Here is a 41,803-nt window from a genome sequence, read left to right as displayed (position 1 = left end):
GAAAGCTCATCATCCTCGCAAACGCACTACTCAGGGACAATCGGACCTGGACACCATCTCTCCCTTGACCAACACGGATACTCTAACCGCGGCGGCAATTGAAGGTTCCCTGGCTTGGGATTTCATTGCCGCTGGAGGTCAAGGGCGAAGATCACAGCCGCGCCTTGGTGGTGCGCGGCGTTGCCAGGAGCAGGCTTGTTTCGCTGCCGGTAATTCCGGGAATCAGCCGGATACGTCTCAGCACCGCATCGAACTCGCTCAGCGTCTGGGTTCCGAGTTCTATCACCAGGTCCCACCGGCCATTGGTGGTGTGGATGGTCGAGACCTCGGAGAAGCCGCCCAGCGCCCGGATGACGCGATCGGCGGCATGGCCCTCGATCTCGATCATCATGATGCCACGCACCCGCTGATCGACCGCGTCGGCGCGTAGAATGACGGTGTAGCCGACGATGGCGCCGTCTCTTTCAAGTCGCTCGATCCGGGACCTTACCGTTGCCCGGGAGACACCCAGGCTGACGGCAAGGTCGGAAATGCTGCGCCGGGCGTCGTGCCGCAAAGAGGTGATGATCCGCTCGTCAAGTTGGTCCATGATTGCTCACAGCGGAAGTAGATCGTGCCACAATGGTAGGGCACTTCAACAAATTTGCCAATTTGACATGTTCATTCTGCCAGCGATGCCCGCTTCAATAAAGCCATCGTAATTCGGTGGGTATGACAATGCATTGCACGATCGTTGGGGCGCCGATCCAGGCCGGCTCAGGCCGCATGGGCTGCGAGATGGGGCCGAGCGCGCTTCGCACGGCCGGTCTGGCCGGCGCGCTGACCGAGCTTGGCCATACGCTGACCGACCTCGGAACGATTGTCCCTGCCGATATGCGCCCTGTCGTACACGGCAACGCGGCGGTGAAGGCGCTGCCGGAAATCGCCGCCTGGACGGCAGCGATCAGCGAAACTGCCTATGCCGCAAGCGCCGATGCGATGCCGATCTTTCTCGGCGGCGACCACAGCATTTCGGCCGGCACGCTCGCCGGCATAGCCCGCCGCGCGGCGAATGCCGGTCGGCCGCTCTTCGTGCTGTGGCTCGACGCCCACCCCGATTTTCATACGCTCGACACGACGACCAGCGGCAATCTGCATGGCGTGCCGCTGGCCTATGCCAGCGGGCAGCCCGGCTTCGAGGGCTATTTCCCCCGGCTTGCAGCACAGGTGGAGCCGGCTTGCATATGCGCGCTGGGGATCCGCAGCGTGGACCTGGCGGAACGGGATGCATTGCGCAGAGCCGGCGTGACGGTCCACGACATGCGTTCGATCGACGAGCACGGCATAGCGCAACTGCTTCGCGCCTTTCTCGAACGGGTGAGCGCCGCCAATGGCATGCTCCATGTCAGCCTCGACGTCGATTTTCTCGACCCGTCGATCGCCCCGGCGGTGGGCACCACCGTTCCCGGCGGCGCCACCTTCCGCGAGGCGCATCTGGCGATGGAAATGCTGCATGACAGCGGCCTCGTCACCAGTCTCGACCTGGTCGAGCTCAACCCATTTCTTGACGAGCGCGGCCGCACCGCCACGCTTTTGGTTGACCTGACCGCAAGCCTGATGGGCCGGCGGATCATGGACCGCCCGACGAGGGGGTTCTGAGCCATGACCGTCAATTTGAACATCGTCCCGTTCGTCAGCGTCGACCGCATGATGAAGCTGGTGCTTGCCATCGGCATCGAGCGCTTTCTGGTCGAGCTTGCCGCCTATATCGAAGAGGATTTCAGGCGCTGGGAGCTGTTCGACAAGACGCCGCGCGTCGCCTCGCACAGCATTGACGGCGTCATCGAGCTGATGCCGACCAGCGACGGGCAGCTTTACGGCTTCAAATACGTCAACGGGCATCCGAAGAACACGCGTGACGGCCGCCAGACCGTGACCGCTTTCGGCGTGCTTGCCGATGTCGGCAACGGCTATCCGATGCTGCTTTCGGAAATGACCATCCTGACGGCGCTCAGAACCGCCGCAAGCTCGGCCGTCGCGGCGAAATACCTCGCTCCAGAGGCCGCCAGGTGCATGGCGATCATCGGCAATGGCGCGCAATCGGAATTCCAGGCGACCGCCTTCAAGGCGCTGCTTGGCGTCGACAGGCTGCGCCTCTACGATATCGACCCGGCGGCCTCGACCAAATGCATGAAGAACCTTGCCGGCCTGGGCTTCGACATCAAGCTCTGCGCGTCGGCGCAGGAGGCCGTTGAGGGTGCAGAGATCATCACCACGGTTACCGCCGACAAGCGGTCGGCAACAATCCTGACCGACAACATGGTGGGATCCGGCGTGCACATCAATGCGGTAGGCGGCGATTGCCCGGGCAAGACCGAGCTGCATCGCGACATTCTGCTGCGCTCGAATATTTTCGTCGAATATCCGCCGCAGACGCGCATCGAAGGCGAGAGCCAGCAGCTCGATGCGGATCATCCGGTCACCGAATTGTGGCAGGTGATGACAGGAAAGGCAGCAGGCCGGACGGACGCCCGACAGATCACATTGTTTGATTCCGTCGGCTTTGCGATCGAGGATTTTTCCGCGTTGCGTTACGTTCGCGATCAGCTTCAGCGGACCGGCCTTTACGAGGAACTAGACCTTCTGGCCGATCCCGATGAGCCGCGTGACCTGTTTGGCATGCTGCTGCGCGCCGAAAAAGCGACCGGGCTGGCGGCCGCCGGCAGCTGAGCTGCGATCCAGTCGGTCAGTCCTTCTTTTCCTGATACAGGCGCTCGGTGGCGCGCTCGCTTTCCCTGCGCTCCGCCGGGCCGCGACGGCGCTGCGTGAGCAGGGCGTAGGCGATCAGGATTGCCAGCAGCAGTGGACCGCCTGCAACAACGAGCAACCACAAACTATTCCCAGACATCGACCGTCTCCTTTCCCTCACAACCGGGAAGGACCCGAACCGTTCCTCCGTCTTGTTGGGAGTCGTCAGCGGGGCGCGGTGCAATTCAGGATTTTATGCCTCGGTCAGGACGTTGCACGCCTTGTCTGCACTCAGGATGTCCTTATCTAGACTCTTATCGTTCGATCACATGCATGCACTCTCTGCGAAGTGAAGGGAACCACAAGGGCTTTCTGACATTTGGTTGTTCAAGAGACAAACGTGCAGCCACACCGGCTCCGGGGCTAGGAATACCATGCGTGAGAATCAATCCGACGTCTTCGATCTGTTTTCCGAGGTTTACAAGAATGCGGCTCAGGAGGAGATAAGCCTCCAGCAATATCTGCTTGCCTGCCGCGAGGACAAGTCGATGTACGCCTCGGCACCCGAACGGATGGTCGAGGCGATCGGCGAGCCGACCTTTGTCGATACCAGCAAGGACGAGCGGCTCGGCCGTATTTTTTCGAACCGGACGATCAAGATCTATCCAACCTTCGCCGACTTTTACGGCATGGAGGATACGATCGAGCGTATCGCCGGTTATTTCCGCTATGCCTCGCAAGGGCTCGAGGAACGCAAGCAGATCCTCTATCTGCTTGGCCCGGTCGGCGGCGGCAAGTCCTCGCTTGCGGAGCAGCTGAAAAGGCTGATGGAGCAGCGTCCGATCTATACGCTGAAGGTCGGCGGCCAGGTCAGCCCGGTCTTCGAATCGCCGCTCGGGCTGTTCGACCCCGACCGCATGGGCGACCTTTTGGAGGACAAATACGGCATCGCCCGACGGCGGCTGAACGGCCTGATCTCGCCCTGGGCGGCCAAGCGCCTCGACGAATTGTCCGGCGACATCTCCAAATTCAGCGTCGTCAAGCTGATGCCGTCCAGGCTGCGCCAGATCGGCATTGCCAAGACCGAGCCGGGCGACGAGAACAACCAGGACGTTTCGGCCCTGGTCGGCAAGGTCGACATCAGGCAGCTGGAAAACTTCAGCCAGTCCGATCCGGACGCCTACTCCTATAGCGGCGGGCTGAACCGGACGACGCAAGGGCTGCTCGAATTCGTCGAGATGTTCAAGGCGCCAATCAAGGTGCTGCATCCGCTGCTGACCGCCACCCAGGAAGGCAGCTACAACGGCACCGAGAATTTCGGCGCTTTCCCCTATCAGGGCATCATCGTTGCCCATTCCAACGAATCGGAATGGCTGCAGTTCAAGAACAACAAGAACAACGAGGCGTTCCTCGACCGCATCCTGGTGGTCAAGGTGCCGTATTGCCTGCGCGTCACCGAAGAGCGGCAGATCTACGAGAAGCTGTTGCGCGAAAGCGAATTGGCTAACAGCCCCTGCGCTCCGGAAGTGCTCGATATCCTCAGCCGGTTCACCGTCTCGACCCGCCTGGCCGAACACGACAATTCGCCGCTCTACACCAAGATGCGCGTCTATGACGGCGAGAACCTCAAGGAAACCGATCCCAAGGCGAAGTCGGTCCAGGAATACCGAAACGCCGCTGGCGTCGACGAAGGCATGACCGGCGTCAGCACCCGCTTCGCCTTCAAGATCCTGTCGCAGACCTTCAATTACGACACCGAAGAGGTGGCGGCCGATCCGGTGCATCTGATGTACATCCTTGAAGAGGCGATCAAGCGCGAGCAGTTCCCGAAGGAGACCGAGGCGGACTATCTCGATTTCATAAAGTCGGAGCTGGCCACCCGTTATGCCGAGTTCATCGGCCACGAGATCCAGAAGGCCTATCTGGAATCCTACAGCGAATACGGCCAGAACCTGTTCGACCGCTATATCGCCTACGCCGATGCCTGGATCGAGGATCAGGACTACAAGGATACCGATACCGGCCAGATCCTCAATCGCGAGGTCTTGGACAACGAATTGTCGCAGGTCGAAAAGCCGGCCGGCATCGCCAATCCCAAGGACTTCCGCAACGAAGTGGTGAAGTTCACGCTGCGCGCGCGGGCCAGAAACCATGGCCGCAACCCGTCATGGACAAGCTATGAGAAGCTGCGCGAAGTCATCGAGAAGCGGATGTTCGGGCAGGTCGAGGACCTGCTGCCAGTGATCAGCTTCGGCTCCAAGCAGGACAGCGTGACGGAGAAGCGGCATACCGAATTCGTGCAGCGGATGATCCAGCGCGGCTACACCGAGCGCCAGGTCCGCCGGCTGGTGGACTGGTACATGCGGGTGAACAAGGCGGGTTGAAGCCAGCCCGGGGTAACATATGCCGATCTTCATTGATCGCCGACTGAACCCGAAGGACAAAAGCCTCGGCAATCGGCAGCGTTTCCTGCGGCGGGCGCGCGAAGAGTTGAAGCGCACCATCCGCGATCAGATCCGCGCCGGCAAGATCGCCGACGTGGACGCCGAGCATGCCGTTTCGATGCCGGCGCGGGGTACCGGCGAGCCGAGCTTCAACGATGCCAGGAACAGCGGCAGCCGCCAGCACGTCCTGCCCGGCAACAAGCATTTCACCCCAGGCGACCGGCTGCCCAAGCCCGGCCAGGGCGGCGGCATGGGATCAGCCCCGGGAAGAACCGAATCGGAGGACGATTTCCGTTTCGTGCTGTCGCGCGAAGAGGTTCTCGACCTCTTTTTCGAAGACCTCGAACTGCCGGACATGGTCAAGCTCAACCTCAAGGAGATCCTCGCTTTCAAGCCGCGCCGGGCCGGCTTCGCCGCGACCGGCTCGCCGACCAACATCAATGTCGGGCGCACGATGCGCAACAGCCATGGCCGCCGCATAGCACTCCGGCGCCCCAAGCAGGAGGAACTCGACGCAATCGCGCAGGAGATCACGTCGCTGGAGGCGAAGCCGCAGAACGCCGAGAGGCGCCAGCGCATCGTGGCGCTGCAGGAAGAGCTTGAGCGACTGGAGCGCCGCCGCAAGCGAATCGCCTATGTCGACCCGGTCGACATCCGCTTCAACCGCTTCGACGCCCAGCCGGTGCCGAATGCCAATGCGGTGATGTTCTGCCTGATGGACGTGTCCGGCTCGATGGGCGAACGCGAGAAGGATCTGGCCAAGCGCTTCTTCGTGCTGCTGCACCTGTTCCTGAAACGGCGCTACGACCGGACCGAGGTGGTCTTCATCCGCCACACGCACGAGGCGCAGGAGGTGGACGAGGAGACCTTTTTCTACAACACCCAGAGCGGCGGCACGGTGGTTTCCACGGCGCTCGAGGAGATGCACCGCATCGTCGAGCAGCGCTATCCCAGCCGCGAATGGAACATCTATGTCGCCCAGGCCTCGGACGGCGACAATTTCGTCACCGATTCGGAGCGCTGCATCACCCTGCTCGACGAACAGATCATGCGGCTTTGCCAGTATTTTGCCTACGTCGAGATCCTCGACGAGCGCGAGAGCCACATCTTCGGCGCCACCGACAACGGCACGTCGCTGTGGCGTGCCTACAGTGCGGTCAAGCTGAGGTGGTCGAACTTCCAGATGAGCCGCATCGCCACGGCGGCCGACATCTACCCGGTTTTCCGCCAGCTCTTCGCCAGACAGCCGGGTTATCAAAAGAGCGGTGAAAGAGGGGGCTGATGGCGAGCAGATCCGGGTTGTTGTTTTCCGGTTCCGACTGGGATTTTAGGACGCTGTCGCGCGCTTACGAGACCATCCAGGCGATCGCCACCGAAGAGCTCCACCTCGACGTCTATCCGGTACAGATGGAGATAATCTCGTCCGAACAGATGCTCGACGCCTATTCCTCGGTCGGCATGCCGCTGATGTACCGGCACTGGTCCTTCGGCAAGCACTACCTCTACCAGGAATTGCTGTATCGCAAAGGCGGACGGGGGCTTGCCTATGAACTCGTCATCAATTCCAATCCCTGCATCGTCTATCTGATGGAAGAAAACACCATGGCCTTGCAGGCCCTGGTGACGGCGCACGCGGCACTCGGCCATAACCATTTCTTCAAGAACAATTATCTGTTCCAGCAGTGGACGGACGCCAGCGCCATCCTCAGTTATCTCGACTTCGCCAAGGGTTACATTGCCCGCTGCGAGGAGCGGCATGGCGTCGATGCGGTGGAAGAGATCCTCGATGCCGCACATGCGCTGATGGAGCAGGGCGTGTTCAGATATCACCGGCCGCCGAAGCTGTCGTCGGAAAAGCAGCGCGAGGGCGTTCGCGAGCGCCTGGAATACGAGGAGCGTTCCTACAATGACCTATGGCGCACGCTGCCGCCTTCGAAGGACGGCGCCAAGCCCCGCGAGACGGACATCATGGCGGAACGCAAGAAATCGCTCAAGCTGCCCGAGGAAAACCTGCTTTATTTCCTGGAGAAGAACAGCCTGATCCTGGAACCCTGGCAGCGTGAGGTCATCCGGATTGTCCGCGTCATCGCGCAGTATTTCTATCCGCAGCGCCAAACGCAGGTGATGAACGAGGGCTGCGCCACCTTCGTGCATTACACGCTGATGAACCTTTTGTTCGACCGCGGCCTGATCGGCGAAGGTGCCATGCTGGAGATCCTGCGCAACCATTCGAACGTGATCTTCCAGCCGGGCTTCGACGATCCGCGCTTTTCCGGTATCAACCCTTACGCGCTGGGCCTCGACATGATGCAGGACATCCAGCGCATCTCGACCGCGCCGACCGCCGAGGACCGCGACTGGTTTCCCGATATCGCCGGCAATGGCGACTGGCGCCAGACCCTGCTGGACGCCTGGGCCAACCATCGCGACGAGTCCTTCATCCGCCAGTATCTGAGCCCTACCCTGATCCGGAAATGGCGGTTCTTTGTGCTTGCCGATGCGGCCAACGATCCGCACTACGAAGTCGCCTCGATACACAATGAGCGCGGCTACGAGAGCATCCGCGCCGCACTCGCCCACAGCTACGATATCGGCGCCAGCCGGCCGGACATCCAGGTGGTGGACGTGGACCTGCTCGGCGACCGGCATCTGCGCCTGCAGCATAAGGTCAAGGACGGCATAGTGCTGGAAGGCGGCAGCCGCGACGCCACACTGCGGCATATCCGCAAGCTCTGGGGCTACGAGGTCAGCATGGTCGCGGTCGACGCGCAGACCGGCGCCACAGTCCACGAACGGTCGACCAGCCAGATCGGGGAATGACCGAACCGGACTTGCCGGCGAAGTCGGGTGTCGTTGCCTTTACCGGATCACCAACCACCCTATCTACGCGCGCACCACGAGGGCATGGTCGGGAGCAGGAACATGCGCGCATTGACGATCGCCACGCTTCTGCTGGTCGCCGTCTCGATGGCGCTCTCGCTCGCGCACGCTCTGGAATTGCCCGGCAAGTTGCGCCTCAAGGAGGCCACCTACAGATCAGTGCAGGCGATCTACTATCCCGGCTTCACGATCGGCGGGTTCGCCGAGATCGGCGGCATCATTGCACTCGCCGTCCTGCTTTACCTGACGCCCTATCCAAGCGCCCGATTCTGGTGGACCTTGGCGGCGTTTGTCTCGTTGCTGGCGGAGCACGCGACCTATTGGTTGGTCACGCACCCCGTCAATAATTTCTGGGTGCAAGACACTGCCCTGCCGAAATCCGCCGCGACGTTCTTTTCAATGTTCTCTCGAAAGCAGACCGGCGACTGGAGAGATTTGCGCAACGTCTGGGAGGCTTCGCATGTCGCCAGGGCAGGCCTGGCGATACTGAGCCTCGTCTCAATTGCTGTCGCCGCGACATTTTTTGCCGAATAGCCCCAGGGATCAAGACGGCGCCCTCGTCCGCCAATTTTGCGGCCACGAACGCTGCATCCGTCAGATCAGGGAACGGAGCCGGCGCCGTATTGTCTTAACGTCAAGCGATCCGGCCGTTCAGCGGTCGGCGCGATGCTTGTTGTGGGCGCTTTCCTGGTGCTCGCCGCGGATGATGTTGCGATCGTCGGGATCGGCAATATCCTTCGGGTCCGATCTGAGCTCGGCACCGCGCCGGAACGCCTCGCGCTCTTGCCTGGTCTTTTTCAAATCCGCTTCCGCGTCGAAATCCTTGCCGGCGTTTTTGGTGTTCTCGCGCTCTTCGATGATGCGCAATTGCTGCTCATGAGTCTTTTTTCCGGCCATCGGTGACCTCCTTCTTTTGATTTTCCGCTTTCCCAGGGTCCAAATTCGCTACAGCCCGAAAGGATAGGTCTCGGGAAGGCCTGTCCCCGCATGTTCCGGCCCAAGCGGCGTCACGGCACTGGTTTCATCGAACCAGACGAAAGCATCGAACTGGCGGGCGAGCGAGGCGTCCGCATAATGGCTGTGGAGCTCGGTTTCGGGCCGGTAGATGACGCCGATAAAGCGTTCCAGCCGGCGCTCCAGAAGCCGTTCGCGCAGCGTGTCGTCGCGCTCGAAGTCGAGCAGGAAAGGCGAGACGCCGCTGTCGTGGCAAAGCCGCTCATAGCTGTCGTTGTGGGAGGGCCGAACCGGTTTCACTTCCATGTCGCCGTCCCAGTCGGTGGCGGCGGCCACCGTCCCGGAATGCGTACTGAGCCCGATCAAGGCAACCTCGTCGCCAAAACGCTGGCGGCAGAGCTGGCCGATATTCAGTTCGTCCCTGACGATCCCCATTTCGGTATAGCGGGCATCGCCGATATGGGAATTATGTGCCCACACCACCGCCTTGGCATTCGGGCCGCGGGCCTGCAGCAGGTGCTCCAGCGTTTCGAACATGTGGGTGTCGCGCAGGTTCCAGGATTGCGCGCCGCCATAATACATGGTGCGGTAATAGCGCTCGGCGGAGGCGACCAGGCGGGCGTTCTGGGTGGCGTCGAGGAAATCGATACCGTCCTGCTGCGCATAGTCGAGCTCTCTGGAAAGCAGTTCCCGGCATTGCTCGAGCACGGCCTTCTCGCATTTCTGGTAACCGGAAGTGAGTGCGACACGGCCATAGGTGGCCGGGTCGTTCTGCCACGGCGTCAGGCAGCCATAGCGTTCGCGCGCGATCCTCGCCGCCTGCGGATCGACCCGGTCGAGATATTGCAGGACCGCCGCAATCGATCCGCCCATATTGTAGATGTCCAGGCCATAGAATCCGGCCCGCCGGGAGGATTTGCTGATCCGCTCATTACGCACTCGCATCCAGTCGACGAACGCCGCGACGTCGGTGTTGCGCCACATCCAGGTGGGAAAGCGCTGGAACGGCGGCGCGGCGCCCGGCCGCGGCGGCCGATGGCGGACATAACGGTCGATCGCCGCGGCATCGGGCCAGTCGGCCTCGACCGCGACGATGGTGAAGCCATGCTTCTCGATCAGCCTGCGAGTGATCGCGGCGCGCGCACGGTAGAACTCCGACGTGCCGTGGCTGGCTTCGCCGAGCAAGACGACGCGGCGGTCGGCAAACCGGTCGAACAGCGCACCGAAGGCCGGATCGTCGAAATCCGGAAGCGGCTCGGCGGCGGCCGCGATCATCTGCGGCAGGCTGCTCCTGCGCTGATGCCGGTGCGGAAGCTCGGCCGCTATCTGGCTGTCGCTGCCTGGCTCGCCCCAGCCTTGCTCGCCGATCAGCGGAACAAACCGCACGCCGCCGAAATCCTCTTCGGTGTAGGTTGCGGCGCCGGTACGGGTGACCTTGAGCAGGCGCTGCGAGTCGAATTCATCGCCGACCGGGATGACAAGCCGGCCGGCGACGTCGAGCTGTTCCTGCAGGGCGAGCGGTGCGCCGGGTCCGGCGGCCGCAACCAGGATCGCATCGAAGGGTGCCGCCTCTGGCCAGCCCTTGGTGCCATCGCCGGTGCGGACTTCGATATTGTCGTAGCCGAGCTTTTTGAACCGTTGCCTCGCCGTTTCAGCTAACGCGGCGTGGCGCTCGATCGTGTAGACGCGTTCGACGATCCGGCTCATTACGGCAGCCGCATAGCCTGATCCGGTGCCAACCTCGAGGACGTGGTCACCGGCTCCGATCTCCGCCATTTCGATCATGAATGCAACGATATAGGGCTGCGATATCGTCTGACCTTCGGCGATCGGCAGCGGCCCGTCCTCATAGGCGAATTCTTCGAAGCCAGGCTCGACGAAAGCCTCGCGCGGGACCTCGCGCATCGCTAGAAGGACATTGCGGTCGCGAATGCCACGGCGGCTCAGGTGGATATCGACCATTTGGTTGCGGGCATGGGAGAGATCGAGCATCTTTCTGCTCCTCCTAGGGCTTCCGCTGCAATCGCCCAAGCTGCTCAACGGCACTTCGGCCGGCTCATATCTCAGGGCCTCGGCGGTCCCCTTGGATTCAAGCAATGCGGTGCATCTTCCTAACCGTTGGCAAGCCCCGAGGTTCCCCAAAAGACCGACCCGCTTTTGTCTGGCGAGGCGCGTTGCAGGATCGACAAGCGGGCGCCGGCCGCGCCGCCCAAACTTATTTCGAGGCAAATCCTTTCTCCGACGCGACGCCACTCCAGATAACGACGGACGAGTGTATTCCGGAGGCATTTCCATGAACGACGAGGCCCGCACCACTACGCACATGACCGGCCTTGACCAGATCGATCTGATGGACCGCTACTGGCGCGCCGCGAACTACATCTCGGTTGGCCAGATCTATCTGCTCGACAATCCGCTCTTGCGCGAGCCCTTGCGGCCCGAGCACATCAAGCCGCGGCTGCTCGGCCATTGGGGCACGACGCCCGGCCTCAATTTCATCTATGTGCATCTGAACCGGATTATCCGCGAACGTGGTCTCGATGTCCTGTTCATCTGCGGTCCGGGTCACGGCGGCCCGGCAATGGTCGCGAACACCTGGCTCGAGGGCACCTACAGCGAGATCTATCCCGAGGTCGGCAGGGGCGAAGGCGGCCTGCGAAAGCTGTTCCGGCAGTTCTCGTTTCCCGGCGGAGTGCCGAGCCACGCGGCTCCGGAGACGCCCGGCTCGATCCACGAAGGCGGAGAACTCGGCTATGCACTGGTCCATGCCTTCGGCGCCGCCTTCGACAATCCGAACCTTGTCGTTGCCTGCGTCGTCGGCGACGGCGAAGCCGAGACCGGCCCGCTCGCCGCGGCCTGGCATTCCAACAAGTTCCTGAATCCGGCATCCGATGGTGCCGTCCTGCCGATCCTGCATCTCAACGGCTACAAGATCGCCAGCCCGACGATCCTCGGCCGCATGGAAGACGAGGCGTTGCGCAGCCTGTTCCTCGGCTATGGCTACGAAACCTTTTTTGTCGAAGGTCATGAACCTGCCGCGATGCATCGCGAGATGGCCCGCACGCTCGATACGGTGCTCGACCGGATCCACTCCATCCAGGAGCCCGCACGAGCCGCGGGCTGGAAGGGAGAGCGGCCGCTGTGGCCGATGATCGTGCTGCGCAGCCCAAAGGGCTGGACCGGGCCGAAAGAGGTCGACGGCAGACGAGTCGAGGATTTCTGGCGTTCGCACCAGGTGCCGGTGTCGAATGCACGCGGCGATGCGGCGCACCGCCAGATCCTGGAAGACTGGATGCGCAGTTACGAGCCGGAAAAACTGTTCGACAAAGGCGGCCATCTCCTGGCGGAGCTCGCGGCGCTTGCGCCAACAGGACCAAGACGAATGGGCGCAATCCCCTACGCCAATGGCGGCCTGCTGAAACAAGACCTGGTGCTTCCCGACTGGAAAGGCCTGGCGCTCGACGTACCGCGTCCGGGCGGTGCTGTCGGAGAGGCGACGCGGACCGTCGGAAGCTATCTTCGCGATGTGATCCGCTTGAACGCCGATGCCAGGAACTTCCGACTGATGGGACCGGACGAGACGTCCTCCAACCGCCTCGACGATGTGTTCGAAGTCACGGATCGTATCTGGATGGAGCGGATCGAGCCTTACGACGTCCATCTTTCCCGCGACGGCCGCGTCATGGAAGTGCTCAGCGAGCACCTTTGCCAAGGCTGGCTGGAGGGCTATCTGCTGACCGGCCGACACGGCCTGTTCTCGTGCTACGAGGCGTTCGTCCACATCGTCGATTCCATGGTCAACCAGCACGCCAAATGGCTGAAGACCTCCGGCGAACTTGCCTGGCGCAAGCCGATCGCCTCGCTCAACTACCTGCTGACCTCGCATGTCTGGCGACAGGATCACAACGGCTTCAGCCATCAGGACCCGGGGTTTGCCGATTTCGTCGCCAACAAGAAGGCCGACACGGTCAGGCTCTATTTCCCGCCCGACGCCAACACGCTGCTGTGGATCACCGACCATTGCCTGAAAACCTACAACCGCATCAACGTCATCGTCGCCGGCAAGCAGCCGGCGCCGCAATGGCTGTCCGCCGAGGACGCGGAAGTGCACTGCCAGGCCGGTGCCGGCATCTGGGAATGGGCCGGGACGGTTGCCAAGGGCGAAGAACCGGATGTGGTCCTGGCTTGCGCCGGCGACGTGCCGACACTGGAGACGCTTGCCGCAGCCGACATCCTGCGCTCGGGCATTCCAGACCTGAAGATCCGCGTCGTCAATGTCGTCGACCTGATGATCTTGCAGTCGAATTCCGAGCATCCGCATGGCTTTGCCGACGACAGATTCGACGCACTGTTCACCAGGGCCAAGCCGGTCATCTTCGCCTATCACGGCTACCCCTATCTCATTCACCGTCTGACCTACCGGCGCGCCAATCACGACAACATGCATGTGCACGGCTTTCGCGAGGAAGGCACGACGACGACGCCGTTCGATATGGTGGTGCTCAACCAGCTCGACCGCTATCATCTGGCACTCGCCGCGATCGCGCGCGTGCCGGGGCTGGCCGAGCGGGCGAAGGATCTTGCCGCGGCGTTGCACGGGAAATTGGCTGAGCACACGACCTATGTCCGCGAACATGGCGAGGACATGCCCGAGATCCAGAAATGGTCCTGGCCGCAGGACGGCGCGACGAGGGCCGGCGATTGATGCGACGATCGATCCTTGCGTTGAATGCCGGCTCGTCCAGCATCAAGTTCGGACTTTACGACCTTGCAGCGTCCGCCGAGCCGGATCTTGCCTCGCGCGGTTCGCTGGATCTGGGCGATGCGCCAAGACTGACCGCGAAAGCCGCCGATGGGGAGCTGCAGTGCGATCGGCCACTTGCCGCGGACGCATCAGGCGACATGGGCATCGGCCAGATGCTGCAGTGGATCGAGAACGAACTTGGCGGAAGGAAACTGATCGCCGCCGGCCACCGCATCGTCCATGGCGGACGCGTGTTCGTCGAACCTGTCCGCCTGACGCCGACAATTATCGAGGCTCTCGACAGGCTGACCCCGCTTGCGCCATTGCACCAGCCACGCAGCCTCGCACCAATCCGGGCGCTTGCCGCGCTGCGGCCCGACCTGCCGCAGGTCGGATGCTTCGACACGGCCTTCCATCGGACCATCGAGCCTCTGGTCAGCCGTTTTGCGCTGCCGCGCCGCTATGAGGCGGACGGCATCCACCGCTACGGCTTTCACGGGCTTTCCTACGAATATGTTGCCGGCCGGCTCAAGCAGATATCGCCCGATCTGGCGGCGAAAAGAACCATCGTCGCCCATCTCGGCAACGGGGCGAGCCTGTGCGCCATGCGCGACGGGCGAAGCGTCGATACGACGATGGGCTTTTCGGCGCTTGACGGCCTGGTCATGGGCACACGCTGCGGCGCCATCGACCCCGGCGTGCTTTTGTACCTGCTGCTGGAACGAGGTGTTTCGGGAGAGGCGCTGCAAGACATGCTCTATGAGGAATCCGGCCTGCTCGGCGTGTCCGGCATTTCCGGCGACATGCGCACGCTGGAGGCCAGCGACGACCGCCGGGCGCGCGAAGCGGTGGAGCTTTTCGCCTTCCGCGCCGGCAGGGAAGTTGCCGCCCTCGCCAACACGCTGGGTGGGCTGGAATGCCTGGTGTTCACCGGCGGCATCGGCGAGCACTCGGCCCCGGCCCGCAAAGCGATTTGCGGCAGGCTTGGCTGGCTCGGCGTGGCGATCGACGAGGCCGCCAACAAATCCCATGAAGCGCTCATGAACCAGACGGACAGCAAGGTCGAAGTCCGCGTCGTCGCAACCGACGAAGAAGGTGTCATCGCCCGCCACACGCGCAAGGTGATGGAGGGGCCCGGCTGAGGCGGATGGCCTCGGCTCAGCTCGAATGGCTCTGCTCGACCAGATGGTATTTGTACCGGTCGCGAATATGCGCGTTGAAGAACCGGCCCTTCGACGAGGCTTTGCGGAATGCCGCGTGGACCTGCGGCGGCACGTCCTCGTAATCATAGCGGTTTCCGCTCGGGACGAACCATACGGAGAGTACCCTCGTCGCCGGCTGGTAATCGATGCTTCTGATCGCAGTTGAAGGCATTCTCAACAGGTCCAATCCACGCCGTCGTGTGAATAACCCTGCACGGAGAGCGAGGTTCCTTCCTGCCGAAGTAGCCTTGCCGCTACGGGCCGGCTTCACCAAATACGGTTGATGCCACCGCTCAAGACATCGGCTGCAGCCCGCCAGGGCGATCTCTTTGCCGCCGCCGACGACCTGCCGGAAGGATTCCGCTACCAGCCCGAACTGATCACGCCGGACGAGGAGGCAGCGTTGGCGAGCCAGCTCGCAACCCTGCCTTTTCAGCCCTTCGACTTCTATGGCCATCTGGCAAACCGGCGGGTGGTCGGTTTTGGGCAGCGTTATGATTACGACCGGGGCGAAGTCGTCGAGGCACCGCCGATACCCGGCTTTCTGCTGCCGCTCAGGGAAAAGGTTGCAGCCTTTGCCCGCTTGCCCGCCGAAACCTTCGTGCAGGTGCTGATCAACGAGTACCGGCCGGGCGCCGGTATCGGCTGGCACCGCGACAAGCCTCATTTCGAGGCGGTCGCCGGCGTTTCGCTGCTGGCCGCCTGCAGCTTCCGCCTGCGCCGGAAAAACGGCACGCGATGGGACCGCAAGACGGTCACCGTCGATCCAGGATCGGCCTATCTGATGACGGGTGCTGCGCGCAACGAATGGGAGCACAGCATTCCGCCGGTTGCCGAGCACCGCTATTCGATCACGTTGCGCACGCTGCGGCCGCAACGCGCTTAAAGCAGAGCGGGAGCAAGCCCGAGCACTGCCCTTAAGAACTGGGCTGAAACAAATTCATCCGTCGCCATGCCGACCGGCAAACTCCGCCAGCATGGCGCGCTGGCCTTTCAGGATCTTGAGGTTGGCTTCAGGCAGGGAGAACCAGCCCGCTCTGTCGACTTCGGCAAATTCCTTCATCGAGCCGGACCTTGGCGGCCATTCCATGACGAAGGTGTTGCTGTTGATGGCGTCGCTGTCGAAATCCGCCTCGACGCACCATGCGATGACGAGCTTGCCGCCCGGCTGCCTGTAGCTGCCAAGGTGTTCGAAAACGCCATCGATGGCGACGCCTAGCTCCTCTTCGGCCTCGCGTTTTGCTGCCGCCAGGTCGTCCTCGTTCTCGTCGACCAAGCCCTTCGGGATCGACCATGCGCCGTCGTCCTTCTTCGCCCAGAATGGTCCGCCCGGATGCACCAGCAAGACCTGGAGATGTCCTTCCCTTCGGCGAAAGATGAGCAATCCTGCGCTGCGTTGGGCCATCCCGCTATTCCCCTGACGAAACTGAAACGAACGTCCGGGCCGGCATATGGAACAGCCTGCCATGGCGGAACGATTTCGGCTCGCAGCCGTTCCGTCCGTTCGACAAATGAGTGATCGACATGGCGACGCCGCGAGCTGCCTGGAAGGGCTTTATGAAAGTCGGATCGGTTTCCTGTGGCGTCAAGATCATTGGCGCCGTCAGCGAGGCCGAGAAAGTGCATTTCAGGATCCTGAACCGCAAGGACGGTCTCCCGGTCAAGAGCGCCTATCTAGACGAGGAGACCGGCGACACGGTCGAGGCGGCGGAGCAGGTAAAAGGCTATGAGGTCGAAAAGGGTGAGTTCATCCATATAGAGCCGGACGAAATCAAGAAACTGAAGATGGTATCGCAGCATACGCTCGAGATCGGCGAGTTCGTGCCCGCCGCCGAAATCGACGCACGCTACCTCGAAAAACCCTATTATCTGGTTCCGGCCGATGCGCCCTCCACGGAGGCTTTCGCGGTGATCCGGGACGCCATGGCCAGGAAGAAAGTGGCAGCCCGCTCCTGCGTCGTGCTGTACCAGCGTGGCCGAGAGGTGCTGATCCAGCCGCTTGGCAAGGGCATGGTGATGACGGAATTACGCAACCACAATGAAGTGGTCGCGGCGGACGCGGTGTTCGAAGGGCTGAAGGCTCGCAAGGTCGATCCCGAGATGCTGGAAATCGCGCAACTGCTGATCGACAAGAAGCCGGCCAAATTCGACCCGTCGAAGTTCGAAGACACTTATGAACAGGCGCTGGTTGCGATGATCGACGCCAAGCGCAAGGGCAAGAAACCGCCCAAGCCGGCACCCGAGCCGAGGACGAACGTCGTCAATCTCGCCGATGTTCTGCGCAAGAGCCTGGCGCAGGAGGGCGGCAAGGCTCCGAACAAAAGTCCGAGGGCGGCGGCGAAACGCAAATCGGCCTGAATGTCCGAAAGCAGATCGAACGGAACCGAAAACACTCGCGCGCATTTAGATGACGTAGCAATCCGTCGGCAATCCAAGCGGAGCGGGGGACTGGTGGACGTCGTTGAACTAAGGACTGGCGGAATCCCGCAAGTTTCTTCCGCCGATCTGATGCAGGCGTTGCCTGTGGCTGTCTACACCACCGACAGACAGGGCTACATCACCTTCTTCAACGAAGCCGCTGCCGATCTCTGGGGACATCGTCCGATGCTTGGCCAGGACCGCTGGTGCGGTTCATGGAAGCTTCGCCACCTTGATGGGCGACCGATGGCGCATGACGAATGTCCGATGGCCGTTGCCTTGCTGGAGGAGCGGGACGTTCGTGGGGGCCGGGCGATCGCCGAGCGGCCGGACGGCCAGTTCATCCCGTTCAGCGCGCACCCGGTCCTGCTTCGCAATGTGCGCGGTGAGGTCGTCGGCGCTATCAACACCCTGCTCGACCTGCGCACCCAGGCGCTGGCTGACGACGCCGGCATGAGGCTCGCTGCCATCGTCGAATCCTCGATGGACGCGATCGTGTCGAAAGACCTGAACGGCATTATCACCAGTTGGAACGACGCGGCACAACGCCTGTTCGGCTACACGCCCGCCGAGGCGATCGGGCGCCCGGTGACGATCCTCATCCCGCCCGACCACCTGGATGAGGAAGCCATGATCATCAGCCGCATTCGCGCCGGCGAACGGATTCCTTCATACGAGACTATCCGGCAGCGCAAGGATGGCACCCTGGTACCGGTTTCGCTCACCATCTCGCCGATACGCGACGGCATTGGGCGTATCATCGGCGCCTCCAAGATCGCGCGCGACATCAGCCCGCACAAGGAGAGCGAACGGCGCATCCGCACACTCATGCGCGAAGTGAACCACCGCGTCAAAAACCAATATTCGGTGATCGTCTCGATGATCCGCGAGACCAGCAAGCTGGCGGGGACGCCAGAGGCTTTCCTTTCACAGGTCCGGGAACGCATCATGGCGCTATCGGAATCGCACGATCTGCTGGTCGATGCCGAATGGCGTGGGGCGACTATCGGCGAACTGATCCATGCCCAGACCAAGGCCTTCGCGACACAGGCCCGTCTGTCGATGAGCGGGCCGATGATCATGCTGCAGCCGAACGCGGTGCAATATCTCGGCATTGCCTTTCACGAGCTGGCCACGAATTCGGTAAAGCACGGAGCGCTGTCGCACCATGACGGACGGGTCGAGGTCGAATGGACCGTGACGCCAGCCGCCGACGGCAGCGATGGCTTCCGCTTTGTCTGGCGGGAACTGGACGGGCCATTGGTGGATGAAAACACGCGACGCGGGTTCGGAACGGTTGTGCTCAAACGCGTCACGCCGCAGGCGCTCAGCGGCACCGGCCGCCTGGAATTCGCCAGGCACGGCATCAGCTGGACGCTGGAAGCGCCGCTACGCTTCGTGCAGATGTCGACGGCTGGCATCGCGGCTGATTGAAGGCCGCTTCACCGGCCGCGGCTTGGCGGCCGTGTGGCAGCACACTCCCCATGGAGGCAATCAGGAGGAGCAGCGATGAGTTGGCTGGGCATCTGGCAAAACCAGTACGGGTCGGTGGTCGAACTGACCAGCGAAGAGGGCGGACGGATCAACGGAACCTTCAGGACGGCGCTGGAGGACAGCGCCTTTTTCGGCATGACGTTGCCGCTGTTGGGAGCCTGCCATGGAGATGTCATCGGCTTCACTTGCGCGGCCGAAGGGCGGGTCGGAGCCGCAGCGGTGAGCTATACCGGCATTCTCAGGGATGGGAAGCTGGAGATGCTGTGGCACACCGTTGCGGATGCCGCTTTGTCGGCGGAAAAGGAAGGTGCCCCGGCCCGAGCCAGGAAACTGCCCGCCTGGCGCGCCTTTGGAACCAGCCTCGACAGTTTTGAACGCGTGTCCTGACGCGTCGCGCCCGCCGCTCGCAAGTGAGGCAGCAGGGTCCCGCGGCGCGTAGGAACTCGCACCGACGATGGCGCGTTGGTGCGCCAGGACATGCTCTGTTCGTTACGGGGTCGACCCAATGAGCGTGCTTTATCGCGCAGCGAAAATCGCCGAACAGGCTCATGCCGGGCAGACGGACAAGACAGGGCGGCCATATATCGAACATTGCCGCCGGCTCGTCGATGCCGTCGAAACGCTCGACCAGAAAGCTATCGCCTATCTTCACGACGTCATCGAAAAAGGCGACGGCTGGAACCGCGACCGGCTTGAGGCGGCCGGGTTCGGGCCGTCCATCGTGTCTGCCGTCGACGCCATGACGCGGCTGCCGAACGAGGACGATGCCGCGTTCGTTCGCAGGGCTGCGGCCAACCCGCTGGCGTTGCCTGTCAAGCGCGCCGATCTTGCCGACAATCTATGGCAGGCACGGCAGATCGGGGCCTCGACGGCGAAATACGAAGACGGCCTGCGCATCCTCAGAGAGGAGTTCGCGAGCTGACGGACCGCTGGCGGCTGTCGCCGATGTGGGTCTACTCGGTGACGTGCGGTGTGTGCCGCTTGTCTTCCGCGGGATCGGCCTCGATCCGCGCCCTGCCGGGATCGAACGCACCGTGGCGGGCGATCGCCAATGCCGGGGTGTCGGGCGTCTCGTAGGCCCACATGAAGTCTTCTGCCGACGAACCGACCGCATGAACCCGCCAATAGCTTGCCGTGCCCTTCAGCGGGCTGTGGCTCGTCGTGTTCGTCTTCTCCAGAAGGTCGAAATAGATGTCCTCGAAGGGTATGTAGAAAACAGGATCATGGCCGTCTTCATAGAGCAGCTTTGCCCGCTCGCTCGACGCAATAATGGCATCGGAGAACCGGACGGTCACGGTTCCATCGAACGGGACAATCCTGAGCGGGCCTGGGCGGGGGGCGGAATCTGCGGCTAAGGACTGCATTCGACTTCTCCGTTGACTGCGCTGCCTTTCCGAAACGTGTTGTTGCCCATCAGGGTTCCAGACCGCCGGCGCGCCGAGCCCGGATGGTGGAACGGTTCTGCAAGGTCGTCGTTGTTTCAGACCTCCGCACGCGCCATAATCGCAATGGCCGCCACTCACCGACTCAACAGCAAATGGATAACATGCTGGATCGATCGCCTACCCTTCCAAGGTCGCTTGGCGCTGCGCTGCGAAGGGAAGTGCCGCGGTTTACGGTACCCGGCAATGAAGTTTCGTGCACCACGGTCGCATCCTACAACGTGCATAAATGCGTCGGCACCGACGGCAGGTTCGATCCGGAGCGGGTCGCGGCCGTGGTTAAGGAACTCGACGCCGACATCATTGCTTTGCAGGAGGCCGACGAAAGAACCGGAAGCAGGCAGGGTTTGCTGGATCTCGCAGCGCTCGAGCGGGACAGCGACCTCGTCCCCACCCATGTCCCGGAAAACCGCCGCAGCCATGGCTGGCACGGAAATCTGATCCTGGCACGCCGCGGCGTGGTCGAAAGCGTGAACCAGATCCGGCTGCCCGGCCTCGAGCCGCGCGGTGCGGTTATCGCGGACCTGGAACTGAAGGGCGTCTCCCTCCGGATCATAGCCGCACATTTCGGCTTGCTGCGGCGGTCGCGCTCGCAGCAGGCCAACGCGCTGGTCGAAGCCACGCACCCGGTTCTGCGGCCAACAATCCTGCTCGGCGACCTCAACGAATGGCGCGTCCGCAACAGGTCTTCGCTGCTGGCCCTGCTGCCGCATTTCGGTCCGATCGATGCGGTTCTGCCGAGCTTTCCGTCGCGCTTTCCGCTGTTTGCGCTCGACCGCATCCTGGCCAGGCCGCCGCACCTGATTTCCAGCATCGAGGTGCACAAGACGCCGCTGGCGCAGCGGGCTTCCGATCATCTGCCGATCAAGGCCCGGCTGAACCTGGACGCGATACGGCAGCCGCGGCTGCAACCAGAATGAACCTGAAGGGTTGTTAGTCAGATTTCAGACGGTTTGCTTCGCTGATGTTTATCGGTGCACTTCATGGATACAGCCATCTCGCGGTTTGCCCGGGACAAGATCGCTGCCGGCAATAGCGGGCTGCTGCTGATCGCCGACAATTATGACGCGTTTGCCGCGCGAATCCTTGCCGCGCGCAGTGCCACAAGCAGCCTCGACCTGATGTACTATCTCTGGCACGACGACCATAGCGGCCGGCTGCTGATGCAGGAGGTCGTCAAGGCGGCGGAGCGCGGTGTCCGCGTCCGCATGCTGCTGGACGATATCAATCCGCGCAACAGCGACGCTGCTTACCTGGCGCTCAACAGCTACAAGAACATCGAGCTGAGGCTGTTCAACCCCAGCGGCATGAGGAACGGCAGCATCTTTCGCTCGCTGGAGATGGTCGCCCGGCTGTTTGCGATGACCCGCCGCATGCACAACAAGGCCTGGATCGCCGATGAGGGCTTGGCCATCGTCGGCGGAAGAAATATCGGCGATGCCTATTTCGACGCTGCGGAGACGAATTTTCGCGATCTCGACCTGTTGCTTCTCGGTCCTGCCGTAGGGCAGACGACGCAGATATTCGAGGCGTTCTGGAATTGCGAGGCGGCAAAGCCGATCCAGCTGCTCAACCCGGCTGCGGTGGGCTCGCGCGCCGATTTCCTCGACAATCTCGACGCGACCGCGGACGGCCAGCTTTTGAACAGCCTCAGTGCCTGGCGCACGATCACGGAGTTCATTGCAGCGCACAGCGACGTCTGCTGGACCAAAGGCGTTCGTGTCATTTCCGATCCGCCGGAAAAGGTGCGCGGCAAAAGGCGCAGGAACTGGCTGACGAAAGAGCTGCTTCCCGCTATCGCGGCGACCAGGCAGCGCCTCGAAATTGTCTCGCCCTATTTCATCCCCAGCCGCACCGGGTTGGCCATCCTGTCGAAGCTGGTGGATCGTGGCGCCGAGGTTGCAATCCTGACCAACTCGCTCGCCGCGACGGACGTCGCCGCCGTGCACGGCGCCTATGCCAAATGCCGCCGCAAGCTGCTTAAAAAAGGTATCCAGCTTTTCGAATTGCAGCCCTTCGACCGCCAGGCCAACATTTCCGTTTTCGGTTCAAAGGGAGCCAGCCTCCACACCAAGGCCTTCACGGTCGACGATACGCTCGGGTTTGTCGGCTCCTTCAATTTCGATCCGCGTTCGGTGTCGTTGAATGCGGAAATGGGCGTGCTTTTCCATGATACCAATCTGGTGATGGAGTTGCGCCGGCTGTTCGAGCACGAAAAGTCACCGCAGACGAGCTATCAGCTGGTCCTGGACAAAGGCGCCTTGCGGTGGCTCGGCATGGCGGATGGCGAGATGCGGCAATATTCGCGTGAACCGGAGGCCAGTCTCTATCGGCGCATCGTTGCAGCGCTGGTTGGGTGCCTGCCGATCGAATCGCAGTTGTAGAAGCGACGGATTTGTCGGAACGCAACTCTTTGTCGGAACGGAACTCGGGGATCACGAGTTGTAACCCGTGTCCGGAGCATGCCGATGAAGACCACGATATACAGTTTTCTTGCTGAGCTCTTGCCGTTCTGGATGGCGCATAAACGCAAAATGCGCGCGGACCGCGCCGCCGAGTGGCCGGCACGACCGGCTGCTGCGGATGACGATGTTCGGCCGTCAGGCGATCCTAATCGAGCAGCACCGGCGCGGCGGCGCAACACGTCCTAAGGGCAGAATGATCCCGCTCCAACTGTCTGGCTAGCCGCATTTCCGCGACGCCGATAATCCCATTTGGCTGCAGAAGCTCTAGCCCTTAGGGCGATCACGCTATCGTCAAGTATCGCTATTCGAAATCCGGCGTTGCCAAGCATCCATTTTGCAGCACGTACGTTAATGTGCACTACAGGTTGCCGCTATAGGTGAGCGCCATGAGTGATAGTGCGATAGAATTCTTGCAGGACTGGATCCACGAAAACGTTCATGTGCCGCCGCCTCCGATCAAGCTTGAAAGGGAGGCGGAAATCCTCGCCAGGGAATGCAAGGAAGAGGCTGCCGATGCCGGCGTACCCATCGAAGACATCGAGGAAGAGGTCGGCGACCTCAAGGACCTGCTCGTCGCCAAGCTTGAAGACGCAGCCGAGGACGAGGCCCGGCAACTCAATGGCCACGGCCAAAAGATTTCTACGCTGGCGGCCGGGCAAAAGCGGGCCGTATGAGGCCGGTCCGAGCGCAGGCAAGGCATCACGAGGTGCGCCGCTTCGGCCTATTGTCCGATCATGTCGTCGACCTCGCCATGGCACGTCTCGCAGGCGACGCCTTTAGCGATATGGATCGAATGATTGAAATAGACGAAGTCGGGGACACTGTTCACCCGCTGCCACTGCAATGGCTGCCCGGAAGCAAGGCTTGCCCGTATCGGCGCCAGCATGTCCGCGTTGGTGAACAGCTGCGAATGGCAGGTCATGCACACCTCGGTCGCCGGCAGACCCGCCGATGACGCAGTCTCGACGCCGCTATGGCAATAACGGCAGTCGAGGCCGAGCTCGCCGACATGGTGCCTGTGGCTGAACGGCACTGGTTGCGCCAACGGCCGGCCAACGCCGGTGAGGAAGTCCGAACGCAAGACGGCGGTACCGCCGAGAGCCGCAAAGATCGCCATGAAACACGCGCCCCACAGAGCGAAGCGTGAAATGCCGTTGGCGCTCCTTGAAAAGACCTGCGGCATTCCCTCGCCAATTTCGCATCCAGCAAACCGTATTCACCCCCCAAAACCCCTAACTGCGGCTGCGTGGGTAAGTTCCGGCTGGGGCAGCGGAGATCACAGAATGGTTACCCCGCCCTGGCCCATCTGGTCGGGCTGATCGGAAACCATCGAACCCTCCATACGTTCGGATGAGGTCACGTTCTGTTTCACCCGGATAAGCATCATGATCATGACCATCCCCCACCCCATCCCATTCGCCGGTCCGGCGTTGCCTTCTGGTGGACGATGTTCGTCGGCGCGCTGCTGACGATCCTCGGCCTGGTGATCGGAGGGGGTGGCGCCTGGCTGATCGCGCTGGGCGGATCCTGGTACTATCTGCCCGCCGGGATTGCCCTGCTGGCCGCCGGCAGCCTGCTGCTTGCCGGCAATGCCGCCGGTGTATGGCTTACGTCCTGACCTGGCTGGCGACCCTTGCACCCGGCAGCCACCATTTCATGGAGACCAGGATCGGCGACGCCATCATTGCCTACGCACTGCCAAAAAGCTGACGCCCGACGATGACGGCTTCGCGGGACGCTTCCATCCTGATCGTCGGCGCCGGCCCGACCGGGCTGACGGCGGCAGTCGAACTGGCAAGGCGCGGCATTGCACCTCGCGTCATCGACCGCAAGGAAGGCCCTACGCCGCTCGCCAAGGCGGTCGGCATCAGTTCGCATAGCCTGGACGTCCTTGAACCGTCCAAAGTCGCTGCCCGGTTGCTCGCCGAGGGATTGAAAATTCGTCGAGCCCGTTTCTACTTCGAAGGACGAGCACTCGGCGAGATCGATTTCTCGATCCTGCCGCACCGCCATAATTTTCTGCTGTCATTGCCGCAGCGCGACACCGAATCGCTGATGACCGACACGCTCAAGGGATTCGGCGTCGACGTCGAATGGCGAAGCACATTTGTCAGGATGGCCGAGCACAAAGGCCGGGCCGAGGTGCGGATCGAGGCGCCAGACGGCCGTGACGAGGCAAGTTTCGACCTTGTCTTCGGAGCCGACGGTGCGCAAAGCACGGTGCGTGATGCCATCGGCATCGGCTTCGATGGCTACACGCATCGGCGGCAATGGAGCATTGCCGACGCCGACATCGACGATTGGCCCTATGAGCCGATGGCCGCCCACGCATTTCTTCACAGGAACGGCGACGTCGGTTTTATCATCCCGATCGGCGAGAAGCGCTATCGCGCGGTTTCAAACAGCGAGGATGCGTTGGCGCGCATCCCCGGCAATTACCGGATCACGCGGTTGTTGCGGGCCGACCGCTTCCATATTCCGGTACGACAGGCGCCGCGCTATCAAACCGCATGCGCCTTCCTGGGAGGCGATGCCGCGCATGTGCATTCGCCGCTGGGCGCGCGCGGCATGAATCTCGGCATCGAGGACGCCGCGTCATTCGCCAGGCGTTTCGTCGACGGCACGCTTGCCGGCTACACAAGCGAACGCCACCCGGTAGGGCAACGGTGGATCACGCTCAGCGAGCGCATCCTGTCGCTGGCCCAATCGGACAACGGCATCATGCAAGGCGTCAGGAACGCGGCCTTCAGCGTCGTCGGCCATCTGCCGCTGCTGCAACGGCCGCTGCTGGAGCGTGTCGCCGGGCTCAAGGAATGACGTGGTCGCATAAACCTTTTCGCCGGACATGCGTTGTTGGGTTTCAAGCCAGGGAGATGACCATGCAGATGAAATCGGAAGTCGCCGGCGAGGCCGCCAAGCAACGGCACATCCAGCGCCGGATCGACGAGAAGGACAAGTCCAAATCCAATGGCAGGCAAAAAGGCGCCATGCAGGCCGGTGCCCGCAAATATCCCGAGCCGCCCTTCCCCGAGCAGCACCAGCCGAAGCCGGGGCATGAATGGGCGATCGAGCCGGCGCCGCTTTACGATGCGCCGTACTATATCGGATCGAAAAAGCTCGACGGCAAAGTGGCCGTCATTACCGGCGGCGATTCAGGCATCGGCCGTGCGGTGGCCGTGCTCTATGCGCGTGAAGGCGCCGATGTGGCGATCGTCTATCTCTCGGAGGATAGGGACGCCAGAGATACCAAAAGGGCCGTCGAAGCGGAAGGCCGGCGCTGCATCCTGATCAAGGCGGACGTCAGCGCCCGCAACCACTGCCACAACGCGGTGGCTGAGATCGTGCAGGAGTTTGGGCGGATCGACGTGCTGGTCAACAACGCCGCTTTCCAGATCCACTCCAGCGATTTCAGCGAGCTGACCGAGGAGCATTTCGACACGACGCTGAAGACCAACCTCTACGGCTATTTCCACATGGCGCAGGAGGCCGTGCCGCACATGAAACCCGGTTCGGCGATCATCAATACCGGTTCAGTGACCGGCATCGAGGGCTCGAAGCAACTGGTCGATTACTCCATGACCAAGGGCGGCATTCATGCCTTCACCCGCGCGCTCTCGGGCAACCTTGTCGAGAAGGGCATAAGGGTCAACGCCGTGGCGCCAGGCCCGGTTTGGACGCCGCTCAACCCCTCGGACAAGGAAGCCGGCGACGTTTCGAAATTTGGCGCCGATACGCCGATGAAACGGCCGGCCCAGCCGGAGGAGATCGCGCCGGCCTACGTGTTCCTCGCTTCGCCGCACTGCTCGAGCTACATCACCGGCGAAATATTGCCGATCGTGGGCGGCTATTGACGGCATGTATTTCATTGCCCTGGCCACTGATTATGACGGCACGCTGGCGCATGAAGGGGTCGTTGCCGAGAAGACGCTTGCGGCGCTTGAACGGTTCAAGAAGAGCGGCCGCAAACTCATTCTCGTCACCGGGCGCGAGCTGCCCGACCTCAAGCGCGTCTTTCCCGAAGTCGCGATTTTCGACAAGGTGGTCGCCGAAAACGGCGCGCTGATCTACACGCCGGCCAGCGAGGAGGAGCGGACGATATCTCCGCCGCCCGCCCCCGAGTTCATCGCCAAACTCAGGAAACGCGGTGTCAAACCGCTTTCGGTCGGACGCTCGATCGTCGCAACCTGGGAACCGCATCAGGCTACCGCGCTCGAGGTCATCAAGAAATTGGGGCTGGAGCTGGAAATCATCTTCAACAAGGGCGCGGTGATGATCCTGCCCAGCGGCATCAACAAGGCGACCGGGCTGACAGCTGCGCTTCAGGACCTCAGACTGTCGCCGCACAACGTCGTCGGTGTCGGCGACGCCGAAAACGACCACGCCTTCCTGCGCGCCTGCGGCTTCAGCGTGGCCGTCGACAACGCACTGCCGGCAGTCAAGGATACGGCGGATCTCGTGACACGCGGCGCGCGCGGAAAAGGCGTCGAGGAACTGATCGCCAAGGTGGTGGAGCGCGATCGCGAGCTTGTGCCGAGCCGCGACGGCATTGTGCTTGGCTCGGAGAATGGCAAGGAGGTGTATCTGTCGCCAACCGATACGGTGCTGATCGCCGGCAGCTCCGGCATCGGCAAATCGACCCTGGCGACCGCACTGACGGAGCGCTTCGTCGAGAGAAAGTTCCAGTTCTGCATCTTCGATCCGGAAGGCGACTATGACGGCCTCGAAGGCGCCGTCCGGCTGGGCGACGGCTCGAACGCGCCGACGAAGACGCAACTGCTCGATCTCCTGGAGAAGCCGGACAACAATCTGGTCGTCAATGGCCTGGCGCTGCGCGTCAACGAGCGGCCGGACTTCTTTGCCGACCTGCTGCCGGGCCTTGGCGGTGTTCGCTTCCGCACGGCACGACCACACTGGCTGATCATCGACGAGGCGCATCACCTCTTGCCGAAGCGGCGCGACGACACGCCAATGGTGCTGGCCATGGAATTGCCGGGCACGATCCTGATCACGGTTCATCCGGACGCGATCTCAACCGAGGCATTGCGGCTGGTCACCGCCGTCATCGCACTCGGCCCCAAGGCAAAAAAGGTCATCAAGACGTTCTGCCGCGAGACCGGCACCGAACCGCCAAAGGACAAGGACCTGAACTCTCCAAAAGACCAGCGCGTGCTGTTCTGGCGGCCGCAGGCGCGCAAGAAACCTGCCATGGTCGAGCCGATCGAGCCGCGGCAGTCGCTCAAGCGCCACAGCCGCAAATATGCCGAGGGCCAGCTCGACGAGAAGGGCAGCTTCTATTTCCGCGGCCCCGACAATGCGATGAACCTCCGCGCCCATAATCTGATGATTTTCGCCCAGATCGCCGAGGGTATCGACGACAGGACCTGGGAACATCATCTGCGCGCCGGCGACTATTCCGAATGGTTTCGCCACCAGATCAGGGACAAGGAACTGGCGCGCGAGACCGCTGAAGCGGAGAAAGACGGCAGACTTTCGGCGCAGGAGAGCCGCAACCACATCCTGGACGCAGTGCGCCGCCGCTATACCGCGCCCGCCACCGCGCCAAAGGAATAGCTGCAACGCCGCCCCGCCGTGGAACCTCATCCGCCAAACGAGATTGTGTTCTATCGGGCGCCAGATCTATTCAATGCTGAATAATTGCCCGAAAGGAGACGATGGATGAGCAACGACCGGGACAAGGATGGTCCTGTCTTTTCAGCGGAACAGGCGCGGCAGGGTGAGATCATCCTGCGGACGCGGGCGCGCCGGATCATTTTCATCGTCGGCCTAGTGGGTCTCGTCTTGCTGGCATTGCTGGTGTGGTGGATTTGAATTCCTGACGGCTGGAGCAAGATCATGAAATCACAGCTTGTTGCCGAAAGCGCCGGACAGAGAACGTTCGTCGTTGTGCTTGATCCCGGCGAAGAGGCGTTTGCGCAGCTGACGTCATTTGCGGTCGACCGTGGCGTCGGCGGCGCGTCGCTGACCGCGCTCGGCGCTTTCGAAAGTGCAACCGTCGGCTGGTTCGACCCTGGAGAAAGGACCTACCGGAAAATCCCCGTCCGGGAACAGTGTGAATTGCTGAGCGCGATCGGCGATGTTGCCATCGGCGACGACGGCAGGCCCAGCTTGCACGTCCACGCAGTCCTTGGATTGAGTGACGGCACCACGAGGGGCGGTCATCTGCTGGACGGAATCGTGCGGCCGACGCTCGAGGTCACATTGGTGGAGACGCCTGGCCATCTGCGCCGCAGGCACCGTCCCGAACTCGGCGTCGCCCTGATCGACTTGGAGGCTTGATCCGAGCCGATCACTTCGTTGATTTGACTGCGGCCGTTTCGGGTACGACCTCCCAACCGAAGACGCTGCGGCCGCCGAGCAGATGCGATTGCTCGAACTCCCCGGCGACGATTTCCTTCAGGCTTGGGCCGGTGACATAGCGCTCGACCTGCCTCGACTGGTCATCCAGCCGCCGCAACGCGCCGATCTCTTCGTCACGGCCGAGCCTGGCCTTGTGGACAGCCGACTTCAGCACGCCGATCGTCTCGTCATAGACCTTCAGCGGCACCGGAAACGGGTGCCTGTCCTTGCCGCCATGCGCCAGCGAGAAGCGGCCGGGATCGGAAAATCGGCACGGCGCGCCATGCACGACTTCGGCGACCAGCGCCAGCGCCCGCACTGTGCGCGCGCCGACATTGGGCACCAGGAGAAGCCCGGCGAAATCCGTCGGGCCGCGCTCGGCCGCCGCGGCGATGTTGCCGTGCAGGCGGCGCATGACGACATCGCTTTCGCGTACATCGTGGTGCGCCGGCATCACCAGATGCGGCAGCAGCTTTTGTGCCGGCTCCGGCGCTGGCGCCGAACCCCGCTCCAAAGCGGCAAGCTCCCTCACGATGCGATCCGGTCCAAGGTCGTGCAGAAGGTCCAGTTGTCCCTGGCGCGACGCTTCAGCGCGGCGGTCGGTCAGGTTGACGATTTCGCCCTGGTTGGCGCCCTCGATGGCAGCATGCGGCTGGTCGACAAAGCTCTTCAGGCCTTCGGACAGCCAGTGATAGCGGCGCGCCACCTTGCTGTCGCCGTTCATGCCCTGCTGCACCACCACCCAGTTGCCGTCGTCGGTGACGATAAAGCCGTGCAGATAGAGATCGAAACCGTCCTGGACCGCGGCGCTGTCCACCTTGGCGACAAGCCGGCTGGCAGTCGCGAGGCCTTGCCCGTCGAGGCCGACACGCTCGCCGATCAGGGCAAGCTCGTGCGGGGTCTTGCGCGAATGCGCGCCGCGGCCGCCGCAAACGTGGATGCCGAGTTCGCCGGAGAGCGGCGACAGACCGCGCTTCAACGCTCCGACGACGCTGGTGGTGATGCCGGAGGAATGCCAGTCCATCCCCATCACGGCGCCAAAAGACTGGAACCAGAACGGATGCGCCAGCCGGCGCAGCAATTCATCGCGGCCGTAATGGTGGATGATCGCCTCGCACATGACCGCGCCAAGCCGCGTCATGCGGTCGCCGAGCCATTTCGGCACGCGCCCGCCGTGAAGTGGGAGATCAGCACTTCCCGATCGCTGTGCCACGGTCTTTTGCTTGCTCCTTGAGTCCTGCCTCGACAGATAGGTATCGAAAGGGGTGTGGAGAAGCTATGGCCTGATTCAGGCCGCGATCGTTGCGAGCCGCTAGAGCAATTCCAGGAAAAGTGTGAAACGGTTTTCCGTCCGGGATTGCGCAGAAACAAAGAGATAGAGCGTTTCGGCGTTTCCGTGAAACGATGAACCGCTCTAGCGGGCAGGTTCGCTGAGGAGATCAAACTTCTGGATCTCGCAATGCTCGCCCACCGATTCCAGCAGATCCATTGGCGGTGCCCCAGTGTCCGGCCGCCTCCAACTGATCTCGAACGAGAAAACAGGGTCTTTGAGATCCGGGCGCCTCTCTATCGCGACGAGGCGTGCCCGGTAGCCAAGCGGCCCGATCATCGTATCGAGTTCCTGTCGGGCTGCGGCCTTCCAGGTCAGTGCCAACTGGGCATGGTGTTCGCGCGACATTCGAAGGTCCACCCATTTCAGGACCAGCAAGGTGGCCAGCGTCAGCGCCGTGCCGGCCGCGCCCAAGCCGTATTGGCCACCACCGAAAGCCAATCCGATCGCCGTCATCACCCACAACGTGGCCGCCGTGGTGACGCCGCTGACAAGATTGCCGCGGCGAAGAATGGCGCCACCGCCGATAAAGCCGACGCCGGTCAACACGCCCAGCGGAAAGCGCAAGACGTCCATCGATGCAAACGAATCCGGGTGCTTGCCAACGGTCTCGAGCAGAATACTGGCCTGGATCATTGTGATGGCGGCGGCCAATCCGACCAGCACGGTGGTGCGTAGCCCCGCCGCGTGCCCGCGCGCCTCGCGGTTGAGGCCTATCAACAGGCCGGCGAGCGCGGTCAGAAGCAGTCGTGCCGCGATGTCCTGCCAGACCGGAACAACGAGGAGCATCGCGGTCACCCGTCAGGCCAAGCGCTGCTGGCCAGGAATAGCGCCATGGTCAAAGCGAACAAGGGCAAGAGCGTCTTCATCGCAAATTCTTTTCGTCGATAAGCAACAAACGATGCGCTTGGATTTTGGTTGCGCCGCCGACGATTCACCCCGGCGATGGGCAGCGGCGGAACAAAACCTTCGGCCTGCGGGTTGGTGGGTTCACACCAACGAAGGATTTGCAGTCATGGTCCGCTTGCTGCTTGCCGGAGCCGTCGCTTATCTGGCCTATCGCATCACCAAGGAGATCGGCGGGACCGACGAGGTTGATCCGCTGTCGCCTTCGCCCGAGCAAACCGGCCGCAAGGCGCCGAGGCGGCAAAGCGGGGCACAGAGGAATGGCCGACGGCGGTAGCGAATGCCGTAGCGGCGGCGCGGACCAGCCATGACCGCATTTCCGTTGCCGCTCGACCTTCGTCCGATGGAAGCCAAAGCCGCCGATGCAATCCCTGGCGGCGACGGGCTTTGGCAATACGAGCCGAAATGGGACGGGTTTCGCTGCCTCGTGTTCAAGGGCGACGATGCCGTCGATCTGCGTGCAAAATCGGGCAAGCCGCTTGGCCGCTATTTTCCCGAACTGGTCGCGGTGCTGCGCGATGTGAGCTCGCGACGGTTTGTGGCCGACGGCGAGATCATCATCGAGGTCGACGGATCGTCCTCGTTCGAGGCCCTGCAAATGCGCCTCCATCCCGCCGAAAGCAGGATCCGCAAATTAAGCCTCGAGACGCCCGCCATGCTGATCCTGTTCGATATGCTGGCCGAGCCCGGCGGCAGGATCATCATCGAAGAGCCTCTCACCACCAGGAGGCAGGCGATTGGGGCCTTTGTCGCTTCGGCGGCACGGCCCCAACTGCACCTGTCCAAATATACGCACGACGCCGCCACCGCCGAGCGCTGGCTGCAGGGCGCCGGCCACGGCTCGACCGACGGTGTTGTTGCAAAACTGATCGCCGGGCCATACCGGCCCGGCGAGCGCGCCATGGTCAAGGTCAAGCGGCTGCGCACTGCGGATTGCGTGGTCGGCGGCTTTCGCTATCTCGCCGGCAGCAACGAAGTCGGATCTCTGCTGCTCGGCCTCTACAATAACGAAGGCAGGCTGGATCATGTCGGATTCACCTCGACCATCGGCAAGGACGACAGGGCGGCGCTGACCAGACGGCTGGAAAAACTGCGGGCCAAACCAGGTTTCACCGGCAAGGCGCCGGGCGGACCAAGCCGCTGGAGCACGGAGCGGAGCGGACAATGGGAACCGATAAAGCCTGAACTGGTGGTCGAGGTTCGGTTCGACCATGTGACAGGCGACCGGTTCCGGCACGGAACCAAGCTGTTGCGCTGGCGGCCGGACAAGGAGCCGCGGCAATGCACGTTCGAGCAGATCGAGTAAGTCCGATCCGAGGCACCGCTTCAAGGCGCTTGCTGCCCGTTCATGACGGACCAATGCAGAATTTCACCGGTTCGCCGCGGCCAACCGAGCCTTGGCAACCAAGGCTCGGTTGCGGTTTTGAAATCAGGCAGCTTCCTGCATGGCGCGCTCATTGACGCCGCTTTCGCCGAGCTTGGTAAGCGCTTCGTCGGTCGCGACCTCTTCCTTGAGAGTTGCCCTGAGCAGCTCGACAACGTCGCTCTTGCCAAGTTCTTCCGCCCACGCGATCAAAGTGCCGTAGCGAGCGATCTCGTAATGTTCGACAGACTGCGCTGCGCCGACAAGTCCGGCGTCGAGTGCAGGAGCACCACTATACTCCTCGAGCATTTCCGAGCCCTCTTCGATGATGCCGTCAATGGCCGGACAGGTTTTGCCGCGGGCCGGCTTGCCGAATTTGTCGAACACCTCCTCGAGGCGGTCGACATGTCCTTCGGTTTCCATGCGGTGTTTCTCGAAGGCGGCGGTCACTTCTTCCGACTCCGCGCCCTTGGCCATTTTGGGCAGCGCTTTCAGTATCTTCTTCTCGGCGTAGTAGAGGTCTTTGAGCCCGTCGAGGAACAGATCCTCAAGGCCCTTGCTTGCCGCCTTCGCGGCCTTTTTCGTAGTCGCCATGATCCTCTCCCGAATGGTTGGTGCCGCCTCGCAAAGTGGAGGCGTCCGATAACCCTCCGACGGGAAACAAGTTCCCTGACGGTCCGGCAGCTTTGCAAATTTTTCCGACCCGCCGTGTGGTGTCGCAGGGGCCTTCGACCTGCGGCAGCAATCGGCCAGAAAAGCGCCGTCAGCGCTCGCCGATATGCTCGACCAGGCGGGTATATTCGGCCTCGGCCAGGCCGTAGCCGCCATCCGCCAGTGCGACGAGACCATCGCGATCGCGGATGATAATTTCGCCGCGGCGGGACCGGATGAGCCCTCGCCCCTCGAGCAGCTGCAGCGCGACCGTTACACCCGGGCGCCTTACGCCAAGCATGATCGACAGGAATTCGTGCGTGATCGTCAGCCGGCCGCCGTCCACCCGATCGTCACACATGAGAAGCCAGCGCGCCAGCCGGTCTTCAAGTTTCGATCGCGCGTTGACCAGCGCGGTATAGCCAGTCTGGACATGCAGATATTGCACGTAGCGCAGCAAGAACAGCCGCAGCGTCGGGCTTTGCGTCAGCGCCGCCTTGAACGGCTCGGCGTCGATCCTGGCAGCTTCTCCCGCCAGCTGCACATAGCAATCATGGACCGTACGGTCGTCGCCCATTATCAGGGCCGAGCCGGTCATACCTTCCAAGCCGACAAGGCCAACTTCCGCATCGCTGCCGTTCGGCATTTTCGCAACCACCGAACCGATGCCGTCCTCGAGGAAATAAATGGCCTCGATAGGCGATCCGGACACTTCGAGCGATTGCCGTAACTCCAGCGAACAGCGCTCGATGTGCGGCTCGAGAGATGCGAAATCGCCGGCGCTCATTCGGCGCAACAGCTTGTTTTTGTACGGATTTTTATTGGAATTTGCTGGATCAGACATAGCTGGGCCCAAAACAGGGCAAGAGCCTTTTTATCTCCCAGCCGTCCGCGCCCGGTATAACCTGCGGACGATAACGCTTATATAAGCACTGAAAGGTATGGAGCCTACTAAATAAAAAAATGAATCGATGCACGGCAGTTTCTCCTGCCGCTTGCCTACGAAAACATCCGACTGAAAGTTAGAGTTGGAAACGTACCAAAGTCGGTTTGGTACGAAAACGACAATTGAGATCGCCGGGCTCGAAAAGAGCCCGTCGCGAGGGATGCAACGGGCTCCATTCGGGCGTCGTGGGCTACGCCCAGTGATCCAAATGAGGGGTGGGTTGGATCGCAGCAACAATGCAGGTGCAAGGCAGTCGTTCCCAAACTGTCTGCTTGGTAATTTCCGTACATTGAGTTTGGACGAGAGCGGCGCTAATTGAATTGGAGTCGTCCACACAGGCACGGCGAGTGGACGCTTGAAAGACGCTTCGCGCTTTCGCCCTTTTCAAGGGAGGATGGCATGCCGATGCAAGGTGCAGCAACTCCAGCCGAACTGAGCGTGCTGAGAAAAGCGCTCGACGACTGCTGCCGCGAGTTGGGTGTTGCGGACGACAGTCCTGTCCGCGAGCGGTTGGCAGCCCGTATCATGTCGCTGTTCAACGAGGGTGTGCTCAACGCCGATCTGAAAGAAGCGCTGGCCGCCGATCGCCAACAATAAGCTGCTGCTATGGTGGCGTCCTCGGCGCCGAAAGGTTCGGCACCGAGTCGCCCTTTCTAGCCAGGGTCCCGGTTTGCCAAGGATCTTGGAAATCTAGTCTTTTCACGACAAAAACGCCCGGCGCTAATTACCAAGCGGCAGGCGTTTTTGTCGCGAGCGTGACACTAACGCGTGTCGCGTTTGGCCGGCCTCATGCGACGCGCTTACTTCCTGTTTTATGCATGTCGTTATCACAAAACCGCTGCACACTTTTGCACGACATGCATCAAATGCGCCCAAGCAGGACCAGGATAATGACGATAAGCAGCACCAAGCCGAGGCCGCCACCACCGTAATAGCCGGTGCCATAGAACGGTCCGCCGCCCAAGCCGCTGAAGCCGCCAAGCAAGGCAAGGACCAAGATGATGATGAGAATGGTTCCAAGGCCCATGATGTCTGCTCTCCTTGTTTGCGCTGCCGCCATTCGCATCAGCGCGTCGCATTGTACAAAGGTATGAACTCACAAGGAGCATTCCTGTTCCGGCGGGACGGTAAGGCGTACGCTCATGCGGCGAGCAAAATGCCGGGCCGGGCCGTCAGAAAAGTCCACAGATGCATGCCCGCGGAGAATGGCATGGCGGCCGCCTTGAACACCCAAGAACATGCTGAAATTCATGGGGAATTTGTCGGAACCTTCGCCCGCCCGAACGGTTGTTTTCGTAGTCGCAACGCGACGACCCTCGTAAAAAGGAGAAGCATCATGCTCACGAAAATTCTCGCAGCTTCGGCGCTTACGATCGGTCTGGCCACGTCAGCGATGGCCCAGAACGTCGGCGATCCCTCCGGAGCCGCTGCCGACGGCAGCGGGCGGACGATAGTAGTCCCGGATAATGGCGGCCCTGACACCGGCACGGATTCGACCATCACCAACAGCATTCGCGATTTCTCAACGACGAATTCGAATGCCGACCGGAATTGCCCACCAGGCCCGCAGGGGGCTCTGCCCGACGCGACCGGCAAGTCTCCGGGCACGATGGCGCCGACGGTGAACGACAACCACTGCGGCAAGTAAGCGCCCGGTTTATCATAGTCTGTGATGAGGCTGCGGAGCGTACGCTCCGCAGCTGTCTAACGGCAGCGGTGGTCGAAGCTGACCGCGATATCCCGACCGTCCAGCGCCCGAACGATGAAGCCAACCAGTTCCTCGTCGGTTTGCCGGAACCAGGGAAAGCGTTTGCGCAAATCGGCTATGACGACAGTGGTCGAGAGAATGTCGCCCGAATTGTAGTCGGCCATGACGATATGAACGGCTTTGTCGGTATCAATACCGATTCCAAGCGGCGACTTGATCTGCCCCACGGAAGCCTCCACCCATCTGTCCCGGCAGACGATAGCAAGACTGCGGCAAAGCGAAAGAGCTTGTACGATTCCGTACGGTCCTACGGGTTGCGTTGCACTTTGCAGGACCCAGCCGGCGTCCTCTATTTTTGTATTTTTGTGTTATCCAAATCATTTGTTTGGCTCGCGGCGGCTGTGGCCACTGCGACCAGGCAACCTCGTCGCAGCTTCCGCGTTGAGCCATCGGAGGGATGACATCAGCCTCGGAGAACCCCCATGAAAACGCTTCTATCCATCACTGCGGCAGCGATGATGGCCGGCGCGCCTTTGGCTGTTTTTGCCCAATCGGCGACGCTGACGCCGCTGACGACCGACACCATGAGCAAGGTTGACACCGCGACATTCGTCAAGACCGTGCCCATCGCCAATACATTTGAAATCGAATCGAGCCGACTTGCGCAGACGCAGGCGACGGCTGACGATGTGAAGGCCTTCGCGGCGCAAATGGTCACGGACCATACCAAGGCCGGCGAGGACTTCAAGGCGGCGCTCAGCAGGGGGCAGACGACTTCGGCCACCGCGCCGGCCGGCCCGTCGCTGGACACCAAGCACCAAGCGCTGCTCGACCAACTCAAGGAGGCCAGCGGGGACAGTTTCCAATCGAAATATATCGACATGCAGACCCAGGCGCATAAAGAAGCGGTGGCGCTGTTTTCCGCTTACGCGAATTCCGGCGACGATCCGGCGATGAAGGAGTTTGCCAAGAAGACGCTGCCGGTGCTGCAAATGCACGAACGTCACGTCAAGGACCTCGCTGCCGCACATCAATGAGAGCGAAGAGTGCCTTTTGCAAACGAAAGGCCGCCCCACACACGGCCTGTGTGACGCGGCTGTCGTCCGGCCACACGGCCGGGAACAAAGCACCGAGAGTGCCGTTATTTACCCGGCTTGTTCGGGGAGGATCCAATGGAAGGCGGCGTTCGCGGGGCGTCAAGGATAGTAGCGCCGGCTTTCGGCGCCGTCCTGGTCGCCGCTGTCACAGGCTGAAATCGCTTTCCGAACGGGACAGGCTGCCTTCATGCGCTACGGCGAGATATTTGCAAATGTTACGGCACTCATGTTGCTGGCCTTGATGATTGGCGGCGTCTTCGTCCTGTTTGGAGAGCCGCTGTGGCCGCGGCACTACGCGAGAATGGTGCTGGTTACGGATATCGATGCCATGACCACCGCGTCAGTCCGAACAAGCTGCCTGCCCAGTCCCTGCCTGCCCGACACCATCGATCATACCGTGCTCACTCCTCGCCCCGAGGACGGACCTTGATTTGCGATTTGCAGACGCTGGAGCTGGGTACGGAAAAGCCCGCCGCGCAGCTCGGGCGGCGGGCTTTTTTGGTGAATCAACCCACGGTAGACCGTCTGGCCACGACTAGGTCAGGATAATCACGATCTTGTAGGTATTCGGGTCGACGATGACGATCCGGCCGTCGGCGAGCACGAAATACTCATAGCCTTCGTAAGCCGGAACGATCTTGACGATGCGCGCCGGCAGACGATGCAGCCGGACCTTCTTTCGCGGGACCTCGACACCGACGGAGATGTCGAAATCGACGTTGGAAACGGGTTGGACGTTCGTCTCCTTGATGACCTGAGTGATCTCTGTCTTCTGCTCAACGGTCACATTGCTGATGGAAGCGGTCGAACTCTGGTCCTGCTGGGTAGAAGTATTGCTCTGAGCCTGGTTTGTGGTCGTGGTCCCAGCCTTACCCTGAGCCTGCTGTTCGGTCTGCATCTTGGAGCTGCCCTGAGCCTGCTCGGTGGTGGTGGTTCCAGCCTTGCCTTGGGCTTGCTGATCGGTCTTCAGTTTCGGTTTGCCCGTGGCCTGCTGCTCAGTCGTAGCACCAGCCTTGCCCTGAGCCTGCTCGCCGGTCTTCAGCTTCGGTTTGCCCTGCGCCTGTTGATCAGTGGTGGCGCCGGCCTTGCCCTGAGCCTGCTCGCCCATCTTGGCGCCGTTCTGGCAATTGGCAGTGCCGGCTGCACAATTGGCGCCGGACTGGTCGTCGGTCGACTGCTGCGTCTGGGCAAGTGCAGCTCCGCAGCTGACGCTGATTGCTAGCATGCTGGTGATCAGAACGCCCTTCATGAGAGATCTCCTTGGAAAATGCGTCCCTTCACCGCGTAAAACCGCGGCTAAAAAACTTTGTTCCAAACTAATGGAGCGAAACGGCAAGCGATCCGAGTGGCGGAACAAGCTCCACCTGATGACGTTACCGGCCTATAGCGACCCCGCTGCGAACAGCATGACGCGGCGCAGCGTAGAGGTGGCTCACCATGAAAGGAGACGATCATGAGAATGCATCTTTCGGCAGCCGCGGCTGGGTTCTTGCTGCTTGCGGGTATTGGCGCCGCTGCCGCTCAGGACGTGGTCATCGAACCGCAGCAGGAGACGATCGTACGCGAGTATGTGAAAAAGCAGCCTCTGGCGTCCGTCCAGCTTCCCGGCGTGGAGCTCAATGTCGGCTCGACCCTGCCCGATACCGTCGAGCTTCATGAGGTTCCCGACGTCAAATACCGCTATGTCGTCGTCGACAATCGGACCGTCCTGGTCGATCCTGGCACGCGCAGGATTGTAAAGGTCATCGAGTGAGCAAGCGCGTCGCTTTGAAGGGACATGCGGCGCGTCCAGCATTGTCGACATCCCACACTGCTGCCCGTGTTGGGCATTCGGACGCAGAAAGGCCCGCCGCTTCGAAGCACGGCGGGCCTCATAGCGGAGACGACGTCCGGACAATTTCTGAACCAGCATTGGCTTAGAACGCATGATCCCAGCACGCCCTGTGCTCGCCAGGCCCGAAACTTTGAGAGAATATTCCTGGCTTCGCATTTCGCGGGAAATACGGTGCTTTGATCCGGCGGTCAGCATTCCCGATGATGCCAGCAAGGCTTGGCACTCCGCCTGGCCGCAACGACTTCAGAACCGACGGGATAGATCATGTCTGGGAATACCAACACTTTGCTCTCATTTCTCTCCGCAAGTATAAACCGGCGCGCCGGTCTCGCTGTACTTTTCGCGTCGGCGGTTGGGATTGTCGGCCTTGCTGCGCCGTCGTTCGCCGAAGACAAGACGGCGGTCAAGGTCGGCATCATGAGCGGCGAGGACGAGGATGTGTGGCGCGTCGTCACCGCCCAGGCGGCGGAGAGGGGGCTGACGATCGAGACCGTGGTGTTCAACGACTACACCCAGCCGAATGAAGCACTCGAGCGTGGCGAAATTGACGCCAACGCCTTCCAGCACAAGCCCTATCTGGACAACCAGATCAAGACGCAGGGCTATCACATCGTCCCGGTCGGCTATACCGGGGTCTGGCCGATCGGCCTCTATTCCAAGAAGTACACGAAGATTGCCGACCTGCCCGAAGGCGCCGTCATTGGCGTGCCGAACGACCCGTCCAATGAGGGCCGCGCACTGCGCGTTCTGCAGAGCGAAGGTCTGATCAAGCTCAGGGAAGGCACCGGCATTCTGGCGACGACCACCGACATTGCCGAAAACCCGAAACACTTGGTCATCAAGGAGCTGGACGCAGGCATCGTCGGGCGCTCGGTGGAAGACCTCGACGCGGCCGTAGTCAACACGGATTGGGCGCTTAAAAGCGGCCTCACACCGGAGAATCGCATCGCCCAGGAGGCGGTGGCCGACAATCCCTACCGCAATTTCATCGCGGTCAAGGCCGGCAATGAAAACCAGCCCTGGGTAAAGACATTGGTCGCCTCCTATCAGAACGAAAAGGTGAAGGCCGAATTCGATCGGGTCTACAAGGGAACCGGCATCAGCGCCTATTGATGCCGAGCTCGACTGGGCGCCGAAGCCCGGCATGGTAAAGCGGTCCGCGCTTCAACGCGGACCGCGATCGCGTTTGCGGGACACCAATACAGGAACTTTCATGAACCAGCATTTCGCCTCGGTCATCGAAGTCATGCATCCCGTCGGCGGCCGCTCCGCGGGACCGAACGATGTCGTGCGCCTCATCGAGCTGAAGCGCCGCTTCGGCGCGACAGCGGCGCTGGACGGCGTGTCGCTCAGCGTGCGCCAGGGCGAGATCCTCGGCATCATCGGCCGCAGCGGCGCCGGCAAGTCGACACTGATACGCTGCCTGAACGGCCTGGAGCGGCCGGATTCAGGACAGGTCTACATCGAAGGCCGCGACATCAGCCGGCTCGGCGAGCGCGAATTGCAGCCGCTGCGCCGGCGCATCGGTATGATCTTCCAGCATTTCAACCTGCTGTCCGCCAAGACCGTCGAAGACAATGTAGCGCTGCCGCTCAAGATCGAAGGCCGGCCCAGGGCCGAACGCCTGGCGCGCGCCGCCGAGCTGCTCGAGCTTGTCGGCCTGTCGGAGAAGGCGAAAGCCTATCCGGCGTCGCTGTCGGGCGGACAGAAACAGCGCGTCGGCATTGCCCGGGCGCTTGCGGCGCGCCCGGCGCTACTTTTGTCCGACGAAGCGACCTCGGCGCTCGACCCGGAGACGACGCGCTCCATCCTTGCCTTGCTGAGGGACATCAACCGGCAGCTTGGCCTGACCATCCTGCTGATCACGCATGAGATGGAGGTGATCCGCTCGATCGCCGACCGGGTCGCGGTGATCGACGCTGGGCGGATCGTCGAGCAAGGGCCGGTGTGGTCGGTCTTTGCCGACCCGAAATCGGCGATCACACAAAGCCTGCTCGGCGGCATCCGGCCGCAATTGCCGGCGGAGATCGCAAGCCGGCTAACGCAGAACGCCGGCGTGGAGGCGATCCTCAGGATCGACGTGGCCGGTGAGGCCGCCCGAAGCCCGCTTTTGTCCGATCTTGCCTCGGCAGTTCCCGGCTCGTTCCGCCTCGTGCATGGCGGCATCGATCACGTCCAGCAGCAGCCTGTCGGGACACTGTTCGTGGCGGTCGCCGGCACCAATGAAGCTCACCTGGCAGAGGTGATCGCGTTCTTGAAAGCCCGCCAAGCGCGGGTGGAGGTGCTTGGCCATGTCGCCGGTTCTGTTTGAGCTTCTCGTCCGTTCAATCTGGGAAACGATCCTGATGACGGCCGCCTCCGGCCTCGTCTCGCTGGTTTTCGGGCTGCCGCTCGGCCTGGCGCTGGTCGCCACCGACCGCGGCGGCATCGCCGAAAACCTGTGGGTGAACCGCGCGCTTGGCGCTGTCATCAATGGCTTCCGCTCGGTGCCTTTCATCATCCTGCTGGTTGCGCTGATCCCGGTGACGCGGCTGATCGTCGGCACCTCGATCGGCACCTGGGCAGCGATCGTGCCGCTGTCGATCGCGGCGACGCCTTACTATGCCCGGATCGCCGAAGTGTCGCTGCGCGAGGTCGACCACGGGCTGATCGAGGCAGCACGCGCCATGGGCGGCAACCGCTGGACGATTATTCGAGAGGTGCTGGTGCCGGAAGCGTTGCCGGGCATCGTCGCCGGCTTCACGGTGACGCTGGTGACGCTGATCGGCGGGGCCGCGCAGGGCCGGGGGCCCGCGGCCCCCCCGCCGCCCGCGCACCCCCAACCCCAACCCAGACCCACCC

General features: G+C 62.1%; 46 protein-coding genes and 1 pseudogene. 32 read left to right on the top strand and 15 right to left on the bottom strand.

Going from position 1 to position 41,803, the window contains the following annotated elements; genetic code table 11:
• Positions 1–151: 151 nt before the first annotated feature.
• Positions 152–589, bottom strand: coding sequence for an Lrp/AsnC family transcriptional regulator (locus NKI41_RS28700; protein WP_352686105.1), 438 nt, complete (start codon positions 587–589; stop codon positions 152–154).
• Between the two features lie 128 nt (positions 590–717).
• Here NKI41_RS28700 and rocF point away from each other — a divergent pair, with 128 nt between their 5' ends.
• Positions 718–1,638, top strand: coding sequence for an arginase (gene rocF / locus NKI41_RS28695; protein ID WP_352473047.1), 921 nt, complete (start codon positions 718–720; stop codon positions 1,636–1,638).
• 3 nt (positions 1,639–1,641) lie between these two features.
• On the top strand, positions 1,642–2,709 hold the full coding sequence (gene ocd, locus NKI41_RS28690) for an ornithine cyclodeaminase (RefSeq protein ID WP_352686103.1): 1,068 nt from the start codon (positions 1,642–1,644) through the stop codon (positions 2,707–2,709).
• 16 nt (positions 2,710–2,725) lie between these two features.
• On the opposite strand, the gene NKI41_RS28685 is transcribed toward ocd, so the two are convergent.
• A complete protein-coding gene (locus NKI41_RS28685) occupies positions 2,726–2,887 on the bottom strand; it encodes a hypothetical protein (RefSeq protein WP_292655465.1) in 162 nt (53 codons plus the stop codon).
• Positions 2,888–3,161: 274 nt separating this feature from the next.
• Between NKI41_RS28685 and NKI41_RS28680 the strand changes: the two genes are divergently transcribed.
• The 4 genes from NKI41_RS28680 (at position 3,162) to NKI41_RS28665 (ending at position 8,585) form a co-directional block, all read left to right on the top strand.
• Entirely contained in the window at positions 3,162–5,111 is a 1,950-nt protein-coding gene (locus tag NKI41_RS28680) for a PrkA family serine protein kinase (protein WP_352449545.1), read from the top strand.
• 19 nt (positions 5,112–5,130) lie between these two features.
• The gene (locus tag NKI41_RS28675) at positions 5,131–6,453 is read left to right on the top strand and encodes a YeaH/YhbH family protein (RefSeq protein ID WP_352473049.1); all 1,323 of its coding nucleotides are present in this window, start codon (positions 5,131–5,133) and stop codon (positions 6,451–6,453) included.
• The gene (locus NKI41_RS28670; protein ID WP_352686101.1) at positions 6,453–7,991 is read left to right on the top strand and encodes a SpoVR family protein; all 1,539 of its coding nucleotides are present in this window, start codon (positions 6,453–6,455) and stop codon (positions 7,989–7,991) included. The genes NKI41_RS28675 and NKI41_RS28670 overlap by 1 nt, the downstream gene beginning before the upstream one ends.
• 102 nt (positions 7,992–8,093) lie before the next feature.
• Positions 8,094–8,585, top strand: coding sequence for a DUF1772 domain-containing protein (locus tag NKI41_RS28665; RefSeq protein WP_352686099.1), 492 nt, complete (start codon positions 8,094–8,096; stop codon positions 8,583–8,585).
• Positions 8,586–8,702: 117 nt separating this feature from the next.
• Here NKI41_RS28665 and NKI41_RS28660 read toward each other — a convergent pair whose 3' ends face one another.
• Both NKI41_RS28660 and NKI41_RS28655 read right to left on the bottom strand, forming a co-directional pair.
• Entirely contained in the window at positions 8,703–8,948 is a 246-nt protein-coding gene (locus tag NKI41_RS28660; RefSeq protein WP_023720508.1) for a hypothetical protein, read from the bottom strand.
• A gap of 48 nt (positions 8,949–8,996) precedes the next feature.
• On the bottom strand, positions 8,997–10,997 hold the full coding sequence (locus NKI41_RS28655; protein ID WP_352686097.1) for a protein-L-isoaspartate(D-aspartate) O-methyltransferase: 2,001 nt from the start codon (positions 10,995–10,997) through the stop codon (positions 8,997–8,999).
• A gap of 301 nt (positions 10,998–11,298) precedes the next feature.
• Here NKI41_RS28655 and NKI41_RS28650 point away from each other — a divergent pair, with 301 nt between their 5' ends.
• Both NKI41_RS28650 and NKI41_RS28645 read left to right on the top strand, forming a co-directional pair.
• Complete coding sequence (locus NKI41_RS28650) at positions 11,299–13,710, top strand: phosphoketolase family protein (RefSeq protein ID WP_352686095.1); 2,412 nt, start codon at positions 11,299–11,301, stop codon at positions 13,708–13,710.
• Positions 13,710–14,891: an acetate/propionate family kinase gene (locus NKI41_RS28645; RefSeq protein WP_352473054.1), complete on the top strand. Its 1,182-nt coding sequence runs from the start codon at positions 13,710–13,712 to the stop codon at positions 14,889–14,891. The genes NKI41_RS28650 and NKI41_RS28645 overlap by 1 nt, the downstream gene beginning before the upstream one ends.
• A 16-nt stretch (positions 14,892–14,907) precedes the next feature.
• Here the strand turns inward: NKI41_RS28645 and NKI41_RS28640 are convergent, their stop codons facing one another.
• Complete coding sequence (locus NKI41_RS28640) at positions 14,908–15,123, bottom strand: KTSC domain-containing protein (RefSeq protein ID WP_352473055.1); 216 nt, start codon at positions 15,121–15,123, stop codon at positions 14,908–14,910.
• Between the two features lie 111 nt (positions 15,124–15,234).
• On the opposite strand from NKI41_RS28640, the gene NKI41_RS28635 reads away from it, so the two are divergent.
• Positions 15,235–15,837: an alpha-ketoglutarate-dependent dioxygenase AlkB gene (locus tag NKI41_RS28635; RefSeq protein WP_352686093.1), complete on the top strand. Its 603-nt coding sequence runs from the start codon at positions 15,235–15,237 to the stop codon at positions 15,835–15,837.
• Between the two features lie 54 nt (positions 15,838–15,891).
• Here the strand turns inward: NKI41_RS28635 and NKI41_RS28630 are convergent, their stop codons facing one another.
• Positions 15,892–16,356 carry an NUDIX hydrolase gene (locus tag NKI41_RS28630; RefSeq protein WP_352501155.1) on the bottom strand — a complete coding sequence of 155 codons (465 nt, stop codon included), beginning with the start codon at positions 16,354–16,356 and terminating at the stop codon, positions 15,892–15,894.
• 119 nt (positions 16,357–16,475) lie between these two features.
• Here NKI41_RS28630 and ku point away from each other — a divergent pair, with 119 nt between their 5' ends.
• The 4 genes from ku (at position 16,476) to NKI41_RS28610 (ending at position 19,785) form a co-directional block, all read left to right on the top strand.
• Complete coding sequence (gene ku, locus NKI41_RS28625) at positions 16,476–17,309, top strand: non-homologous end joining protein Ku (RefSeq protein ID WP_352686091.1); 834 nt, start codon at positions 16,476–16,478, stop codon at positions 17,307–17,309.
• Positions 17,310–17,459: 150 nt separating this feature from the next.
• Complete coding sequence (locus NKI41_RS28620) at positions 17,460–18,803, top strand: PAS domain-containing HWE histidine kinase family protein (RefSeq protein WP_352686108.1); 1,344 nt, start codon at positions 17,460–17,462, stop codon at positions 18,801–18,803.
• Positions 18,804–18,878: 75 nt separating this feature from the next.
• Positions 18,879–19,250, top strand: a complete 372-nt coding sequence (locus NKI41_RS28615; RefSeq protein ID WP_352473062.1) for an avidin/streptavidin family protein — start codon at positions 18,879–18,881, stop codon at positions 19,248–19,250.
• A gap of 118 nt (positions 19,251–19,368) precedes the next feature.
• Positions 19,369–19,785 carry an HD domain-containing protein gene (locus NKI41_RS28610; RefSeq protein WP_352473064.1) on the top strand — a complete coding sequence of 139 codons (417 nt, stop codon included), beginning with the start codon at positions 19,369–19,371 and terminating at the stop codon, positions 19,783–19,785.
• 31 nt (positions 19,786–19,816) lie between these two features.
• On the opposite strand, the gene NKI41_RS28605 is transcribed toward NKI41_RS28610, so the two are convergent.
• Entirely contained in the window at positions 19,817–20,227 is a 411-nt protein-coding gene (locus tag NKI41_RS28605; protein ID WP_352769276.1) for a DUF427 domain-containing protein, read from the bottom strand.
• A gap of 182 nt (positions 20,228–20,409) precedes the next feature.
• On the opposite strand from NKI41_RS28605, the gene NKI41_RS28600 reads away from it, so the two are divergent.
• The 3 genes from NKI41_RS28600 to NKI41_RS28590 all read left to right on the top strand — a co-directional run bounded on the left by NKI41_RS28600 (position 20,410) and on the right by NKI41_RS28590 (position 23,444).
• A complete protein-coding gene (locus NKI41_RS28600; RefSeq protein ID WP_502901253.1) occupies positions 20,410–21,225 on the top strand; it encodes an endonuclease/exonuclease/phosphatase family protein in 816 nt (271 codons plus the stop codon).
• A gap of 63 nt (positions 21,226–21,288) precedes the next feature.
• Positions 21,289–22,689: a phospholipase D family protein gene (locus NKI41_RS28595; protein WP_352686085.1), complete on the top strand. Its 1,401-nt coding sequence runs from the start codon at positions 21,289–21,291 to the stop codon at positions 22,687–22,689.
• Positions 22,690–23,156: 467 nt separating this feature from the next.
• A complete protein-coding gene (locus NKI41_RS28590; RefSeq protein WP_352449563.1) occupies positions 23,157–23,444 on the top strand; it encodes a hypothetical protein in 288 nt (95 codons plus the stop codon).
• A 59-nt stretch (positions 23,445–23,503) separates the two neighbouring features.
• On the opposite strand, the pseudogene NKI41_RS28585 reads toward NKI41_RS28590, so the two are convergent.
• Positions 23,504–23,953 (bottom strand): annotated as a pseudogene (locus NKI41_RS28585) (cytochrome c3 family protein); the annotation flags it as partial.
• Between the two features lie 264 nt (positions 23,954–24,217).
• Between NKI41_RS28585 and NKI41_RS28580 the strand changes: the two are divergent.
• The 6 genes from NKI41_RS28580 (at position 24,218) to NKI41_RS28555 (ending at position 29,067) form a co-directional block, all read left to right on the top strand.
• Positions 24,218–24,388 (top strand): hypothetical protein, encoded by a 171-nt coding sequence (locus NKI41_RS28580; RefSeq protein WP_352686083.1) that lies wholly within the window; start codon positions 24,218–24,220, stop codon positions 24,386–24,388.
• 101 nt (positions 24,389–24,489) lie between these two features.
• A complete protein-coding gene (locus tag NKI41_RS28575) occupies positions 24,490–25,587 on the top strand; it encodes an FAD-dependent oxidoreductase (RefSeq protein WP_352686081.1) in 1,098 nt (365 codons plus the stop codon).
• A 62-nt stretch (positions 25,588–25,649) separates the two neighbouring features.
• Complete coding sequence (locus NKI41_RS28570; protein ID WP_352686079.1) at positions 25,650–26,621, top strand: SDR family oxidoreductase; 972 nt, start codon at positions 25,650–25,652, stop codon at positions 26,619–26,621.
• Between the two features lie 4 nt (positions 26,622–26,625).
• Positions 26,626–28,341 (top strand): HAD family hydrolase, encoded by a 1,716-nt coding sequence (locus NKI41_RS28565; RefSeq protein ID WP_352686077.1) that lies wholly within the window; start codon positions 26,626–26,628, stop codon positions 28,339–28,341.
• Positions 28,342–28,446: 105 nt separating this feature from the next.
• Complete coding sequence (locus tag NKI41_RS28560) at positions 28,447–28,599, top strand: peptide ABC transporter permease (RefSeq protein ID WP_352686075.1); 153 nt, start codon at positions 28,447–28,449, stop codon at positions 28,597–28,599.
• A 24-nt stretch (positions 28,600–28,623) separates the two neighbouring features.
• Positions 28,624–29,067 carry a PPC domain-containing DNA-binding protein gene (locus tag NKI41_RS28555; RefSeq protein ID WP_352686073.1) on the top strand — a complete coding sequence of 148 codons (444 nt, stop codon included), beginning with the start codon at positions 28,624–28,626 and terminating at the stop codon, positions 29,065–29,067.
• Between the two features lie 10 nt (positions 29,068–29,077).
• Here the strand turns inward: NKI41_RS28555 and NKI41_RS28550 are convergent, their stop codons facing one another.
• Positions 29,078–30,340 (bottom strand): DUF763 domain-containing protein, encoded by a 1,263-nt coding sequence (locus tag NKI41_RS28550; protein WP_352686071.1) that lies wholly within the window; start codon positions 30,338–30,340, stop codon positions 29,078–29,080.
• A 201-nt stretch (positions 30,341–30,541) separates the two neighbouring features.
• On the bottom strand, positions 30,542–31,246 hold the full coding sequence (locus NKI41_RS28545) for an MgtC/SapB family protein (protein WP_352473102.1): 705 nt from the start codon (positions 31,244–31,246) through the stop codon (positions 30,542–30,544).
• A gap of 226 nt (positions 31,247–31,472) precedes the next feature.
• On the opposite strand from NKI41_RS28545, the gene NKI41_RS28540 reads away from it, so the two are divergent.
• Positions 31,473–31,640 (top strand): hypothetical protein, encoded by a 168-nt coding sequence (locus NKI41_RS28540; RefSeq protein ID WP_352614260.1) that lies wholly within the window; start codon positions 31,473–31,475, stop codon positions 31,638–31,640.
• 30 nt (positions 31,641–31,670) lie between these two features.
• Complete coding sequence (locus tag NKI41_RS28535) at positions 31,671–32,669, top strand: ATP-dependent DNA ligase (RefSeq protein WP_352686069.1); 999 nt, start codon at positions 31,671–31,673, stop codon at positions 32,667–32,669.
• Between the two features lie 123 nt (positions 32,670–32,792).
• Here the strand turns inward: NKI41_RS28535 and NKI41_RS28530 are convergent, their stop codons facing one another.
• Positions 32,793–33,320, bottom strand: a complete 528-nt coding sequence (locus NKI41_RS28530; RefSeq protein WP_352686067.1) for a YciE/YciF ferroxidase family protein — start codon at positions 33,318–33,320, stop codon at positions 32,793–32,795.
• A gap of 169 nt (positions 33,321–33,489) precedes the next feature.
• The gene (locus NKI41_RS28525; protein WP_352473082.1) at positions 33,490–34,221 is read right to left on the bottom strand and encodes a Crp/Fnr family transcriptional regulator; all 732 of its coding nucleotides are present in this window, start codon (positions 34,219–34,221) and stop codon (positions 33,490–33,492) included.
• Positions 34,222–34,722: 501 nt separating this feature from the next.
• Between NKI41_RS28525 and NKI41_RS28520 the strand changes: the two genes are divergently transcribed.
• A complete protein-coding gene (locus tag NKI41_RS28520) occupies positions 34,723–34,920 on the top strand; it encodes a hypothetical protein (protein ID WP_352449586.1) in 198 nt (65 codons plus the stop codon).
• Positions 34,921–35,185: 265 nt separating this feature from the next.
• On the opposite strand, the gene NKI41_RS28515 is transcribed toward NKI41_RS28520, so the two are convergent.
• Positions 35,186–35,350, bottom strand: a complete 165-nt coding sequence (locus tag NKI41_RS28515; RefSeq protein WP_023677107.1) for a DUF3309 family protein — start codon at positions 35,348–35,350, stop codon at positions 35,186–35,188.
• Between the two features lie 183 nt (positions 35,351–35,533).
• On the opposite strand from NKI41_RS28515, the gene NKI41_RS28510 reads away from it, so the two are divergent.
• Positions 35,534–35,971: a hypothetical protein gene (locus tag NKI41_RS28510; RefSeq protein WP_352539853.1), complete on the top strand. Its 438-nt coding sequence runs from the start codon at positions 35,534–35,536 to the stop codon at positions 35,969–35,971.
• A 56-nt stretch (positions 35,972–36,027) separates the two neighbouring features.
• Here NKI41_RS28510 and NKI41_RS28505 read toward each other — a convergent pair whose 3' ends face one another.
• Complete coding sequence (locus tag NKI41_RS28505; protein WP_352614257.1) at positions 36,028–36,258, bottom strand: hypothetical protein; 231 nt, start codon at positions 36,256–36,258, stop codon at positions 36,028–36,030.
• 288 nt (positions 36,259–36,546) lie between these two features.
• On the opposite strand from NKI41_RS28505, the gene NKI41_RS28500 reads away from it, so the two are divergent.
• Both NKI41_RS28500 and NKI41_RS28495 read left to right on the top strand, forming a co-directional pair.
• The gene (locus NKI41_RS28500) at positions 36,547–37,068 is read left to right on the top strand and encodes a DUF4142 domain-containing protein (RefSeq protein WP_352539851.1); all 522 of its coding nucleotides are present in this window, start codon (positions 36,547–36,549) and stop codon (positions 37,066–37,068) included.
• A gap of 247 nt (positions 37,069–37,315) precedes the next feature.
• Complete coding sequence (locus tag NKI41_RS28495) at positions 37,316–37,558, top strand: polymerase (protein WP_352473088.1); 243 nt, start codon at positions 37,316–37,318, stop codon at positions 37,556–37,558.
• 105 nt (positions 37,559–37,663) lie between these two features.
• On the opposite strand, the gene NKI41_RS28490 is transcribed toward NKI41_RS28495, so the two are convergent.
• Positions 37,664–38,377: a DUF1236 domain-containing protein gene (locus NKI41_RS28490; protein ID WP_352686065.1), complete on the bottom strand. Its 714-nt coding sequence runs from the start codon at positions 38,375–38,377 to the stop codon at positions 37,664–37,666.
• Between the two features lie 204 nt (positions 38,378–38,581).
• Between NKI41_RS28490 and NKI41_RS28485 the strand changes: the two genes are divergently transcribed.
• From NKI41_RS28485 to NKI41_RS28470, 4 genes are all read left to right on the top strand, one after another.
• Entirely contained in the window at positions 38,582–38,881 is a 300-nt protein-coding gene (locus tag NKI41_RS28485) for a DUF1236 domain-containing protein (protein WP_023677114.1), read from the top strand.
• Positions 38,882–39,226: 345 nt separating this feature from the next.
• Entirely contained in the window at positions 39,227–40,075 is an 849-nt protein-coding gene (locus tag NKI41_RS28480; RefSeq protein WP_352686063.1) for a MetQ/NlpA family lipoprotein, read from the top strand.
• A gap of 133 nt (positions 40,076–40,208) precedes the next feature.
• Positions 40,209–41,273 carry a methionine ABC transporter ATP-binding protein gene (locus NKI41_RS28475; protein ID WP_352540028.1) on the top strand — a complete coding sequence of 355 codons (1,065 nt, stop codon included), beginning with the start codon at positions 40,209–40,211 and terminating at the stop codon, positions 41,271–41,273.
• A partial coding sequence (locus NKI41_RS28470; protein WP_352686061.1) for a methionine ABC transporter permease occupies positions 41,254–41,803 on the top strand: 550 nt, incomplete at its 3' end. The genes NKI41_RS28475 and NKI41_RS28470, both read left to right, overlap by 20 nt.

The organism is Mesorhizobium sp. M0601, assembly GCF_040320845.1.
In the GTDB taxonomy this organism is placed as follows: Bacteria; Pseudomonadota; Alphaproteobacteria; order Rhizobiales; family Rhizobiaceae; genus Mesorhizobium.
This window is presented reverse-complemented; position numbering and strand designations above follow the sequence as displayed.

Bases quoted from the DNA above. Each gene is read 5' to 3' on its own strand.
- NKI41_RS28700 (WP_352686105.1), bottom strand. From the start codon at position 589: ATGGACCAACTTGACGAGCGGATCATCACCTCTTTGCGGCACGACGCC.
- rocF (WP_352473047.1), top strand. From the start codon at position 718: ATGCATTGCACGATCGTTGGGGCGCCGATCCAGGCCGGCTCAGGCCGC.
- ocd (WP_352686103.1), top strand. From the start codon at position 1,642: ATGACCGTCAATTTGAACATCGTCCCGTTCGTCAGCGTCGACCGCATG.
- NKI41_RS28685 (WP_292655465.1), bottom strand. From the start codon at position 2,887: ATGTCTGGGAATAGTTTGTGGTTGCTCGTTGTTGCAGGCGGTCCACTG.
- NKI41_RS28680 (WP_352449545.1), top strand. From the start codon at position 3,162: ATGCGTGAGAATCAATCCGACGTCTTCGATCTGTTTTCCGAGGTTTAC.
- NKI41_RS28675 (WP_352473049.1), top strand. From the start codon at position 5,131: ATGCCGATCTTCATTGATCGCCGACTGAACCCGAAGGACAAAAGCCTC.
- NKI41_RS28670 (WP_352686101.1), top strand. From the start codon at position 6,453: ATGGCGAGCAGATCCGGGTTGTTGTTTTCCGGTTCCGACTGGGATTTT.
- NKI41_RS28665 (WP_352686099.1), top strand. From the start codon at position 8,094: ATGCGCGCATTGACGATCGCCACGCTTCTGCTGGTCGCCGTCTCGATG.
- NKI41_RS28660 (WP_023720508.1), bottom strand. From the start codon at position 8,948: ATGGCCGGAAAAAAGACTCATGAGCAGCAATTGCGCATCATCGAAGAG.
- NKI41_RS28655 (WP_352686097.1), bottom strand. From the start codon at position 10,997: ATGCTCGATCTCTCCCATGCCCGCAACCAAATGGTCGATATCCACCTG.
- NKI41_RS28650 (WP_352686095.1), top strand. From the start codon at position 11,299: ATGAACGACGAGGCCCGCACCACTACGCACATGACCGGCCTTGACCAG.
- NKI41_RS28645 (WP_352473054.1), top strand. From the start codon at position 13,710: ATGCGACGATCGATCCTTGCGTTGAATGCCGGCTCGTCCAGCATCAAG.
- NKI41_RS28640 (WP_352473055.1), bottom strand. From the start codon at position 15,123: ATGCCTTCAACTGCGATCAGAAGCATCGATTACCAGCCGGCGACGAGG.
- NKI41_RS28635 (WP_352686093.1), top strand. From the start codon at position 15,235: ATGCCACCGCTCAAGACATCGGCTGCAGCCCGCCAGGGCGATCTCTTT.
- NKI41_RS28630 (WP_352501155.1), bottom strand. From the start codon at position 16,356: ATGGCCCAACGCAGCGCAGGATTGCTCATCTTTCGCCGAAGGGAAGGA.
- ku (WP_352686091.1), top strand. From the start codon at position 16,476: ATGGCGACGCCGCGAGCTGCCTGGAAGGGCTTTATGAAAGTCGGATCG.
- NKI41_RS28620 (WP_352686108.1), top strand. From the start codon at position 17,460: ATGCAGGCGTTGCCTGTGGCTGTCTACACCACCGACAGACAGGGCTAC.
- NKI41_RS28615 (WP_352473062.1), top strand. From the start codon at position 18,879: ATGAGTTGGCTGGGCATCTGGCAAAACCAGTACGGGTCGGTGGTCGAA.
- NKI41_RS28610 (WP_352473064.1), top strand. From the start codon at position 19,369: ATGAGCGTGCTTTATCGCGCAGCGAAAATCGCCGAACAGGCTCATGCC.
- NKI41_RS28605 (WP_352769276.1), bottom strand. From the start codon at position 20,227: ATGCAGTCCTTAGCCGCAGATTCCGCCCCCCGCCCAGGCCCGCTCAGG.
- NKI41_RS28600 (WP_502901253.1), top strand. From the start codon at position 20,410: ATGCTGGATCGATCGCCTACCCTTCCAAGGTCGCTTGGCGCTGCGCTG.
- NKI41_RS28595 (WP_352686085.1), top strand. From the start codon at position 21,289: ATGGATACAGCCATCTCGCGGTTTGCCCGGGACAAGATCGCTGCCGGC.
- NKI41_RS28590 (WP_352449563.1), top strand. From the start codon at position 23,157: ATGAGTGATAGTGCGATAGAATTCTTGCAGGACTGGATCCACGAAAAC.
- NKI41_RS28580 (WP_352686083.1), top strand. From the start codon at position 24,218: ATGTTCGTCGGCGCGCTGCTGACGATCCTCGGCCTGGTGATCGGAGGG.
- NKI41_RS28575 (WP_352686081.1), top strand. From the start codon at position 24,490: ATGACGGCTTCGCGGGACGCTTCCATCCTGATCGTCGGCGCCGGCCCG.
- NKI41_RS28570 (WP_352686079.1), top strand. From the start codon at position 25,650: ATGCAGATGAAATCGGAAGTCGCCGGCGAGGCCGCCAAGCAACGGCAC.
- NKI41_RS28565 (WP_352686077.1), top strand. From the start codon at position 26,626: ATGTATTTCATTGCCCTGGCCACTGATTATGACGGCACGCTGGCGCAT.
- NKI41_RS28560 (WP_352686075.1), top strand. From the start codon at position 28,447: ATGAGCAACGACCGGGACAAGGATGGTCCTGTCTTTTCAGCGGAACAG.
- NKI41_RS28555 (WP_352686073.1), top strand. From the start codon at position 28,624: ATGAAATCACAGCTTGTTGCCGAAAGCGCCGGACAGAGAACGTTCGTC.
- NKI41_RS28545 (WP_352473102.1), bottom strand. From the start codon at position 31,246: ATGCTCCTCGTTGTTCCGGTCTGGCAGGACATCGCGGCACGACTGCTT.
- NKI41_RS28540 (WP_352614260.1), top strand. From the start codon at position 31,473: ATGGTCCGCTTGCTGCTTGCCGGAGCCGTCGCTTATCTGGCCTATCGC.
- NKI41_RS28535 (WP_352686069.1), top strand. From the start codon at position 31,671: ATGACCGCATTTCCGTTGCCGCTCGACCTTCGTCCGATGGAAGCCAAA.
- NKI41_RS28530 (WP_352686067.1), bottom strand. From the start codon at position 33,320: ATGGCGACTACGAAAAAGGCCGCGAAGGCGGCAAGCAAGGGCCTTGAG.
- NKI41_RS28525 (WP_352473082.1), bottom strand. From the start codon at position 34,221: ATGTCTGATCCAGCAAATTCCAATAAAAATCCGTACAAAAACAAGCTG.
- NKI41_RS28520 (WP_352449586.1), top strand. From the start codon at position 34,723: ATGCCGATGCAAGGTGCAGCAACTCCAGCCGAACTGAGCGTGCTGAGA.
- NKI41_RS28515 (WP_023677107.1), bottom strand. From the start codon at position 35,350: ATGGGCCTTGGAACCATTCTCATCATCATCTTGGTCCTTGCCTTGCTT.
- NKI41_RS28510 (WP_352539853.1), top strand. From the start codon at position 35,534: ATGGCGGCCGCCTTGAACACCCAAGAACATGCTGAAATTCATGGGGAA.
- NKI41_RS28500 (WP_352539851.1), top strand. From the start codon at position 36,547: ATGATGGCCGGCGCGCCTTTGGCTGTTTTTGCCCAATCGGCGACGCTG.
- NKI41_RS28495 (WP_352473088.1), top strand. From the start codon at position 37,316: ATGCGCTACGGCGAGATATTTGCAAATGTTACGGCACTCATGTTGCTG.
- NKI41_RS28490 (WP_352686065.1), bottom strand. From the start codon at position 38,377: ATGAAGGGCGTTCTGATCACCAGCATGCTAGCAATCAGCGTCAGCTGC.
- NKI41_RS28485 (WP_023677114.1), top strand. From the start codon at position 38,582: ATGAGAATGCATCTTTCGGCAGCCGCGGCTGGGTTCTTGCTGCTTGCG.
- NKI41_RS28480 (WP_352686063.1), top strand. From the start codon at position 39,227: ATGTCTGGGAATACCAACACTTTGCTCTCATTTCTCTCCGCAAGTATA.
- NKI41_RS28475 (WP_352540028.1), top strand. From the start codon at position 40,209: ATGCATCCCGTCGGCGGCCGCTCCGCGGGACCGAACGATGTCGTGCGC.